41 protein-coding genes and 2 tRNA genes (2 of these 43 only partly in view) are annotated in these 57,671 nt (G+C 62.7%); 18 read left to right on the top strand and 25 right to left on the bottom strand.

Annotated elements, in window-relative coordinates; all coding sequences use genetic code 11:
- Window positions 1-554: the 3' portion of a peptidylprolyl isomerase gene (locus PAQ31011_RS02880; RefSeq protein WP_150574388.1), read on the top strand. 241 nt of this gene lie to the left of the window's left edge; only the last 554 of its 795 coding nucleotides appear in the window; its start codon lies off the left edge, out of view; it ends in the stop codon at window positions 552-554.
- Between the two features lie 54 nt (window positions 555-608).
- Here the strand turns inward: PAQ31011_RS02880 and PAQ31011_RS02885 are convergent, their stop codons facing one another.
- From PAQ31011_RS02885 to purL, 5 genes are all read right to left on the bottom strand, one after another.
- Window positions 609-2,240 carry a hypothetical protein gene (locus PAQ31011_RS02885; RefSeq protein WP_150574389.1) on the bottom strand — a complete coding sequence of 544 codons (1,632 nt, stop codon included), beginning with the start codon at window positions 2,238-2,240 and terminating at the stop codon, window positions 609-611.
- A complete protein-coding gene (locus PAQ31011_RS02890) occupies window positions 2,237-3,394 on the bottom strand; it encodes a hypothetical protein (RefSeq protein ID WP_150574390.1) in 1,158 nt (385 codons plus the stop codon). The genes PAQ31011_RS02885 and PAQ31011_RS02890 overlap by 4 nt, the downstream gene beginning before the upstream one ends.
- Before the next feature lie 538 nt (window positions 3,395-3,932).
- Complete coding sequence (locus PAQ31011_RS02895; RefSeq protein ID WP_150574391.1) at window positions 3,933-5,363, bottom strand: hypothetical protein; 1,431 nt, start codon at window positions 5,361-5,363, stop codon at window positions 3,933-3,935.
- 313 nt (window positions 5,364-5,676) lie between these two features.
- Window positions 5,677-7,080 carry a hypothetical protein gene (locus tag PAQ31011_RS02900; RefSeq protein ID WP_150574392.1) on the bottom strand — a complete coding sequence of 468 codons (1,404 nt, stop codon included), beginning with the start codon at window positions 7,078-7,080 and terminating at the stop codon, window positions 5,677-5,679.
- A gap of 401 nt (window positions 7,081-7,481) precedes the next feature.
- Window positions 7,482-11,513 (bottom strand): phosphoribosylformylglycinamidine synthase, encoded by a 4,032-nt coding sequence (gene purL / locus PAQ31011_RS02905; protein WP_150574393.1) that lies wholly within the window; start codon window positions 11,511-11,513, stop codon window positions 7,482-7,484.
- A 265-nt stretch (window positions 11,514-11,778) separates the two neighbouring features.
- On the opposite strand from purL, the gene PAQ31011_RS02910 reads away from it, so the two are divergent.
- The 3 genes from PAQ31011_RS02910 to pgi all read left to right on the top strand — a co-directional run bounded on the left by PAQ31011_RS02910 (window position 11,779) and on the right by pgi (window position 16,606).
- Window positions 11,779-13,053 (top strand): D-amino acid dehydrogenase, encoded by a 1,275-nt coding sequence (locus PAQ31011_RS02910; protein WP_150574394.1) that lies wholly within the window; start codon window positions 11,779-11,781, stop codon window positions 13,051-13,053.
- A 282-nt stretch (window positions 13,054-13,335) separates the two neighbouring features.
- Window positions 13,336-14,850 carry an NAD(P)H-hydrate dehydratase gene (locus tag PAQ31011_RS02915; RefSeq protein WP_150574395.1) on the top strand — a complete coding sequence of 505 codons (1,515 nt, stop codon included), beginning with the start codon at window positions 13,336-13,338 and terminating at the stop codon, window positions 14,848-14,850.
- A gap of 82 nt (window positions 14,851-14,932) precedes the next feature.
- Window positions 14,933-16,606, top strand: coding sequence for a glucose-6-phosphate isomerase (gene pgi / locus PAQ31011_RS02920; RefSeq protein ID WP_246179304.1), 1,674 nt, complete (start codon window positions 14,933-14,935; stop codon window positions 16,604-16,606).
- Window positions 16,607-16,747: 141 nt separating this feature from the next.
- Here pgi and PAQ31011_RS02925 read toward each other — a convergent pair whose 3' ends face one another.
- On the bottom strand, window positions 16,748-17,440 hold the full coding sequence (locus tag PAQ31011_RS02925; RefSeq protein WP_150574396.1) for an ABC transporter ATP-binding protein: 693 nt from the start codon (window positions 17,438-17,440) through the stop codon (window positions 16,748-16,750).
- 52 nt (window positions 17,441-17,492) lie between these two features.
- Here PAQ31011_RS02925 and PAQ31011_RS02930 point away from each other — a divergent pair, with 52 nt between their 5' ends.
- On the top strand, window positions 17,493-18,152 hold the full coding sequence (locus PAQ31011_RS02930; protein WP_150574397.1) for an arylesterase: 660 nt from the start codon (window positions 17,493-17,495) through the stop codon (window positions 18,150-18,152).
- A gap of 79 nt (window positions 18,153-18,231) precedes the next feature.
- Here PAQ31011_RS02930 and PAQ31011_RS26850 read toward each other — a convergent pair whose 3' ends face one another.
- The 8 genes from PAQ31011_RS26850 to tig form a co-directional block, all read right to left on the bottom strand.
- A complete protein-coding gene (locus PAQ31011_RS26850; RefSeq protein ID WP_150574398.1) occupies window positions 18,232-20,157 on the bottom strand; it encodes a SurA N-terminal domain-containing protein in 1,926 nt (641 codons plus the stop codon).
- 82 nt (window positions 20,158-20,239) lie between these two features.
- Window positions 20,240-20,316: transfer RNA gene (locus tag PAQ31011_RS02940), tRNA-Asp, on the bottom strand.
- Window positions 20,317-20,330: 14 nt separating this feature from the next.
- Window positions 20,331-20,406: transfer RNA gene (locus tag PAQ31011_RS02945), tRNA-Val, on the bottom strand.
- Window positions 20,407-20,459: 53 nt separating this feature from the next.
- On the bottom strand, window positions 20,460-20,762 hold the full coding sequence (locus PAQ31011_RS02950; RefSeq protein WP_484549340.1) for an HU family DNA-binding protein: 303 nt from the start codon (window positions 20,760-20,762) through the stop codon (window positions 20,460-20,462).
- Between the two features lie 266 nt (window positions 20,763-21,028).
- A complete protein-coding gene (lon, locus tag PAQ31011_RS02955; protein ID WP_150574400.1) occupies window positions 21,029-23,449 on the bottom strand; it encodes an endopeptidase La in 2,421 nt (806 codons plus the stop codon).
- A gap of 194 nt (window positions 23,450-23,643) precedes the next feature.
- Window positions 23,644-24,924, bottom strand: coding sequence for an ATP-dependent Clp protease ATP-binding subunit ClpX (gene clpX / locus PAQ31011_RS02960; protein ID WP_150574401.1), 1,281 nt, complete (start codon window positions 24,922-24,924; stop codon window positions 23,644-23,646).
- A gap of 236 nt (window positions 24,925-25,160) precedes the next feature.
- Window positions 25,161-25,814, bottom strand: coding sequence for an ATP-dependent Clp endopeptidase proteolytic subunit ClpP (gene clpP / locus PAQ31011_RS02965; protein WP_046293800.1), 654 nt, complete (start codon window positions 25,812-25,814; stop codon window positions 25,161-25,163).
- 125 nt (window positions 25,815-25,939) lie between these two features.
- Complete coding sequence (gene tig, locus PAQ31011_RS02970; RefSeq protein WP_150574402.1) at window positions 25,940-27,280, bottom strand: trigger factor; 1,341 nt, start codon at window positions 27,278-27,280, stop codon at window positions 25,940-25,942.
- A gap of 444 nt (window positions 27,281-27,724) precedes the next feature.
- Between tig and PAQ31011_RS02975 the strand changes: the two genes are divergently transcribed.
- From PAQ31011_RS02975 to PAQ31011_RS03005, 7 genes are all read left to right on the top strand, one after another.
- Entirely contained in the window at window positions 27,725-28,549 is an 825-nt protein-coding gene (locus PAQ31011_RS02975; protein WP_246179305.1) for a TetR/AcrR family transcriptional regulator, read from the top strand.
- 416 nt (window positions 28,550-28,965) lie between these two features.
- Window positions 28,966-31,464: an acyl-CoA dehydrogenase gene (locus PAQ31011_RS02980; RefSeq protein ID WP_425495081.1), complete on the top strand. Its 2,499-nt coding sequence runs from the start codon at window positions 28,966-28,968 to the stop codon at window positions 31,462-31,464.
- A 76-nt stretch (window positions 31,465-31,540) separates the two neighbouring features.
- On the top strand, window positions 31,541-32,974 hold the full coding sequence (locus tag PAQ31011_RS02985) for a 3-oxoacyl-ACP reductase (protein ID WP_150574404.1): 1,434 nt from the start codon (window positions 31,541-31,543) through the stop codon (window positions 32,972-32,974).
- Between the two features lie 2 nt (window positions 32,975-32,976).
- Window positions 32,977-34,002 carry a MaoC family dehydratase gene (locus tag PAQ31011_RS02990; RefSeq protein WP_174989895.1) on the top strand — a complete coding sequence of 342 codons (1,026 nt, stop codon included), beginning with the start codon at window positions 32,977-32,979 and terminating at the stop codon, window positions 34,000-34,002.
- Complete coding sequence (locus tag PAQ31011_RS02995) at window positions 33,999-35,318, top strand: acetyl-CoA C-acetyltransferase (protein WP_150574406.1); 1,320 nt, start codon at window positions 33,999-34,001, stop codon at window positions 35,316-35,318. Before PAQ31011_RS02990 ends, PAQ31011_RS02995 begins: the two co-directional genes overlap by 4 nt.
- Window positions 35,319-35,491: 173 nt before the next feature.
- The gene (locus PAQ31011_RS03000) at window positions 35,492-37,207 is read left to right on the top strand and encodes an AMP-binding protein (RefSeq protein ID WP_150574407.1); all 1,716 of its coding nucleotides are present in this window, start codon (window positions 35,492-35,494) and stop codon (window positions 37,205-37,207) included.
- A gap of 50 nt (window positions 37,208-37,257) precedes the next feature.
- Entirely contained in the window at window positions 37,258-38,175 is a 918-nt protein-coding gene (locus tag PAQ31011_RS03005) for a DUF1571 domain-containing protein (protein ID WP_246179306.1), read from the top strand.
- Between the two features lie 115 nt (window positions 38,176-38,290).
- On the opposite strand, the gene minE is transcribed toward PAQ31011_RS03005, so the two are convergent.
- From minE to minC, 3 genes are read right to left on the bottom strand one after another with little or no spacing between them, the layout of a single operon-like run.
- Window positions 38,291-38,545: a cell division topological specificity factor MinE gene (gene minE / locus PAQ31011_RS03010; RefSeq protein ID WP_039397958.1), complete on the bottom strand. Its 255-nt coding sequence runs from the start codon at window positions 38,543-38,545 to the stop codon at window positions 38,291-38,293.
- Between the two features lie 9 nt (window positions 38,546-38,554).
- On the bottom strand, window positions 38,555-39,370 hold the full coding sequence (gene minD / locus PAQ31011_RS03015; protein ID WP_039397956.1) for a septum site-determining protein MinD: 816 nt from the start codon (window positions 39,368-39,370) through the stop codon (window positions 38,555-38,557).
- 43 nt (window positions 39,371-39,413) lie between these two features.
- Complete coding sequence (gene minC, locus PAQ31011_RS03020; protein ID WP_150574880.1) at window positions 39,414-40,175, bottom strand: septum site-determining protein MinC; 762 nt, start codon at window positions 40,173-40,175, stop codon at window positions 39,414-39,416.
- A gap of 361 nt (window positions 40,176-40,536) precedes the next feature.
- On the opposite strand from minC, the gene PAQ31011_RS03025 reads away from it, so the two are divergent.
- Complete coding sequence (locus PAQ31011_RS03025) at window positions 40,537-40,725, top strand: hypothetical protein (RefSeq protein ID WP_039397952.1); 189 nt, start codon at window positions 40,537-40,539, stop codon at window positions 40,723-40,725.
- Window positions 40,726-40,827: 102 nt separating this feature from the next.
- Here the strand turns inward: PAQ31011_RS03025 and PAQ31011_RS26270 are convergent, their stop codons facing one another.
- Together PAQ31011_RS26270 and PAQ31011_RS03030 are read right to left on the bottom strand one after the other, a co-directional pair.
- Window positions 40,828-40,977, bottom strand: a complete 150-nt coding sequence (locus tag PAQ31011_RS26270) for a hypothetical protein (protein ID WP_174989897.1) — start codon at window positions 40,975-40,977, stop codon at window positions 40,828-40,830.
- A gap of 187 nt (window positions 40,978-41,164) precedes the next feature.
- The gene (locus tag PAQ31011_RS03030) at window positions 41,165-41,878 is read right to left on the bottom strand and encodes an SDR family oxidoreductase (protein WP_150574408.1); all 714 of its coding nucleotides are present in this window, start codon (window positions 41,876-41,878) and stop codon (window positions 41,165-41,167) included.
- Window positions 41,879-42,048: 170 nt separating this feature from the next.
- Between PAQ31011_RS03030 and PAQ31011_RS03035 the strand changes: the two genes are divergently transcribed.
- Window positions 42,049-42,954, top strand: a complete 906-nt coding sequence (locus PAQ31011_RS03035) for a LysR family transcriptional regulator (protein ID WP_150574409.1) — start codon at window positions 42,049-42,051, stop codon at window positions 42,952-42,954.
- A 61-nt stretch (window positions 42,955-43,015) separates the two neighbouring features.
- Here the strand turns inward: PAQ31011_RS03035 and PAQ31011_RS03040 are convergent, their stop codons facing one another.
- Window positions 43,016-43,642: a TetR/AcrR family transcriptional regulator gene (locus PAQ31011_RS03040; protein ID WP_150574410.1), complete on the bottom strand. Its 627-nt coding sequence runs from the start codon at window positions 43,640-43,642 to the stop codon at window positions 43,016-43,018.
- Between the two features lie 217 nt (window positions 43,643-43,859).
- Here PAQ31011_RS03040 and PAQ31011_RS03045 point away from each other — a divergent pair, with 217 nt between their 5' ends.
- Window positions 43,860-44,573 carry an SDR family oxidoreductase gene (locus tag PAQ31011_RS03045; protein ID WP_150574411.1) on the top strand — a complete coding sequence of 238 codons (714 nt, stop codon included), beginning with the start codon at window positions 43,860-43,862 and terminating at the stop codon, window positions 44,571-44,573.
- 148 nt (window positions 44,574-44,721) lie between these two features.
- Here PAQ31011_RS03045 and PAQ31011_RS03050 read toward each other — a convergent pair whose 3' ends face one another.
- The 3 genes from PAQ31011_RS03050 to PAQ31011_RS03060 all read right to left on the bottom strand — a co-directional run bounded on the left by PAQ31011_RS03050 (window position 44,722) and on the right by PAQ31011_RS03060 (window position 48,644).
- The gene (locus PAQ31011_RS03050; protein WP_150574412.1) at window positions 44,722-45,630 is read right to left on the bottom strand and encodes a recombination-associated protein RdgC; all 909 of its coding nucleotides are present in this window, start codon (window positions 45,628-45,630) and stop codon (window positions 44,722-44,724) included.
- A gap of 87 nt (window positions 45,631-45,717) precedes the next feature.
- Window positions 45,718-46,185: a cyanophycin metabolism-associated DUF1854 family protein gene (locus PAQ31011_RS03055; protein WP_150574413.1), complete on the bottom strand. Its 468-nt coding sequence runs from the start codon at window positions 46,183-46,185 to the stop codon at window positions 45,718-45,720.
- A gap of 41 nt (window positions 46,186-46,226) precedes the next feature.
- Complete coding sequence (locus tag PAQ31011_RS03060) at window positions 46,227-48,644, bottom strand: cyanophycin metabolism-associated ABC transporter (protein ID WP_246179307.1); 2,418 nt, start codon at window positions 48,642-48,644, stop codon at window positions 46,227-46,229.
- A 298-nt stretch (window positions 48,645-48,942) separates the two neighbouring features.
- Between PAQ31011_RS03060 and cphA (PAQ31011_RS03065) the strand changes: the two genes are divergently transcribed.
- A complete protein-coding gene (gene cphA / locus PAQ31011_RS03065) occupies window positions 48,943-51,576 on the top strand; it encodes a cyanophycin synthetase (protein ID WP_150574414.1) in 2,634 nt (877 codons plus the stop codon).
- Between the two features lie 162 nt (window positions 51,577-51,738).
- On the top strand, window positions 51,739-54,312 hold the full coding sequence (gene cphA, locus PAQ31011_RS03070; RefSeq protein WP_150574415.1) for a cyanophycin synthetase: 2,574 nt from the start codon (window positions 51,739-51,741) through the stop codon (window positions 54,310-54,312).
- 56 nt (window positions 54,313-54,368) lie between these two features.
- Here the strand turns inward: cphA (PAQ31011_RS03070) and PAQ31011_RS03075 are convergent, their stop codons facing one another.
- Together PAQ31011_RS03075 and PAQ31011_RS03080 are read right to left on the bottom strand one after the other, a co-directional pair.
- Window positions 54,369-55,289, bottom strand: coding sequence for a hypothetical protein (locus tag PAQ31011_RS03075; RefSeq protein WP_150574416.1), 921 nt, complete (start codon window positions 55,287-55,289; stop codon window positions 54,369-54,371).
- A gap of 241 nt (window positions 55,290-55,530) precedes the next feature.
- Window positions 55,531-56,547, bottom strand: coding sequence for a LysR family transcriptional regulator (locus tag PAQ31011_RS03080; RefSeq protein WP_150574417.1), 1,017 nt, complete (start codon window positions 56,545-56,547; stop codon window positions 55,531-55,533).
- A gap of 250 nt (window positions 56,548-56,797) precedes the next feature.
- Between PAQ31011_RS03080 and PAQ31011_RS03085 the strand changes: the two genes are divergently transcribed.
- Window positions 56,798-57,671, top strand: partial view of an alpha/beta hydrolase gene (locus PAQ31011_RS03085; RefSeq protein WP_150574418.1) — the 5' portion only. 74 nt of this gene lie beyond the right edge of the window; only the first 874 of its 948 coding nucleotides appear in the window; its start codon is at window positions 56,798-56,800; its stop codon lies beyond the right edge, outside the window.

The following is a 57,671-nucleotide window of genomic DNA, read 5'->3' on the forward strand; positions in this document are numbered from 1 at the left end:
GCAAGGGTCTGGCCTCGGACCCGGGCGTGAAGCAGCAGCTCAAGCTGGCCGAACAAGGCGTGCTGATCCGCGCGCTCATCACCGACTTCCAGAAGACGTCGCCGGTCACGGACGCTGACCTGCAAGCGCGTTACGACCAGTTGAAGAAGCAGTTCGGCGACAAGGAATATCACGCACGTCACATCCTGGTGCCGAGCGAAGATACGGCCAAGGACATCATTGCGAAGCTCAAGGGCGGTGCCAAGTTTGCCGACCTCGCCAAGCAGTACTCGAAGGACCCGGGTTCGGCACAGAACGGCGGTGACCTCGACTGGTCGCCGGCTAACGCCTACGTGCCCGAGTTCGCCGACGCGCTGCAAAAGCTCCAGAAGGGTCAATACTCGCAAACGCCGGTGAAGACGCAGTTCGGTTACCACGTGCTCGAATTGGACGACGTGCGCGACGCACAGATTCCGCCGCTGTCCGACGTCAAGCCGCAGCTCGTGCAGCAGATGCAGGAAGAGAAGCTGCAAGGCTTCATCGAAGGCCTGGAGAAGAAGGCCAAGATTCAGTAAGCGCTTTGGCGTACTGATGCAAACGAAAATCCCGCCACTCGGCGGGATTTTTGTTTATTCGGCCGTTCCCTGATCGTCCACGCTGTAGCTGAACGGCGCATCGGGTGAACCCACGATGTCGAGCTTCAGAATGGGCAGGAACCGACCGGTTGTGTCCATGTAATCCCGCTGAATGTATTGGGCCCCCGCCAGCGATTCCGGTGTGAAGAAGATGGCTTGAATCGGGAGTTGCGTGGGAATGTCGTCTGGCCAGGGTTTGAAGACCAGTTCGGTCCACCCGTGCTCTTTGGGAACCGACGGCACCGGCAGCGAACTGTGCGCCGCGACCATGAGCGCGAAGGCAGCCTTATCGATGCCGAATGAACACTGATTGGTCCACTTCGCCTGCGCGAAATGCGTCTGCCACTGAGCAAGGGTTGTAATGCCCTGTCCGGCACACGACGCGCTCAACGGACTCGACGTCTGACCGCAACGATTCGTGCGATGGTTCGTGTACCCGTCGGCCGGGTAAGCACAACGTGGGATCAAGGGCGTCTGCGTCGGCGCGCCGATGACGTCGAACACAAAACCCTCGCCAAACCCCCAGGGAATCACTGTGGTCCGGGAGTCCGTTCGCATGAAGACGGTCGCTACGCCGTCAAGGGTCACGGAAGACGGGCTATTGTTCCACGAGTGAAAGGTGGGCCCGTATCCCGTGATGCGAAAGATGACGCCGCTGCACACGTAAAGCGGTTGAGCACCGCAGTCGGAAGTCTCGGCAAATCGCGCATTGATCTTGCGCACGAGCGCGATCCCGTAATCGAGCTGGTCGCGCTCATCGAATCCGAAGGCGGTCCCGCCTGCGCCGCCGATGGACGCGCGCAAGATCGGCAGCCACTGCCCCGTCGCTTCGAAGTACTGCCGTTGGTATCGCTGCGCCTGCATGAGCTGGCCGCCGTTGGCGACGTCATAATAGAACGCTTGTACGGGAATCGTCGCAGGCTTCGCCGGATCCCATGCCACGATCAGCAGCCTGTTGGGTTTTGCGGCGAGCGCCTCCGACACTTGTTCGTGTGCTTCGAGGCTGGCTTTGAACTGTCTCGCCACCGTCGCGCTCAACGAACACTGTTTCGCGACGTCTTCGCCGTGTGCCTTGAAGTCGGCGAGCCATGCGGCTGTGTCCGTGACACCGGATGCCGCACACGTACTCAAATCCGGCGGTATCGGTTGCCCGCTTTCGGCCACATTGCAGCCATGCGATGGCACGTCTTGCGTGATAGGCGGGGCAAAGGGGTAGGTGCAACGCACCTCATACGCCTTGCCCTGCCCCGCAGCCGTAAAGCCGTCTGCCAGAATCATCCCGGCGCTCGTCGCCAATGCCGCAATCCTGAGATCGCGACGGATGTACGCCACGTTGACCGATTGCAACGCGACTTCGTCCGTCGAGAGCTGACTGAAAGACAGACCAGAATCGGCGGATAAAGGACGCATCACCACGCCCGAACACTGCCATGCGGCCCGGTCCACGCCGCACTTCGCCACGGTGGACTGATACCGCTGATTGACGAGATAGGCGACGTCGGTTCCGGTCAGGGCGTAGACGGGCAAGCCGACAAGCACCAGGCAGTAAAAGGCGCCGGCCTGCAGGAGAAAGCGTATCGGCGACGATAATGTCGTCGCCATCCGATCAAGCATTTGCAAGTTCATGAAATCGCTCCTCCGTGCCAGTTAGGCACTCGCAACACTTTCGAGAACTGATAACGTGCCCCGGAAGTCGTGCCGACCGCGTAATTCACCGCCACCGTTTTGCCTGCGTTCTCACTGACCCAGGCAGCCGGAATCTGGAACAGGTTGGCGCGTCCCGGCACCACGGTCTGACGTTCGGTATCGCGCACCACCACGCCCGCCCATCGCACTTGCACGTTATGGGTGCTCACCGCGCCCGGGAACGACACCGTCACCTGCGTTTTGCCTGCATCGATGGTCGGCGCGGGCAACGACAGCGACTGTGCTTCGACCTGTAAATTCAACGTCCCGGAATGCTCAATAGGATTGGCATCGCGCTTCACGCTGAATGTCACCGGGACGGTCGTGCCGATGGCGTCGATCACCTCCACTCGCGGAATGCTGAACGTCATGCTACCGACGGCTGCCACGGTCTTGATCGGCGTGTCATAGGTCACAGACGGCCCGCGCCACCGCGCGCCCACCGTCTGCCCGGCGGCCATGCCCGGATAGGCCGGCACTTCGACCGTTACCGTGTCGCGTTCGTAGAAATCGGAAATGAGCAGACGCAGGCCATTGTTTGCGGAAGCTTCCACCACCTTGGGCAAGGTCGTGCCGATACCGTTATCGGGTGCAACGACCTGATCTGCCGGGAGGTAGCTGAACGTCGCCTTCGCCGCGCTGTCGACTGGCATACCGACGCGCACGATCGGGATGAACTTGCCGTACGCCTGGTAATAGCGTTGCTGGTCGGATTGCGCGTCGTCAAGCGCGCCGGCACTGGTCGAGAAATAGAAGAACGAGTGGATGGGCAACGTTGCGCCGGACCCGGTCGGCCAGATCCCGATCACGATCTCGTTCCAGTCCATGATGTCGACCGGGGGTTGCTGCTGATGGGCCAGAATATTCTGCCAAAACCGGTCGGCGGTGTTTTGCTGCCCGATGCGCAAGTTCCAACCGCACATGTTGTAGGCGCGCTGATTCCGCTTCTGGAAGTGCGTCACCCATTGCGACGCTGTCGTAATGTCCAGCACGTCACACGAACGGCTCTCCATCGGGTCATAACCCACCGGCCCGCAACCTTGCTCCGTGGCACGCTGATCCGTAGCCCCGTCGAGCGGAAATGCACACAGCACCTCCATCTCGCGAGTGCCGGCTGGCGCCTCCATTCCCGGATAGAGAATGTAGCCGTTCGCGTGCTTATACAGTTTTGTGAACCCGGAATCGGTACGAAGCCAAACGAACGAGACACCGCCCCTACGAAGACTGTCCGGGCTGGGGTCCCACGGCAGGAACGCCGGGTTCGTATCGGTCGCACGCATCATCGCGCCACTACACAGAAACGCCGGTCGATTTACCGAGCCACAATTTTGATCAGTCCGGCTGTACCAGGTTGTCAACTGTGCCGCAGGGTCGGCCGCCGCTGCGGGGACACTCGCAGCTTCAGGCGGCGCGAGTGTTTGCGGCCCAGGCGAGGGCGAAGTGCATGCGACAAGCGCCAGCCAAAGCAGAAGCGTCCATCCCAATCCAACCCTTTTCGCTAAGCTCGTTTTCATTTGTCATCTCCCCGCATTGGATACCGATATCTCTACTGATGCTCGGGAAGCATCGAGTAGTTGTTGCCCGTATGCCGCCAGAAGAACGTGACGCGGCCCTTTGCGTCTGTGCGAAGCATCAATTCGCCCCGATCTGATCGCCGGGGACGTAGATGAAGACTTGGTCAGCGGCCGCGGTAACGTTGACGCGGATGATCGGCAGGAATCGTCCGGTGGCACCGAAGTAACCTTGCTGGATGGTGCGAGCGTCTGCATACACGTTGCCGACCGCGACGAATGCTTCAAGCGGGAGCTTTGCCGGGATGTCGCGCGGCCAGGGCTTCATCGTTATTTCGTTGTGCTTGTAGCCCATAATCACGTCGCTCGGATAGTCGCGGCGGATGGTGATACTGAGTTGAAATGACGCAGGGTCAGGGCGAAACGGACAGTGCCCCCAAATGTTGCTATTCGAATAGCGCGCGTACCAGGTCGCGTAAGACGTGACGCCCAATTGATCGCAGAACCTCGGGTCCCCATAACCAGCAGGAGGAATGCAGCTGTCGGGACGACTCGCGGTACCGGCATCCGTTGGGAACGAGCATTTAAGAATCAACCGCTGTTCGGAGGGCGCGTTGAATTCCTTCATGATTAAGCCCGTCCCGCCAGTCCAAGACGCCACCGATGTGACCTTGGCGTCTGCTCGCAGATAGGAAAACGATACGCCATCACGATCGAAGTAATCAGCACGCGGATTCCACACCGGCATGTCCCTGACCGCCACCATCCGAATGAGCACGCCATCGCAGTAGAACGCGGGGTCCTTGCCGCCATTGCAACTCGACGAGAGGTCCTTGTATCGGTCCGTCAAACGCTCAGCCACGCGGAAGCCCTCATCCATCTGATCCGTTTCGTCGAAGCCGAACGACGCGCCCTGCCCCGGCGCGAATGTCACACGAAGGATCGGCACCCATTCGTTCGTTGCGGTGAAGTACTGCATCTGATAGCGCTGCGCCTGCACCAACTGGCCGGGGGTGCTGGCGTCGTAATAGAACGCCTGGACGGGAATCGTCGCCGGTGTCGCCGGGTTCCACGCGGGAATCAGCAACGACATGGGCATTTGCGCGAGCGAATCGGCGACTTGTCCGTGCGCCTGCATGGCTGAGTGGAACTGCGTCGCTGTCTGAGCGCTCAGGGAACACTGCCGAAGTGGGGCCTGGCCGTTCGCGACAAAGTGTGCGAGCCATGTCGTCGCGTCAGTGACGCCGTGTGTTGCGCACGAACTCCAGTCGGGCGGCACCGGCGTAGTGCCGCCGAGCAGATCGCAGCCATGGGCACCCGTGGTACCGGGCGGTGTTACGTCGACGGGATAGACGCAGCGCACGTCGTACGGCTTCTGCCAACCGCTCGCCGTGAAGCCGTCCGCCAGAATGAAGCCCGCCGTCGCGCCGAGCGACGAGGTGCGAAGATCGCCCCGCACGAACGCGAGTTCTGCCGACTGCGTTTGCGTCTCCTCGGGCGTGAGCGCAGCCAGTTGCTGCGACGCGCCGCCCGCCAGCGGACGAACCACCAAACCGCTACACATCCATATCGGACGGTCAACGGCGCATCGTTCGACACGCGAGTCGTATCGCTGATTGACGAGCTGCGCGACATCAACGCCGGATGCTGCATGAGCGAGCGTGCAGGTTATCGACAACAAAATACCGATAAACGTCAGCACGGACCACGTGCGCACGACGCTTCGGCTCACGACACTTCGGGAAGTCGAACCTTTCATCACAGCACCTCACGTGAACCCGCCCCGAATCTATTGGGCCACGCAGGCTTCACGGCGAACAACTGTCAACCCTGACAGGTACGTTCACCGTTGCTCGACTTGCACACTACGGCTGCCCCCCAACCTGATCCGCCGGCACGTAGATGAACATCTGATCGGGGGCCGCCGTTGCATTGACTCGGACGATGGGGAGAAAACGCCCCGTCGCGTTCATGTATCCGAGTTGGATCGTGCGGGCATCGACAAAGGCGTCACCTACGGCGACGAAGGCTTCCAGAGGTATCTTCGCGGGGATATCACGGGTCCACGGTTTGATCGTCTGCTCGTTCCATGCGTCGACGGCTCCGGCATGATCACGACGCACTGTCACACTGAGGTTGAACTGCGCCGGTGTCACGCTAAATGGGCATTGCGACGCGCCCCATGCTGCGTAGGTCGTAACGCCAAGCGCATCGCAGTACCGGTTTTGCCCTGGCCTCATACAACTGTCCGGACGGGATGCAGTTGCCGCGTTTGCAGGAAATGCACACTTCATCGTAAGGGGGTACTCGACGGGAGCACCAAACTCCTTGAAGATAAGTCCCGTTCCGCCACGACCAGTCGCCAGTTGCGTCACCCTGGCATCGGCTCGCATGTAGCTGGTCGACACGCCATCCCGAGTAATATAGTCAGGCCGCGGATTCCAGATCGGCATGTCTCTCACGGCGACCATGCGAATGATCACGCCAGCGCAAAAGTAGGCGGCTCTCGTCCCGCCGTTGCAACTCGGCGAAGTATCGGCAAATCTCGCCTTCAATCGCGCGACAACCCGAAAGCCGCTGTCCAACTGATCGGTTTCGTCGTAACCGAACGATGCCCCCTGCCCCGGCGCAAACATCACGCGCAAGATCGGCACCCATTCGTTCGTCGCGGTGAAGTACTGCATCTGATAGCGCTGCGCCTGCACCAACTGGCCGGGGGTGCTCACGTCGAAGTAAAACGCCTGAATGGGGATCGTCGCTGGTGTTGCCGGGTTCCAAGCGGGAATCAGCAACGACATGGGCATTTGCGCGAGCGAATCGGCCACTTGTCCGTGCGCCTGCATGGCGGCGTAGAACTGCGTCGCCACTTGAGCGCTCAGCGAGCACTGTCGTAACGGAGTCTGGCCGTTCGCGACGAAGTGGGCGAGCCATGACGTCGCATCCGTAACGCCGTGTGTTGCGCACGAACTCCAGTCGGGCGGCACCGGCGTGGTACCGCCGAGCAGATCGCAACCATGGGCACCCGTGATACCGGGAGGTGTTACGTCGACGGGATAGACGCAGCGCACGTCGTACGGCTTCTGCCAACCGCTCGCCGTGAAGCCGTCCGCCAGAATGAAGCCCGCCGTCGCGCCGAGCGACGAGGTGCGAAGATCGCCCCGCACGAAGGCAAGCTCTGCCGACTGCGTTTGCGTCTCCTCGGGCGTGAGCGCGGCCAGTTGCTGCGACGCGCCACCCGCCAACGGACGCACGACCAAACCGCTGCACATCCATATCGGACGGTCAACGGCGCATCGTTCGACACGCGAGTCGTATCGCTGATTGACGAGCTGCGCGACATCAACGCCAGATGCTGCGTTAGCAGGCGCACAGGTGACCGACAACAAAATGCCGATAACCGTCAGCACCGACCTCGCGCGCTCGACGCATCGGCGCACGACACTTCGGGAAGTCGAACCTTTCATCACGGCACCTCGCGCGAACCCGCCCCAAACCTATTGGGCCACGCAGGATTCGCGGCGAACAACTGTCAACCCTGACAGGTGACGGTGGTGGACGAAGGATGTCCGGACGTAAAAAAACCGCCTTTCCCTTGGCAGGAAAGACGGTTTTTCAGAGATGCCGCAACCGACGCGGCATCTGGCCCTACGCAACGCGAACGCGTGACGCGTTAAGCCACCCAGCGGCGTGCGTTGCGGAACATGCGCATCCACGGGCTGTCTTCGCCCCACTGTTCCGGTGCCCAGCTCATCTGCACGGTGCGGAACACGCGCTCCGGGTGCGGCATCATCACCGTGAAGCGGCCGTCGCCGGTCGTCACAGCCGTCAGACCGCGCGGCGAACCGTTCGGGTTGTACGGATACTGCTCGGTCGGCTGACCGCGATGGTCGACGAAACGCATCGCCGCAATCGCCTGATCGATGTTGCCCTGCTGACCGAAGTTGGCGAAGCCCTCACCGTGTGCGATCACGATCGGCAACTGCGAGCCGGCCATGTCCTTGAAGAACAGCGACGGCGAATCCAGCACTTCGACCTGCGTCAGACGTGCTTCGTACTTCGACTGGTTGTACGTGAACTTCGGCCATGCTGCCGCGCCCGGAATCAGGTTCGACAGGTTGCTCATCATCTGGCAACCGTTACACACGCCCAGCGCGAACGTGTCGGCGCGATTGAAGAAGCCCGCGAATTGCTCGGCCAGCGACGGGTTGAACAGGATCGTCTTCGCCCAGCCCTCACCGGCACCCAGCGTATCGCCGTACGAGAAACCGCCGCAGGCGATGAAGCCCTTGAACGCTTCGAGCGAGTGACGGCCCGCGAGCAGATCGCTCATGTGCACGTCATAAGCTTCGAAACCGGCCTTGTCCAGCACGTAGGCCATTTCCAGGTGCGAGTTCACGCCCTGCTCACGCAGGACGGCCACCTTCGGACGCGCGCCCGTTGCGATGAACGGTGCCGCGATGTCTTCGCTCGCATCGAACGTCACCTTCGGCGAGAGGCCCGGGTCGCTCGTGTCGTTCAGCGCTTCGTACTCGGCGTCCGCGGCGGCCGGATTGTCGCGCAGACGCGCAATGCGCCAGCTCACTTCCGTCCACACGCGTTGGAGTTCGGCACGCGAGGCACCAAAGATCTTCTTGGCATCGCGATAGATTTCAATGACGTCGTTCGTGTTCGGCTTACCGATCACGTTCGTGCACGACGACAGGCCGGCTTCGCGCAGCGTCTGCAACACAGCGTCGCGCTCCGAAGCACGCACCTGAATCACGCCGCCGAGTTCTTCCGAGAACAGCGCGCGCAGCGTCTTGTCTTCACGACGGCCGACGGTCTGCTTCGCCCAATCCTTGGCGTCGCCATAATCCGATTCGAAGCCCTCGTCGAGCGTGAGCATGTCGACGTTGAGCGACACACCGACGTGACCGGCGAATGCCATTTCCGCGACCGTGGCGAACAGACCGCCGTCCGAACGATCGTGGTACGCGAGCAGCTTGCCGTCGCTGTTGAGCTTCTGGATGGCGTCGAAGAAACGCTTGAGATCCTGCGCGTCGTCCAGATCCGGCGTCACATCGCCGATCTGCTGCGTCACCTGCGCGAGGATACTGCCGCCCAGACGGTTCTTGTTGTGGCCCAGATCGATGGCGATCAGGACCGTCTCGCCCGCCTCTGCGACCGAGCGCAGTTGCGGCGTGAGATGGCCACGAACGTCTTCGATCGGTGCGAACGCCGACACGATCAGCGACACAGGCGCGACGACATCCTTGTTACGACCGGCGTCGTCCCACTTGGTACGCATCGACAGCGAATCCTTGCCGACCGGAATCGACAGGCCCAGCGCCGGGCACAGTTCCATGCCGACGGCCTTCACCGTGTCGAACAGCGCCGCGTCTTCACCTTCGGTGCCGCACGCGGCCATCCAGTTGGCCGACAACTTGATCTGATCCAGCGACGCAATCGGTGCTGCCGCAATGTTGGTGATGGCTTCACCGACGGCCATACGGCCCGATGCCGGGGCATCGATCACCGCCAGCGGCGTGCGCTCGCCCATCGTCATGGCTTCGCCGCGATACCCTGCGAAGTCCATCAACGAGATGGCGCAGTCGGCCACCGGCACCTGCCACGGACCGACCATCTGGTCGCGTGCCGTCATGCCGCCCACGGTACGGTCGCCAATGGTGATCAGGAACGACTTGCTCGCCACCGTCGGATGACGCAGCACGGCGCGCGCCACTTCGTCCAGCGACAGACCGGTGACATCCACCGGCGGGAGTTCATGCTTCACACGCGTGACGTCGCGGTGCATGCGCGGCGGCTTGCCGAGCAGCACATCCATCGGCATGTCGACCGGGTCCGGCGATTCCGGATGCATCGGGTCGACCAGCTTCAGTTGACGCTCGTCCGTGGCGACACCGACGACTGCCACCGGGCAACGCTCGCGCTGGCAGATTTCCTGGAATGCCGGGAAGCTGTCCGGCGCGATGGCCAGCACGTAGCGCTCTTGCGCTTCGTTACTCCAGATTTCGGCGGGCGACATACCCGACTCTTCCAACTGGACCTGACGCAGATCGAAACGCGCGCCCTTGCCTGCGCCGTCGACCAGTTCGGGGAAGGCGTTCGAGATGCCGCCTGCGCCCACGTCGTGAATCGACAGGATCGGGTTGGCTTCGCCCTGACGCCAGCACCAGTTGATGACTTCCTGCGCACGGCGCTCGATTTCCGGGTTGCCACGCTGCACCGAGTCGAAGTCGAGTTCAGCCGTGTTGGTGCCCGTTGCCATCGAGCTGGCCGCACCTCCGCCCATGCCGATGCGCATGCCCGGGCCGCCGATCTGGATCAGCAGCGTGCCGGCCGGCAGGTCGTGCTTATGCGTGTGTTGCGCGGCGATGTTGCCCATGCCGCCGGCGATCATGATCGGCTTGTGATAGCCACGCACACGACCGCCCACATTCTGTTCGTAGGTACGGAAGTAGCCGCCCAGGTTCGGACGGCCGAATTCGTTGTTGAACGCAGCGCCGCCGAGCGGGCCGTCGATCATGATTTGCAGCGGCGACGCGATGCGGTCCGGGCGACCGTAGTCTGCACCGGTGTCGTCGGGCTTGCGCAGCGACGGCGGCACCGCCACGTCGCGGTCGTTTTCCCACGATTCGCGCGCATCCGGCAGCGCCAGGTTCGACACGGTGAAGCCCGTCAGCCCGGACTTCGGCGTGGATCCGCGACCCGTTGCGCCTTCGTCGCGAATCTCGCCGCCTGCGCCCGTGGACGCACCCGGGAACGGCGAAATGGCCGTCGGGTGGTTATGCGTCTCGACCTTCATCAGCGTGTGCGTGAGTTCGACGCTGCGGTCGTACTTGCCATCGGCGCCGCGCGGATACCAGCGCTCGACTTCGGCGCCTTCCATCACCGAAGCGTTGTCCGAATACGCCACCACCGTGCCCTGCGGGTGCAGTTGGTGCGTGTTCTTGATCATCTTGAACAGCGTCAGGTCCTGACGCTCGCCGTCGATGGTCCAGTCGGCATTGAAAATCTTGTGACGGCAGTGCTCGCTGTTCGCCTGCGCGAACATCATCAGTTCGACGTCGGTCGGATTGCGCTTCAGGGTGGTGAAGGCGTCGACCAGATAGTCGATTTCGTCTTCGGCCAGCGCCAGACCCAGATCGCGGTTCGCGGCTTCGAGCGCGCTGCGGCCCACGCCGATCACGTCGACCGTCTGCAGCGGCTTGGCCGGCAGTTCGACGAAGAGCGCTTCGGCATCCTTGCGTGTCGCGACGACGGTTTCGGTCATGCGGTCGTGCAGGACACCGGCTACACGGGCGAGCACGTCGGCAGCGAGCGACTTCTTGCCACCCAGCAGGCCCGACTTCACGCCAATCGTGTATTCCACGGCGCGCTCGATGCGGCGCACGTGATCGATGCCGCAGTTGCGGGCGATATCCGTCGCCTTGCTTGCCCACGGCGAAATCGTACCCAGACGCGGAATCACCAGCAGTTGGTCGCCCACCGGCTCTTCGCGCACCGGTTCACCGTAAGTGAGCAGACCGGCGACGCGGGCGACATCGTCACCCGACAGCGGCTCGGCGCTGGCGACCAGGTGGACGTAGCGCGCATCGATGCGCACGATCGAACTGTCGATGGCTTGCAGGGTCTGCAGAAGACGTTGCTGGCGGAATTCGGAGAGCGCCAAGGCGCCGGCGAAGCAGGCAATGTGAGTCATGGAAGGACGGAAGGCGAGGCGTTCAGAACGCGGGGGAACGACAAACCGGGATTATACCCTGCTTACCCCGGGTTATACCCGAGTGCGCGACAGGCAATCTGCGTTGCGTCCCGCCCTGTGAGGGCGTCTCTCTGGTAACCTATGCGCCCCGTATCCACTCGGGCCGCAAAACCCGGTTCATGCAGTTCGCCGGCCATGCGGCACGTCAAAAAACGACACTAACAAGCGAACGAACGGGCGTTCGCCACACACCAGACGGTTGGGAATGAAGGTCATCGTTATCGGCGGCGGGGTCATTGGCACGTGTACTGCCTACTATCTGGCCGCCGCGGGGCACACGGTCACGCTCGTCGAGCGCAATAGCACGGTTGCGCAAGAGAGCAGCTTCGGCAACGCAGGCGTCATCGCCCCGGGCTACGTCACGCCCTGGGCCGCGCCCGGCATGCCGCGCAAGCTGCTGGGCTATATGTTCAGCGCTGCCAGCCCGCTCATCTTCCGCCCCGGCCTGTCGGCCGGCACGTGGCGCTGGGCCGCCCGCTGGCTGCGTGAGTGCAAGATCGACCGCTATCGCGCCAATCGCGAACGCATGCAACGTCTCGCGTTCTACAGTCAGCGCTGCCTCCACGAACTGCGTGAATCGCACATCTTCGAATACGAACATACGCAGGGCTATCTGCAATTGTTCCGTACCGAGCGCGAAATCAAGATGAACGAACCGGCGCGCGCCATGCTCGCCGAGAATGAAGTGCCGCACCGGCTGCTGACCGCCGAAGAGTGCCGCAAGCTCGAACCCGCGATTTCCACCGATGCCCAGCTCGCCGGCGGCCTGCATCTGCCGCGCGACGAGACCGGCAACTGCCCGCTGTTCACCAAACGCCTTGCCCAGATCGCACGCGACATGGGTGTCACGCTCGCCACCGAGACAACGGTACTCTCGGTGCGGCCGAACGTCGGCCGTGCCGGCGTGAGCATCGAGACGGCCACTACCGCCCGCACGGGACAGACGTCGACGCTCGAAGCGGACGCCGTCGTGATCGCGGCCGGCGTGGCGAGCACTGCGCTGCTGCGCCCGCTCGGCATCGACCTGCCGCTGTGGCCGATCAAGGGCTACTCGATCACCGTGCCGGTCAAGACCGAACTGTTCAGCCCGCGAATCGCCGTCATGGACGAGTCGTACAAAACCGCCATCACCCCGCAGGGCAATCGCTTGCGCATTGCGGGCACGGCTGAGCTGGGCGACACGCAGCTTGTGCTGCGCGAGCGCGCCATCGCGACGCTGTACAAGGTCGCCACGGACTGGTTCCCCGGCGCAGGCAAATACCGCGAGGCGCGGGCGTGGGTCGGCGCGCGTCCGATGTTGCCGGATGGCCCGCCGCTGCTCGGCGCAACGCATCTGCCCGGCATTTTCCTCAACGTCGGCCATGGCTCGACCGGCTGGGCGATGGCCTGCGGCTCGGGACGCGTGCTCGCCGACGTCATCTCCGGACAAACGCCGGATATCGACCTGAACGGGCTGACGCTGGCGCGATACGACCGCTGAGCGGGCAGAAGCGACGGGGGATTTCCATCATTCCCCCGCGCCGCCCTTTCCTTTTCCCAATTCCCATTGCCCGCTCGGTACGCCACGTCGGAGATTACCGACACGGTGTCGAGATTCACGCCGACAGGCGAAGCAGCGCTTTGACGGCATAATTCCCTGATAGGCACACAAAGCGCGGCGACATCCCCGCCCGTTCTGGCCCCCCAGAAAGGCGTCGAACGGGGGGCATCGTGCGCTGCGACGCCGCGTCCATTGCCCTAGCTTCCCGGAGCTTCGCCTGTCATGCTTGATCTGTCTCTTCCAGACACACTGCGCGACGTCGAGCGCGCGGCCGCTGCGCAACTGCCTCCCCACACTCTGATGGCGCGAGCCGGTGCGGCCATTGCACACTGGCTTTACGGCCACCTCCCGTCGCTCGCAAGCGCAGGCCGTCAGCCCGTATTGCTGCTCGCCGGCCCCGGGAACAACGGTGGAGACGCTTACGTTGCCGCTCGCGAATTACACCGTCGGGGCGTGCTGGTCGATGTGTGGCAACTCGCGCCGCCCACGGCAGACGACGCCCGCTGGGCGCTCGGCGAAGCCCTCGCTGTGGGTGTGCCGGTGCGCCCCGCGCCGAGCATCTGGCCACAGTCGACGGCTTACGCGTGGATCGTCGACGGCCTGTTCGGCATCGGCCTCTCCCGCCCCCTCGACGGCGCGGCCGCCGCCCTGGTCGAGAACATTGCCGTACACGCACAGGGCACACCGGTGCTCGCCATCGACATTCCCAGCGGACTGCTTGCCGCCACCGGCATCGCTGCCGGGCCGGTCGTCCGCGCCGATGCAACGATGGCGATGATCGGTGCCTGCCCCGGACTCTTCACCGGCATCGGGCGCGATGTCGCGGGTGACGTGATCGTTGCCACCCTAGGCGTGCGCGACGTATTCGCGGAAGTACCGGCGCAATCGCCCATCTCCACCATTGCGCCCGACGCGTTTCGCCCGCATTTGCCACAACGTCACCATGCCTCGCATAAGGGCAGCTACGGTTCGCTCGCAGTCCTCGGCGGCTTTGAGGGGATGGTGGGCGCGCCGGTGCTCTCCGCGCGTACAGGTCTGATGAGCGGCGCGGGTCGCGTCTATATCGGGTTCGTCGCACACGACGCCCCGGCGTGGGATCCGGTGCATCCCGAACTGATGCTGCGGCACGCTGAAAACCTCGACCTTGCCACCATGCAGGCCGTGGCGGTCGGTCCCGGATTGGGAACGTCGGCGGCCTCAGGCGCTTGTCTCTCCCGAGCACTGCCGCTGGACGATACACCGCTGGTGATCGACGCCGACGCGCTCAACCTGCTGGCCGCCGAACCGGCGCTTGCGGAGCGCGTGCGTCGGCGCGCCGGGCCGACGGTGCTCACGCCGCATCCGCTGGAGGCCGCCCGGCTTGCTGGTTGCGACGTCGCCCGCATCCAGTCGGACCGCCTCGCGTCCGCCCGCGCATTGGCGCAGCATTTTGGCGCGACGGTCGTGCTCAAGGGATCGGGTACCGTCGTAGACGATGGCGCTAAGGCGTGGATCAATACGACGGGCAATGCCGGGCTGGCGACGGCCGGGACCGGCGACGTGCTGACCGGCCTCATCGGTGCGCTGCTGGCACAAGGCATGCCTGCAACCCAGGCAGCACTGGCTGGCGTGTGGATTCACGGGCGCGCCGCCGATCGGTGCGTGCGCGACGGTGTGGGACCCGCGGGTCTGACGGCGTCGGAACTCTTGCCTGCGATCCGTACCGAACTGGCAATGGCAAACGGCATCCGCCCATAGCCATACTCAGGCGTCCTTAGCCGCATTTCAGCGCGTTCAACGTGATTTCGCGGTGACTCCCGTTATACTTCGGCTTATCGAAATGGCCATATCGCACATGCCGTACAAGACATCCGTTCGTCTGGACCAACTTCCCGCCTGGCGCACTCTGCTCGAACATCGCGACGAAATCGCTGCACAACACATGCGCGACTGGTTCGCCGGTGCAGGCGCTAACGCCCGTGTCGATAACTTTTCGTTGCACGCGGCCGGCCTGTATCTCGATTACTCGAAGAACCGCATTACCGATAAAACGCGCACGCTCCTCACGCATCTCGCGCGCGAATGCCACGTGCCCGCCAAGCGCGACGCCATGTGGGCCGGCGAACACGTCAACGTCACAGAAAATCGCGCCGCGCTGCATATTGCACTACGCGCGCCCAAGGGCGTGACGTTTCGCGACACCTCGGGCGAAGTCAGCAGCGGCGTCGGCGAGACGCTCGCCCGCATGCGCGACTTCAGCGAACGCGTGCGCGACGGCCGGTGGGTCGGCGCGACGGGCAAGCGCATCAAGCATCTGATCAACGTCGGCATCGGCGGCTCGGATCTCGGCCCGCGCATGGTGTGCGACGCCCTCGCCGTCTACGGTCGAGAAGATCTCTCGGCGAACTTCATCGCCAACATCGATCCGACAGAACTCGCGCGCACGTTGCCGGCGCTCGATCCTGAAGCCACGCTCGTCGTGGTTTGCTCGAAGACGTTCACCACGCTCGAAACCATGACGAACGCGCGCACCATTCGCGCATGGCTCATTCAAAACGGCATTCCCGAGGGTAATCTCGACAAGCATTTCGTCGCAGTCTCGACCAATGTAGACGAGGCGATGAAGTTCGGGATTCTTCGCGAGAACGTGTTCCAGTTCGGCGAATGGGTCGGCGGGCGTTACTCGCTGTGGTCCTCTGTCGGCCTGATCGTCATGCTGTATCTGGGCGCGCAGCATTTCGAAGCGCTGCTCGCCGGTGCTCATGCGATGGACGAACACTTCCGTCACGCGCCGCTCGAAGCCAACATGCCGGTGCTGCTCGGACTGCTCGGCATCTGGTATCGCAATTTCTTCGACGCACAGACGCTTTCCATTGCGCCATACACGGACGCGCTGCAAAAGCTGCCGCCGTATCTCCAGCAGCTCGATATGGAAAGCAACGGCAAGTCGGTGCAGATCGATGGATCACCTGTCGCCTGGCAGACCGCGCCGATCATCTGGGGCGAGCCGGGCACGAATGGCCAGCACGCCTACTTCCAGATGCTGCATCAGGGCACGACGCTCGTGCCGGTTGATTTCATCGCCGTGCTCGAACCGCAATACGATCAGCCCGCCTATCTCGACCACCATCGCAAGCTGCTGGCGAACTGCTTCGCGCAGAGCGAGGCATTCCTTCAGGGCGGCTCGATGGCAACACCCGAACAGGCAGGCGGCCCGCTAGGCGCACAACGCGCGTTCGAGGGCAACCGTCCGAGCAATACGCTGGTGATCGATAAGCTCACGCCTGAACGCCTTGGCGCGTTGATCGCGCTCTACGAACACAAGGTGTTCGTTCAGGCCGCCATCTGGAATATCAATCCGTTCGATCAGTGGGGCGTGGAACTGGGCAAGACCCTGTGCCGCGCAATCGAGCCGGAGCTGCTCGACCCGGATTCGCTCAAGCCGGACGCGCACGATGCCTCGACGGCATCGCTGATCCGTATTGCCGGGAATGCGCTGAAGAAGAAGGGGTAACGAGGGCCGGGGATTTTCCGGCAAGCGCCTTAGGATTCGTCAGATGCCAACGAAAAGAGAAGCCATTGCGGCTTCTCTTTTTTGTTTCAAGCGACGTCAGACAGGCGCGAAATCATCAGCACCCCGCGTCAAAATCACGCGTCAGATCGCCGCACCATTCACGACACGGCCTCCTGCAAGCTGCACGGTGGCGTCGCAACGTTGCGCAATCGCCAGATCGTGCGTCACCAACACCAGCGTTGCGCCGCTCGCTTCGTTAAGCGAGAACATCAGTTCGATGACCCGCTCGCCCGTCGCCGTGTCGAGACTACCTGTCGGCTCATCCGCGAACAGCACGGCAGGCGCCGTCACAAACGCACGTGCGAGCGCCACACGCTGCTGCTCACCGCCGGAGAGTTGCTTCGGATAGTGCGTCAGGCGCGACCCCAACCCCACTTGTTCCAGCAATTTGACGGCACGATTGCGAATCTCTCGTGTCTCACCCAACAGCTCGAGCGGCAACATCACGTTTTCGAGCGCGGTCAGATGCGGCATCAGTTGGAAAGACTGGAAGACGAAACCGACGGCCCCCCGTCGCAACGCGGCGCGTCCCTCTTCGTCAAGCTCACCGAGCGACTTGCCCAGCAGCGTGATGTTGCCGTCGGTCGCAGTGTCGAGCCCGGCCATCAGCCCGAGCAGTGTGGATTTCCCGGATCCCGACGCTCCCACGATGGCCACGCTCTGGCCTTTCGCGACGGAGAAGTCGATATCCTGCAAAATGACTAGCTCGCCCGTGGCGTCACGCAACCGTTTGCCCAGGCCCCGCACTTCAATAACGTTTTCGGAAAACGACATGGCAAGAAGAGAGTTCTTGAAATTGGCCGCATCAGCCGTCGTTGGCTGGTGCATGCTGACAGGGACCGCAGCGAACGCGGCAAGTTCTGGCGCGCCCACAATTCTCGTCGTGGGCGACAGCCTTTCGGCGGAATATGGCATCGCGCGCGGCGCCGGCTGGGTCAATCTGATGCAGCAGACGATCACGCAAAGCGGCTACGATTATAACGTCGTGAATGCCAGTATCAGTGGCGACACAACGAGTGGCGGACGCTCCCGCCTCGCCCCGCTGCTCGAACGTTATCACCCCGCCGTGACCATCATCGAGCTGGGAGGCAACGATGCGCTGCGCGGCATCCCGCTCGACCTCACCCGCAGCAATCTGCGCGAGATGATCGCCGCGTCGCGTAAGGTCGGCAGCCGTGTGATCGTGGTCGGCATGCGCATCCCGCCGAACTACGGCCCTGACTATAGCGAGCAATTCTTCACGATGTTCTCGACCATCGCCAAGCAGGAGAAAGCCGGCTATGTGCCTTTCCTGCTGGCAGGCGTCATCGAACATCAGGACTGGTTCCAGCAAGACCAGATTCATCCACTCGCCAAGGCGCATCCGCAGATTCTGCAAAACGTCTGGCCAACAGTGAAACCGCTGCTCAAACCCGCCGCTGCGGCAACGCCCGCCAAACCCTCCGCGAAAGCCCCCGACTCACGCACGGCAAAGTCCGGCGCATAAAAAAACGGCCAACTCAGTTGGCCGTTTTTCTTTCTGCTGATGGATCGTACACATCGTACGCTATACGACCCTCACGCGATCAGTTGCTTGCCGCCTTGGTCACGTCGTTCACGACCTTGACCTTCGAGCGCGCGCGCAGATCGCCCACCCAGGCATTCCACTCGGCCTGTGCGGCCAGCTGGTTGAGCTGTTGCGCCTCGGCCGCCAGACGCTGCGGATCTTGCGTTGCCGGTTGCGACACCTTGCTGATGCGATACACGGCGTAGCCCTGACCTTCGCCCAGCGACACACCCACATAGGCCGGCAGCTTGCTCGTGTCCGCGCCGAAAATGGCGGTCAGCGCCGTAGGTGCCAGCTTACCCGGGTTGTCGCGCGAGACGGTTTGGGCCGCGCCAAACGCCGCATCGCCACCCTTCTTGAGCGCTTCCAGCTTCGCTTCGCCAGCCTTCTTCGCTTCCTGTTCGGCCAGATCGGCAATCGCCTTCTGCTTGACTTGAGCTTCGATCTGATCGAGCGGCGGCGTGGCAGCCGGGTGATAGGTCACGATACGGGCCGACACCAGTACGCCCTGTCCGACGTCCACCGCCTCGGTATTGCGCTTGTTCTTGAGCGATTCGTCGCCGAACACAGCCTTCAGCAGCTTCTCATTGCCAAGCGGGCTCTGGGCGAGTGCAGCATCCGGCGTACGCGTCACCTTGGCGGTCTGCACCTTCAGGTTCAGCTTGTCGGCCACCGGTTGCAGACTGTCCGGCTGCTCGTACACAGCGTTCGTGAACTGGTCCGCGAGCTTGGCGTAGCCCTTCGCGGCTTCCTGCTGACGATACTGATCGGCCAGTTGCGACTTCACTTCGTCGAACGATTTCGTCTGCGCGGGCTTAATGCCCGTGAGCTTGATGATGTGATAACCGAAGTCGCTCTTCACGACGTCGCTCACGTCGCCTTCGCTCTTCAGTGCGAACGCTGCGTCAGCGAACGGCTTGACCATCGCGTCGCGCGCGAAGAAGCCGAGGTCGCCGCCGTTGCCCTTCGAACCCGGATCTTCCGAGTTCTCGCTCGCCAACTTGGCGAAGTCGTTCGGATTCTTCTTGATCTGCGCGAGGATCGCATCAGCCTTGGCCTTCGCCTTGGCATGATCGGCCGGCGACGCATCTGCCGGCGACGCAATCAGAATGTGCGATGCACGACGCTCTTCCTGCGTCGTGTATTGCTTCAGATTGTCGTTGTACATCTTGCGCAGCACATCGTCGCTCGGCGCGGTTTGCGCCGACGTCGGCATGGCCTTCGGATCGAGCACCACGTACTGGATCTCAGCCGACTCCGGCGTCTGGAATGCGGCCTTGTGTGCGTCGTAATAGGCCTGAATCTGTTGCTGCGTCGGCACGATCTTGCCGGCGAAGTCCGTCAGCGGGAAGTCCAGCGCCGACACTTCGCGTTGCTGCGAACGCAATTGTGCGAAACGTTCGAGCACCGTCTTCGGGAGCATGGCGCTCGCCTGCACGCTCGACGGCAGTTGGTTCGACGCCAGTTCGAAACGGATCTGCGCTTCGAGACGCTGCGGCGTCAGGTTCTGTGCGGAAAGCAGTTGCTCGTAAGCGGCCTGATCGATCGAACCGTCGGCACGGCGCAGTTGGGCAATCGCGGGAATGGCGAGCAGCGCCTCACGCACTTGCGCGTCGGGCACCGACAGATTCTTCTTGAGGGTTTCCTGTTGCAGCAGCTTCTGCTGGATCAGGTTATCGAGCACAGCACTGCGCATTTCCGGCGTGTTGATCTGGCTCGCGTCGACGGCGCCGCCGAACATCTGCTGCATGCGCTCCGTTTGTGCGCGCAGCACGCTGTCGTACTCCTGGCGCGTCACCGTCTGGTCGCCGACTTTGGCGATCGTGCCGGCGTCCGAGGCGTATTCCTGCCAGCCATGCACGCCAAACACCACGAACGACGGAACGATCAGCACCGTCAGGAAGATGAGGACCAAGCGTTGGTGACGGCGAATGAAGTCGAACATACGAAATCGGAAGAGTCGTCTGGATGCGTTTTACAACGCTATATGGCAAAAAAGGCGAACCGAAGTTCGCCTTTTCACAATTTGGCGGAGCGGACGGGGCTCGAACCCGCGACCCCCGGCGTGACAGGCCGGTATTCTAACCAACTGAACTACCGCTCCCCAAGATCTGGAACTGGTGGGTGCTGAGGGGCTCGAACCCCCGACCTACGCCTTGTAAGGGCGCCGCTCTACCAACTGAGCTAAGCACCCGTTCCCGATTTTAGTCTTGTTCTTGCTGCCTCCTGCCGAAGCAGGAAAGCTCGTTAGTTTACTGCATCTTTGAGATCTTTGCCAGGGCGAAATTTCGGAACCTTCGCCGCCTTGATCTTGATAGGTTCACCCGTGCGCGGATTGCGTCCCGTACGAGCAGCGCGCTTGGCGGTATGGAACGTGCCAAAGCCGACCAGCGTCACGTCGTCCCCCTTCTTCAGCGCTTTCTTTACTGCACCCACCAATGCGTCAAGCGATCGACCTGCGGCAGCTTTCGAAATATCTGCCTGTTCAGAGATGTGCTCGATCAGTTCCGTCTTATTCACTGTAACCCCCTTGCAAGGATAGTAGGCGATTGAGCCGCGGAGGCGCTCTTTGCGCGCCTTGACATTGATCTGAGAGGTCCGCTGGCTTTGCCATTAGACAAGCCGCAAACCCTGATGTCAAGCCGTTTTGCGGCGTTCTGACTGCATCGGAAGCACTCCTGAATCAATGCTTGCCGGACGCTATTTTCGAGCACTTTGTGTGAATAAAAAAAGCCCGGGGAAAACCCCGAGCTTTTTGAACGTTTTTCTATCGGACGACGACCGCACTGCGATGCACCGCCCGACGAAACTCGCTATTAGTGCTTGATGACGTCCTGCTTGCCGCTCGCGTCCGCGTTCGGCGTCACAGGCGCTGCCTTGGCTTCTTCTTCCGGCAGCGGGGTCGGTGCGTGCTCCAGTGCGAGTTCAAGCACCTTGTCGATCCAGCGCACCGGCATGATCTCCAGCGCGTTCTTCACCGTGTCGGGAATCTCTGCGAGATCCTTCACGTTCTCTTCCGGAATCAACACGAGCTTGATGCCACCGCGATGCGCTGCGAGCAGCTTCTCCTTGAGCCCGCCGATCGGCAGCACTTCGCCGCGCAGCGTGATCTCACCGGTCATCGCCACATCCGCACGCACCGGAATCCCGGTGAGCACCGACACGAGCGCCGTCGTCATCGCAATACCGGCGGACGGACCGTCCTTCGGCGTCGCGCCTTCGGGCACGTGAATGTGGATGTCCTTCTTCTCGAACTGCTCGTCGGACACGCCGAGACGACGTGCACGCGAACGCACCACCGAGCGCGCAGCTTCGACCGACTCCTTCATCACGTCGCCGAGCGAACCCGTGCGGATGATGTTGCCCTTACCCGGCATCAGCGCAGCTTCGATGGTCAGCAGATCGCCGCCCACTTCCGTCCACGCCAGACCCGTGACCTGGCCGATCTGGTTTTCCTTCATGGCCAGACCGAAGTCGAACTTGCGCACGCCGAGGAAGTTATCGAGGTTGCCCGCATCGACCTTGATCGACGAACCATCGACCTTCTTGAGCAGCAACATCTTCACGACCTTGCGGCAGATCTTCGAGATTTCACGCTCGAGCGAACGCACGCCCGCTTCACGCGTGTAGTAACGAATGATGTCGCGAATCGCGGCTTCCGTCAGATCGATTTCGCCTTCCTTCAACCCGTTGTTCTTCTTCTGCTTCGGCAGCAGATAACGCTGGGCGATGTTGACCTTCTCGTCTTCCGTATAACCCGACAGACGGATCACTTCCATACGGTCGAGCAGCGGTGCCGGAATGTTCAGCGAGTTCGACGTCGCGACGAACATCACATCCGACAGATCGAAGTCGACTTCGACGTAGTGGTCCGAGAACGTGTGGTTCTGTTCCGGATCGAGCACTTCGAGCAGCGCCGAGCTCGGATCGCCACGGAAGTCCATGCCCATCTTGTCCACTTCGTCGAGCAGGAACAACGGGTTGCGCACGGCGACCTTCGACAGGCTCTGCAGAATCTTGCCGGGCATCGAACCGATGTACGTGCGACGGTGACCGCGAATCTCAGCCTCGTCACGCACGCCGCCCAGCGCCATACGCACGAACTTGCGGTTCGTGGCACGTGCGATGGACTGGCCGAGCGAGGTCTTGCCCACGCCGGGGGGCCCGACCAGGCACAGGATCGGTGCCTTGACCTTGTCCACGCGCTGTTGCACAGCAAGATACTCAAGGATGCGTTCCTTGACCTTCTCGAGACCGAAGTGGTCTTCGTCGAGCACCTTCTCGGCGTTCGACAGATCGTTATTCACCTTGCTCTTCTTGCGCCACGGCAGACCGACCAGCGTGTCGATGTAGTTGCGCACGACAGTCGCTTCGGCCGACATCGGCGACATCAGCTTGAGCTTCTTGAGTTCAGCGTCGGCCTTCTTCTTGGCTTCCTTGGGCAGATGTGCGGCCTTGATGCGCTTCTCGAGTTCTTCGAGATCCGCACCCTCTTCGCCTTCGCCCAGTTCCTTCTGGATCGCCTTGACCTGCTCGTTCAGGTAGTACTCGCGCTGGCTCTTTTCCATCTGGCGCTTTACGCGGCCACGGATGCGCTTTTCCACCTGGAGAATGTCGATCTCGCTCTCGAGCTGCGCGAGCAAATGCTCAAGGCGCTCGATGACCGGGAACATCTCCAGAATCTTCTGCTTCTGCTCAAGCTTGAGCGGCAGGTGTGCAGCGATGGTGTCAGCCAGACGACCCGCTTCGTCGATACCCGACAGCGACGTCAGGATCTCCGGCGGAATCTTCTTGTTGAGCTTCACGTACTGATCGAACTGCGCCACAATCGCACGACGCAGCGCCTCGGATTCCGGCGAATTGCCGTCGTCCGGCTCAAGCGGCATGACTTCCGAGGTGAACTGGGTTTCTTCTTCGTCCACACTCAGCGTGCGGGCGCGCTGAATCCCTTCGACGAGCACCTTGACGGTGCCATCGGGCAATTTGAGCATCTGCAGGATGTTCGCCACGCAGCCGATCTCATAGAGATCCTTGGACGTGGGCTCATCCTTGGCCGCAGCTTTCTGCGCGACCAGCATGATGTGCTTGCCGCCTTCCATCGCGGTTTCAAGCGCTTTAATCGATTTCGGACGCCCCACGAAAAGGGGAATCACCATGTGCGGAAACACGACCACGTCGCGCAGAGGCAACAGGGGCAGTTGAATCGCTTCGGGCGGGAGGATTTGGGTGCCTGACATCTCGTTCCCCATATTTAACGATACCGTTGTGTTCCAGCTAATTGAGGCCGCCGGCGAGAATTACAAGAGGCTGGAAGAGCCCTTTCGCCAACAAGTTGCACCACTCGGGGTTTCATTGCCCGTGGCACTAGTATGAAGGAAAAAAAGCCGTCCATGTTTCCATGAACGGCTTGGGGTAGCGCTAAGTTGACCGTTCAATTGGAGCCGGCAACCTTGGGCGACTCCTGATAGATCAAGAGCGGCTTTCCGTCGCCGCTGATGGCGTTTTCATCAAGGATGACTTTGGTCACGCCCTTAAGCGACGGCAACTCGTACATCACTTCCAGCAGGGCCTGCTCGATGATCGAACGCAGGCCGCGAGCCCCCGTCTTGCGCTTGATCGCCTTGCGCGCCACAGCGTGCATGGCGGCCGGGCGAATCTCCAGCTCGACGCCTTCCATCGAGAACAGACGCTGATACTGTTTGACCAGCGCGTTCTTCGGCTTGATCAGGATCGTGACCAGCGCGTCTTCGTCAAGCTTACCCAACGTGGCAACCACCGGCAGACGACCGATCAGTTCCGGGATCAGACCGAACTTGATCAGATCCTCGGGCTCGACCTCGCGCAGCAATTCGCCCGCGTCACGCTCTTCACCCGTCTTGACCGTTGCGCCGAAGCCGATCCCCGTCTTTTCGGTACGATTCATGATGATCTTTTCGAGACCATCGAATGCGCCGCCGCAAATGAAGAGGATGTTCGTCGTATCGACCTGGATGAAATCCTGGTTCGGATGCTTGCGACCGCCCTGCGGCGGCACCGACGCCATCGTGCCTTCGACCAGCTTGAGCAGCGCCTGCTGCACACCTTCGCCCGACACGTCGCGCGTGATCGACGGGTTGTCCGACTTACGGCTGATCTTGTCGATTTCGTCGATGTAGACAATGCCCTTCTGCGCCTGCTCGATCTCGTAATTGCAGTTCTGCAGGAGCTTCTGGATGATGTTTTCGACGTCTTCACCCACATAACCGGCTTCGGTCAGCGTGGTGGCGTCGGCAATCACGAAAGGCACGTTGAGCAGACGCGCGAGCGTCTGCGCGAGCAGCGTCTTGCCCGAGCCAGTCGGCCCGATCAGCAGGATGTTGCTCTTGGAAAGTTCGACCTCGTCGCGCTTGTCGCCGAGGTGTTTCAATCGCTTGTAATGGTTGTAGACCGCAACGGCCAGAATCTTCTTGGCCCGGTCCTGACCGATCACGTATTGATCGAGACTCTCGCGAATTTCCTGCGGGGACGGCAGATCGGACTTGGCGCCGCTGCCGCTCTCGTCTTCAGCCGCTGCGGCCTCGTCGCGAATAATCTCGTTGCACAGATCAATGCACTCGTCGCAAATGAACACGGACGGACCTGCGATGAGCTTCTTGACCTCGTGCTGGCTCTTTCCGCAGAAGGAGCAGTAGAGCAGCTTTTCGCCGTTGGAAGTGCTTTTTTTATCCACCATATCTGTGTCAGCCTGCTAGCAATTTGCGCCCCGGTCGTCCCCCGCCGGGGGCGGCAAACGCGGCATACGTGAATCCCATTGTAACGCCATGCTGTACGAGCGTGTGGCCCACTCGCGACAGCCGTAAATTCCCTTTAACGACAAAGACTTGGCGCGACCACCCAGCTTCCCGAATCGAAAATGCCTGGTGTCGCGCCAACGATTTTGCCGTCAGGCGCCCCGTCTCCGGGTCCGAATCAGGGACGCTTTTCAAGCACGCGATCGATCAAACCGTACTCGACGGCGTCGGCGGCGGACTTGAAGTTGTCGCGGTCGGTGTCGCGCGCGATCACTTCGAGCGACTGCCCGGTGTTCTCGGCGAGCAGGCGATTCAACCGGTCCTTGAGCAGCAGGATTTCCTTGGCGTGAATCTCGATGTCCGACGCCTGACCACGCGCGCCGCCCAGCGGCTGGTGAATCATGATGCGTGCGTTCGGCAGAGCAAAACGCTTGCCCTTCTCACCGGCGGCCAGCAGGAAAGCCCCCATGCTCGCAGCCATGCCGAGGCACAGCGTCGAAACAGCGGGTTTGACGAACTGCATCGTGTCGTAAATCGCCAGACCCGCCGAGACGGAACCACCCGGCGAGTTGATGTACATCGAGATCTCCTTGTCCGGATTTTCGCTCTCGAGGAACAGCAACTGGGCGACGACGAGGTTGGCGCTCTGGTCGTTGACCTCGCCAACCATGAAAATGATGCGCTCTTTGAGGAGTCGCGAATAAATATCGTAAGCGCGCTCACCACGACCACTTTGCTCGACGACCATCGGCACGAGGCCAAGGCCTTGCGTGTCGAGAGCGGAGTTGTGCGTCTGGGAGGCGAGTTGGGCGAGCAATTCGGAACGGGTAATCATATCGGTTCGACCCTTCTATCGAGATGGTTTTGCGCGCCGCAAGGAGGAAGCCCGTAGGCCATTTGGAAAAGAACCGCCACGGCCTTGCGGCCGCGGCGGTTCAGTCGGTCGTGTCGCGACGATTAGGCTTGCGTGTTGCCGGCCAGCTCTTCGAAGCTAACTTGCTTGTCGGTCACCTTGGCCTTGCCAAGGACGAACTCGACCACGTTGTTCTCGACGACGAAACCTTCCATTTCCGCCATGCGCTGCTGATCGCCATAGTACCAGCGGACGACTTCTTGCGGGTCTTCGTAGCTCTTCGCGAACTCTTCGACTTCGGCCTTGATCTGGTCCGGCTTGGCTTGCAGGTCGTTTTGCTTGACCAGCTCGGCCAGGATCAGACCCAGCTTCACGCGACGCTCGGCTTGTTCCTTGAACATTTCAGCCGGGATCGGCACGTTGCCGGCGTTCGGCACACCACGCTGTGCGAGGTCCTGACGGGCCATCGCCACGAGGCGTTCCTGATCCTGTTCGATCAGCGCGTTCGGCACGTCGAGTTCCGACACCGAGATCAGGGCGTTCATGACCTGATCCTTGAGGAGCGCCTGCGTGCGACGCTTCACTTCGCGCGACAGGTTTTCCTTGATGTCGGCGCGCATCTTTTCGATGCTGCCGTCGGCGATGCCGAGCGACTTGGCGAATTCGCCGTCGACTTCCGGCAGGTGCGCCCACTCGACCTTCTTGAGCGTGACGGTGAACGTGGCGGTCTTACCGGCCACTTCCTTGCCGTGGTACTCGTCCGGGAACTTGAGTTCGAATTCCTTCGCTTCGCCGACCTTCAGGCCCAGCGTTGCCTTTTCGAATTCCGGGAGCATGCGGCCTTCGCCCAGCACGAACACGAAGTCTTCGGCGCTGCCGCCTGCGAACACTTCACCGTCGATCTTGCCGACGAAGTCGACCGTCACGCGGTCGCCGTCCTTGGCTTCGACCGAACCGCCGTCGCCATGGGCACCGGCTTCGCCGCGCACGTGGTAATGCACGCGCTGCTTGCGCAGGATGTCGAGGGTGCGATCGATCTCGGCTTCCGAGACGTCGGTCGTGGTGCGGCTGACTTCAGCCGTCGCCAGATCGCCGATCTTCACTTCCGGATAGACTTCGAACGTGGCGTCGAAAGCGTATTCGGTCTCAGCGGCGTCGGCCTTCGGCGCGAAACGCGGCTGACCTGCCACACGCAGATCCTGCTCCTTGCTGACTTCGAAGAATTGCTGGCCAACCTTGTCGCTAACGACTTCGGCTTCGACCTGACCACCATACTGCTGGGTGACCATCTTCAGGGGCACCTTGCCCGGACGGAAGCCCGGCATGCGAACCGTCTTCGACAGTCGCTGAATGCGCGTCGCGACTTCTTTTTCGACGTCCTGCTTGGGCAGGGTGATGGTAAAGCGACGCTCGAGCTTGCCGAGGTTTTCAACAGCGATAGTCATGAGGATATTCGTCCATCCAGAGGGTCGTTCTGTGTTGCGGCGAGGGAATGCCGCAAGCGGACCCTGTCAGTTAATCAACCTTGGGCCGGAACCGACGATGCGACGCCGGCTTCCCTCCGCACCCGACGAATCGGGTTAGCGCCAAAACGGTCTTGCACACAAAGCGGGACATTTTAGCAAACTATTGTCCCGCCTCCAGACTTTCCGGCTGGAAAGCACCGAAATCAGACCTTTCTACCTTTCCCGAAGTTCTCCGTCTCGAAAAACGCCCCTTCCGGCATTCCCCTCCCTCAAAACGCAGATTAGAGGTCGGCACCCACAAAAAGCGCTTGGGGGACGCCCGCTTACCGCCTAGGATTCAATCGAACGTTTGAATGAAACATCAGTTCCTGACGACGTTACGGCGCTGTGCCGTCCGTCCCTGAAAAACACAGGAGGTTCGTCGTGAGTCCTCGCGTCTCGGCCGGCCGTCAAGCCGGCGACACCAAACTGCGCATTCTCGATGCGGCAGAAGACCTGTTTATCGAATTCGGCTACGAAGCGATGTCCCTGCGCCAGATTACCTCGCGAGCCGAGGTCAATCTGGCGGCCGTCAACTATCACTTCGGCAGTAAGGAAACCTTGCTCCAGGCGATGCTCTCGCGCCGGCTGGACCGGTTGAACGATGAACGCCTCGCCCTGCTCACCCGCGCCGAAGCCACATGGCCGGCCCCGAAGCTGACGTGCGAACACGTGCTGGGCGCGATGTTCATACCGGCGCTCGCCATTTCCCATCATCGCGACATCGGCGGCCCCGCATTCCTGCGGTTACTCGGACGCGTCTACGCCGATCCCTCGCCCTTCATCCGCGACTATCTGCAACAGCATTACGCGCCGGTGTTCGAGCGCTTCTTCGAAGCCTTTGCGCGCGCGCTGCCGGAGTTGCCGCGTCAGGAACTCGGCTGGCGTCTGCACTTCGCGCTGCAGGCGCTCTCCGGCGTGCTCGCGAGCAGCGACACGTCCCGCCTGATCGACACGTTCGCGCAAGGGCAGCCGATGGGCGACCTGCAAGTCGTTGCACGTCTCACGGCGTTGATGGTTGCCGCACTCAAGGCCCCGATGCCGGGCGACGAACAACTGGCGAGCTTCGCTGCCGTTTTCGCACTGGCGAAAGACGCCGACGTCACCCCACCGCGCGAAGCCGGACAGGCGTCCGGACACACAGGCGCTCAGACACACGACGACGGCCCTGAATCGAGCGCCAACGACCGTTCGCTGGCGAACGCCTGAAGCGCACGTAACTGAGCACTTCGCGAGGGCTTCACGAGAACCTCACGAGAACTTCTGGGCACCTGCGCGGCCGGGCAAAGCGCCGCGCCGGCTGCCGCACTCCGCGCTTGCCGAATTAGCGGATTGCACTCGGATTGCCCCGTCTTGCACGCCGAACAGCCGTGAGCTTTCCATCGCGTGATGGCTTCAGATTTCGATCATTTACTCGAATTTGCGACGCACCAATAAGTCGCAGCACGATCCAACAATAACGCCGTCGCCGAATCCCGTTGCGCACAACGCCAGCGAAGATCGACAGACGGCATGAGGACGACAGCCCCGGCGCTGCGTTCGCCCCTCGGGGCGCGCGGCCAGCGTGAGGGCAGGCCATCTGGCGCCTGCCGGGGAGCTGAACCCGAAGGGAGGAGAAAAAAATGATGGCCTTATGGATTCTCGCGTTTGTCGTGGGCGTCACCGCCCTGCTTTTCTACCGTGCACACGCCTGGCAATGGCTGATCGCCACCGTCCTGTGGGTCGGCGCAGGCATCTCTCTCGGACTGACGGGAACGGTCGCGACCGCGATTCTCGCCGTCGTGCTGATCGTCCCCGCGTTGATCCTTAGCATCGGCCCGCTACGCCGCGCGTGGGTCACTGCGCCGATGCTCGCCAAATTCCGCTCGATCATGCCGGAAATGTCGCACACCGAAAAAGATGCCATCGAAGCGGGCACCGTCTGGTGGGATGCCGACCTGTTCTCCGGCCGCCCCGACTGGGACAAATTCAGCGCCATGCCCGCCCCCGCCCTGTCGGCCGACGAGCAGGCGTTCATGGACAATCAGGTCGAGCATCTTTGCGATCTGTCGAACGACTGGGAAAGCACGCAGGTCTGGCAGGATCTGCCGCCCAAGGCATGGCAATACGCCAAGGACGCAGGCTTTCTCGGCATGATCATTCCGAAGCGATACGGCGGTCTCGAATTCTCCGCCTACGCGCACTCGCAAGTGGTGATGAAGCTGGCGTCACGCTGCTCAGCCGCAGCCGTTTCGGTGATGGTGCCGAACTCGCTCGGTCCGGCCGAACTGCTATTGCACTACGGCACCGAGGACCAGAAGAACTACTATCTCCCCCGCCTCGCCAAGGGCGAAGAAATCCCCTGCTTTGCGCTGACAAGCCCGTATGCGGGCTCGGACGCCGCCGCCATCCCCGACGTCGGCATCGTCTGCCGCGGCATGCATGAGGGCCGCGAAACCCTCGGCTTTCGCGTCACCTGGAACAAGCGCTACATCACGCTCGGCCCCATTGCCACCGTGCTCGGATTGGCGTTCCGCGCGCTTGACCCCGACCATCTGCTGGGCGACGACGCGGAACCCGGCATCACCTGCGCACTGATTCCGACGAAGCACCCGGGCGTGGTGATCGGTCGTCGTCACTGGCCGCTGAACGCAGTCTTCCAGAACGGTCCGAACTCGGGCAAGGACGTCTTCATCCCGCTCGACTGGGTGATCGGCGGACAGGCGCAAGTCGGCAAGGGTTGGCGCATGTTGATGGAATGTCTGGCTGCGGGCCGTGCGATTTCGCTGCCATCGTCGAACGTCGGTTACTCGAAGATCGCCGTTCGCGCGACTGGCGCGTATGCGGCCGTGCGTCGCCAGTTCCGCACGCCGATCGGCAAGTTCGAAGGGGTTCAGGAAGCGCTCGCACGCATGGCGGGCAATCTCTATGCGATGGACGCTGCGCGTCGCATGGCGGCATTGGCCGTCGATCTCGGCGAAAAGCCCTCGGTCATCTCGGCCATCGCGAAGTACCACGTGACCGAGCGCGCCCGCAAGGTGGTGAACGACGGCATGGACGTCGTCGCCGGCAAGGGCATCTGCATGGGCCCGAACAACTTCCTTGCCCGCGCCTATCAGCAGATTCCCGTGTCGATCACCGTGGAAGGCGCGAACATCATGACCCGCTGCCTGATGATCTTCGGTCAGGGCGCGATCCGCTGCCATCCGTACGTGCTTAAAGAGCTGGCCGCAGCACAAACGTCTGACCACACTGCCGCCGTGCGCGCCTTCGACGACGCCCTCTTCGGCCACCTGACGTTCGTCACGAGCAACATCGTGCGCGGCGCGCTCCAGGGCATCACGCACGCGCGCTTCTCCGCCGTGCCGTCGAAGGCCGCGCCCGAACTGCACGCCTACTACCGCGCCGCGAACCGCATGTCGACACTGCTCGCCATCGCGGCCGACATTTCGATGGCAGTACTCGGCGGCTCGCTCAAACGTCGCGAGAGCATCACGGGACGCCTCGGCGACATCCTCTCCCAGCTCTTCCTTTTGACGGCCACGCTCAAACGCTTCGAGGACGAAGGCCGCCCCGTTGCTGACCTGCCGCTGGTGCATTGGGCAGCGCAGGATGCCCTCTGGCAAGCGCGCGAAGCGTTCGAGGGCGTGCTGGCGAACTATCCGTCGCGGGGCGTTGCATGGTGGATGCGTTGGAAGCTCATGCCGCTCGGCCTGCCGTACGCCAAGCCGTCGGATGCGCTGGCCGCGCGCGTGGCCGAGGTGATGCAGACGCCGGGCGACGCCCGCGAGCGCCTCATCGCTGGCAGCTACTCGCCGAGCGCGGACGTCGACGATCTGGCTTACGGCGAAATCGTCTTCCAGATGACGCCGCAAGTCACCGTGATCGAGCAACGCCTGCGCACCGCGATCAAGGAGGGGCGTCTGGCGGCCATGCCGCAGAGCCTACCCGAGTTCACTGCCTGGGTGGACCACGCTGCGACGCTGCAACTGGTGAGCGACGACGAACGTCGCCTGCTGGCGCAGTACGCCGATTACGCGGCGAAGGCCGTGGCGGTCGACGACTTCCCAGCCGACTTCGGACGCGCCACCGACATGCAACACGCCCGGCAGCAGACCCCGGCGGACGAAGCACTCACGTCGTGAGCCCATCCGTCGGCGCTGCAAACCGCGCCCAACCGCTACCCGTTTTTCGCCAGAACACTCTGAGGATTTCCGCGCCGTGACGACGTCCGACCGATACCTTGCCTTTGCCAACTCCGCCGTGGGTAGCCGCCTGGCCAACGCGCTGGGCCTGCCGCGCCCGGTGCCCCTGGAGCGCATGCCGGACTATGGCGACGACGTTGCCGAAGCGCGCGCAATTGCCCCACCGCTCGCAGTCGTCGGCGGCGCGGGCGACGCACCGTTGCTGCCCGGTCTCGCCCGCGAACTGCATTGGCTCGGCATTCCGAGCCTGGCACACGCGCAGCGGCTCGACTGGATCTCATACGCCAACAAGGCGGGCACGATGAGTGGACGATTCAACGCGAACGAAGGCGTGCGTCCCAAAGCGTTGCTGTTCGACGCAAGCGGCATCGCCGACACCGCAGGACTGGAATCGCTATACGCGTTCTTTCACGACACGCTGGCAACGCTTGATCGATGCGCTCGCGTGCTGGTGCTCGGCCTGCCGCCGTCGATGGCCGCCACGCCGCAGGCGAGCATTGCGCAGCGTGCGCTGGAAGGCTTCGTGCGCTCGCTGGCCAAGGAGCTCAAGCGTGGTGCGACGGCGCAACTGCTCTACGTCGCCCCTCATGCTCGCGAGTCGTTGCACTCCACGTTGCGGTTCTTCCTCTCGCCGCGCGCCGCGTATGTCAGCGGTCAGGCGATCACCCTTCAAGCACCTGTCTTCGAGACACCGCCCATGCGCGACACACGTCCGCTCGCCGGACAGGTCGCCGTGGTGACGGGTGCGGCGCGCGGCATCGGCGAGTCCATCGCGACCGTACTGGCGCGCGACGGTGCGCATGTCGTGTGCGTCGACATCCCGTCAGCGCAAGACGCACTCACCACCGTCGCCACGCGTCTCGACGGCAGCGCCCTCACCTGCGACATCGCGTCGCCTGAGGCAGCGGCCACGTTGATGGCGCATCTCGCGACACATGCCCCTAACGGTCTGGACATCCTCGTACACAACGCTGGCATCACGCGCGACAAGACGATTGTTCGCATGAGCGATGCGCAGTGGCAAAGCGTGCTCGACATCAACGTCGGCGCGCCGCAACGGCTCAATGCCGCATTGCTCGACGCCGGCATGCTGCGCGCCAGCAGCCGGATCGTCGGCGTCGCTTCCATCAGTGGCATTGCCGGCAATCGCGGGCAGACGAATTACGCCGCATCGAAGGCGGCCGTCATCGGAATGGTGGAGGCGTGGTCGCCCTTGCTTGCTGAACGCCATATCAGCATCAATGCCGTGGCCCCCGGCTTCATCGAGACGCAGATGACCGCGGCGGTCCCGTTCGCCATTCGCGAAGCCGGACGCCGCATGAACTCGCTCGGACAAGGCGGCCAGCCCGTCGACGTGGCCGAAGCGATCGCGTGGCTCGCGCATCCCGCCTCCGGCGCGCTGACAGGACAGGTCGTGCGCGTGTGCGGCCAGAGCCTGCTGGGAGCATGACGATGCCGAACGACCGACCGCGTGACTCATCCGACAGTCCGAACGTCGCCGTCGCTACACAGCTGAGGCAAGTCACCTTTCTGCCGTCGCCGCTGCATCTTTACCTGCGCGCATTGATGACCTCGCGCAAACCGGCCCGCGCGCAGCCGATGCCACCGCTGGGTTTCGAGCGCCGCAATGTGCCACTGGACGGTGAAGACATCGCCCGCTACGCACGGCTGTGCGGCTTCACGCAGACGATGGGCGTGCCGCCCACGTGGCCGCATCTGCTCGCCTTCCCGCTCCACATGCTGCTGATGACCGATCGCACTTTCCCGTTCGCCATGCTCGGCATGGTGCATCTGGCGAACCGGATCCGACAGTTCGCAACGTTGAACGTGGGCGAACGACTGACGTTGGATGTGCGGTGCGGCCCGCTGTACGCGCACGACAAGGGGCAGGTGTTCACGGTCGTCACGACGGCGCGTCGCGACGACATCGTCGTGTGGATCGGCGAGAGCCTGTACCTGCGTACCGGCGTGCGCGACGCACTTGGCACGCCCTACCAGGCGCAACTGAGCGCCGATGCTTCGCTGACGAAAGCGGCGACGTGGCAAGTCCCGGCGGATCTCGGACGTCAATACGCGCGTATCTCGGGCGACTACAACCCGATCCATCTGTGGCCGTTCACGGCGAAGCTGTTCGGCTTTGTGCGTCCGATCATCCACGGGATGTGGAGCTTCGCGCGAACGCTTGCCGCCGCGATGCCCGACGACGTGAGTGCCTCCGGTCCGGTCGATCTGCTGGTGGAGTTCAAGACGCCGGTGCTGCTGCCGGGCGACGTCACCTTCTGGCGCGCGCAGCCCGCGCAACCGCTTGTTCAACCGCATGTGCAACATTTCGAACTGCGCGACGCCGCAGGCACCGTCCCGCATCTGCGCGGACGCTGGCAGGCCATCGGCGGCACGTCTTTGGCGCAGTCGTTCTCGCCTCCATCGCCCGCTTCGTCTTCCTCCGATTCTCAGCCCCATCTCCCGGACCAGCCATGAGCGCCCTCAAACCCACTGCGCCCGCCCCTGCCTTGCGCCGCGTTGCCATCCTCGGCGGCAATCGCATTCCTTTCGCGCGCTCGAACACGGCCTACGCCACGGCGTCGAATCAGGACATGCTCACGGCCGCCTTTCAGGGCCTCATCGACCGCTTCGACCTTCACGGCCAAACCCTCGGCGAAGTCGCGGCGGGCGCAGTCCTCAAGCACGCCCGCGACTTCAACCTGACGCGCGAATCGGTGTTGTCGACCACGCTCGCCCCTCAAACGCCCGCTTACGACGTCCAGCAAGCCTGCGGCACTGGCCTTGAGACGGCGATCCTCACCGGCAATAAAATTGCGCTCGGTCAGATCGACGTGGCGATTGCCGGTGGTGTCGACACGGCGTCGGACGCGCCTATCGGCGTCAACGAGAAACTGCGCAAGATCCTCCTCGAAGCGAACCGTCAGCGCAGCACCGGCGGCAAGCTGGGCGCGCTGGCGAAGGTGCGTCCCGGCATGTTGTTCAACCCGGCACTGCCACGTAACGGCGAACCGCGCACGGGCCTCTCGATGGGAGAGCATTGCGAGTTGATGGCAAAGCGCTGGGAAATCGAGCGCGCCGCGCAGGACACGCTCACGCTCGCCAGTCACGAACATCTGGCGCAAGCCTACGAACGCGGTTTCTTCCTCGATCTGATGACACCGTTTCGCGGCCTGCAACGCGATAACAACCTGCGCCCCGACCTCACGCTGGAAAAGCTCTCCAGCCTCAAGCCGGTGTTCGACCGTAGCGCCACCGGCACGCTCACGGCGGGCAACTCCACACCGCTGACCGACGGTGCATCGTGCGTGTTGCTCGCCAGCGAAGACTGGGCGAAGGCACACAACCATCCGGTGCTCGCCTATCTGACGTACTCGCAGACGGCGGCCGTCGACTTCTTCAATCCCGACGAATCGCAGCGTGAGGGCTTGCTGATGGCCCCAGCCTATGCCGTCCCGCGCATGCTCGCGCAGGCGGGACTCACATTGCAGAACTTCGATTTCTACGAAATTCACGAGGCCTTCGCCGCGCAGGTGCTGTGCACGTTGAAGGCATGGGAAGACCCCGCGTACTGCCGCGACAAGCTGGGACTGGCCGCGCCGCTGGGCAGCATCGACCGTCAGCGTCTGAACGTGAACGGCAGCTCGCTCGCGTGCGGCCATCCGTTCGCCGCCACCGGCGGGCGCATTCTCGCCACCCTCGCCAAGCTGCTGTCCCAGCGCGGCGGCGGCCGTGGCCTTATCTCGATCTGCGCGGCTGGCGGTCAAGGCGTCGTCGCGATGTTGGAGCGATAAACACAACCGCAACAAAGCAGTAACCACAACGCAGCACCGACTAAACAACGAGCAAAGCCACACAGGGGAAGTTACAAACGCCGCCGGGCGAACGACCGCGAGCCGACGATAGATCGGCCGCATCGCGATCATGGCGGCGCATAAGAACGCAGAAAACTTCAACGGAGACAACGATGGATCAAGCCGTTCAGCAGGAACGCGTGTGGCTCAGTGCCTACCCTCCCGGGGTACCTGCCGACATCGACGTCAATCGCTATGCATCGCTCGTGCAGGCGTTCGACGAATGGATCGAGAAGTACCGCGACCGCATCGCGTTCGTGAGTCTCGGCAGTGAGATCACCTATGCCGAGGTGTCCCGTCAGGCCCATGCCTTCGCCGCGTGGCTGCAAGCGCAAGGCGTGAAGAAAGGTGAGCGCGTCGCGCTCATGATGCCCAACTGCTTTCAGTATCCGATCTGTCTGTTCGGCACGCTCATTGCCGGCGCTGTGGTCGTCAACGTCAACCCGTTGTACACCGCACGCGAACTGAAGCACCAGCTGCAAGACAGCGGCGCGCAGACCATCGTCGTCTTCGAAAACTTCGCCAAAACATTGGAGGAAGCGCTACCCGACACCGAGGTGCGCAACGTGCTCGTGACGCAGATCGGCGATCTGCTCCAGCCGGGCGCGAACGTCAAGGGACGTGCCGTCAATTTCCTCATGCGCCACATCGCCAAGCAAGTGCCGCCGTATCGTTTGCCGCAGGCGGTTGCGTTGCGTCAGGCGCTCGCGAGCGGCGCAAAGCTGAAGGCCACGCCGGTGCCGCTCGTGCGCGAAGACCTCGCCTTCCTCCAATACACCGGCGGCACGACCGGCGTCGCCAAGGGTGCGATGCTCTCGCACGGCAACGTCCTGGCCAATCTGCTGCAAACGGAGGCATGGGCGGCCGATCAGCTCGACGGCGACATCGAGGTCAATCTGTCGCTGCTGCCGATGTATCACATCCTCTCGCTGACGTTGAACTGTCTGGTGTTCATGAGTCTGGGCGGGCGCAACATCCTGATTGCGAATCCGCGCGACGTGAAAAAGGTCGTGTACATCATTCGCAACGAAACGTTCACCGGGGTGACAGGCGTCAATACCCTGTTCAACGGCCTGCTCGAGAACGCCGACTTCCGTGCACGCGACTTTTCCAAACTGAAACTGTCGCTTGCCGGTGGCATGGCCACGCAACGCGCGATTGCCGAGCGATGGAAGCAGGTCACGGGCAAGCCGATCATCGAAGGCTACGGCCTCACCGAATGCTCCCCCATCGTCACGATGAACCCGGTGGACATCGCCCATATGGACGCAGTCGACTTTTCCGGCTCCATCGGTCTGCCTGCCCCGTCGACCGATGTGCGCTTCAAGCGCGACGACGGCACGTGGGCCCCCATCGGTGAGCCGGGCGAGTTGTGTGTGCGCGGGCCTCAGGTCATGCGCGGTTACTGGAATCGTCCTGAAGAGACCGCCAAAACGTTCGATGCCGACGGCTGGCTGATGACCGGCGACATCGGCGTCATGGACGAGCGCGGTTACGTGAGGCTGATCGACCGCAAGAAAGACATGATTCTCGTGTCGGGTTTCAACGTCTATCCGAACGAGGTCGAGGACGTGGTGATGCTTCATCCCGGCGTACGCGAAGCGGCGGTGGTCGGCGTGCCCGATCCGGTGGCCGGCGAGCGCGTGAAGCTCGTGGTCATCGCCAAGGACCCGACGCTCACCATCGAAGCCATGGCCGCGCACTGCCGCAAGCATCTGACCGCGTACAAGGTGCCGCGCATCATCGAATTCCGTCAGGGCGAACTGCCCAAGTCGACGGTCGGCAAGATCCTGCGGCGCGAACTGCGCGAACCGGTCTCAGGGAGGTAGCGAGAAACTCACGGCAACAAAGAAAGATAAAGGGAGATAACAATATGCGAATGACTTTGACGTTGGCCATGCTGCCCGCCGCGCTGACTTTCAGTGCGCTCGCGGGCGGGCTGGCCCCTTCCACTGCGCTCGCTCAGGCGAGCGCAGCCGCCCCATCGACGGCCACATCCACCGCCGCCCCGGACGCCGACACTGCAAAGCTCGCCGCCCTGCCCGTCTCCGCACAAACACAATGGCTCGCGCGCACGATCAAGAGCGGCGAACTGGCGAAGATGCCCGACGAGCAGATCGTCGCCAGCATGCAAGCTATCCAGCCCGAAGCGCTCGTGCGCTTTCTGAAGGCCGAGGCTTCGGCGTTGCCGGAGTATCAGTACGAGCTGACCCGCCACGAACGCATCAACAATCAGTGGCAGACCACGCCCGACCGCATGCTCGTGAAGATTCGCGAGAACCCGTTGCAGATTTACGCGAAATGGCAGCCTGACGGCGCGCACGCCGGGCAGGAAATCATCTATGACGAGACGAAGCGCCCCAAGGAGATGTACGGACACCTGGGCGGCATCCTCGGCTTCACGTCGATCTGGAGCAGCATCGACGGCTCGCTCGCCCGCTCACAATCGAACCACACCGTGCGCGATCTCGGCTTTGCCTTCATCGCGGATCAGATTGCGCACGACGGCAGGAGCTTTCGCGCCGCCGGCCTTTCCGAGAAGCCAGCAAAAATATCGGCATCCGAATCAAATGGTGTTCGCGTGCTGGCACTGGAATGGGAAGCCCCCTCCGGCCCGCCGCAACACTACGCCAACAAGTCGCGCGTGTTGCTCGATCTGAAGACGGGCAGACCGCGCGGCATCGAAGCGTGGGACGCCGCCGGCCAGAAAGTCGAGGAAATGCGCTTCGAGAAAGTGCGCAAGGAACAGTGGACGGACGCCACGTTCGACCCGAAGAATCCCGACTACAAGTTCTGACGCCGCAAGCACGACGAAAGCCCGCCACCCTGCATCGAGGGTGGCGGGCTTTTCGCTTATTCGCACGTTAAACGCCGGCGTCTTGCAAAGAAGCCGCCGGATGACCGGTGACCGATCAGGTCTGCGGCAGTTCGATCTTCACTTCGAGCACTTCCAAGTTGTCCTGATGCTCGACGCTGACCTTGATGTCGTCTTGCGCGATTTTCACGTACTTGGAGATGACGGCGACCAGCTCGCGTTGCAGAGCCGGCAGGTAATCGGCCGGCGGCGACGAGCCCGTGCGTTCGTGCGCCAGAATGATCTGCAGGCGCTCTTTGGCAACGGCGGCGGTCTTTTTCTTCTCCCCCAGGAGGAAAGACAGGAAGGACATGGGCGCTCCTTACTTCGAGCCGAAAATGCGCTGCAACAGGCCCGGCTTTTGATAGTCGGTAAAGCGCATGGGCTTGTCTTCGCCCTTGAATCGGCTTACCACGTCGCGATACGCATCGGCCACGTCCGTGCCATCCAGATGGATGGCGGGCGTGCCCTGGTTCGAGGCATGGAGCACCGACTCCGATTCCGGAATCACGCCGATGAGCTTGATTCGCAGAATTTCCTGAATGTCTTCCAGCGACAGCATCTGGCCGTCGTTGACACGCTTCGGGTTGTAACGGGTGATGAGCAGATGCTCCTTGATCGGCTCGCTGCCATCGATGGCACGCTTCGTCTTCGACGACAGAATGCCCAGAATGCGATCCGAGTCACGGACCGACGACACTTCCGGGTTCGTCACCACGAGTGCTTCGTCGGCGAAGTGCATCGCCAGCAATGCGCCCGATTCGATACCGGCCGGCGAATCGCACACGATGTATTCGAAACCCATGTCGGTCAGGTCTTTGATGACCTTCTCGACGCCCGCTTGCGTGAGTGCATCTTTGTCACGCGTTTGCGAGGCGGGGAGGATAAACAGGTTCTCGCAGGACTTGTCCTTGATGAGTGCCTGATTGAGGTTGGCTTCTCCCTGAATCACGTTGATCAGGTCGTACACCACGCGGCGCTCGCAACCCATGATGAGGTCGAGATTGCGCAGGCCGACGTCGAAATCGATGACTGCCGTCTTGTGCCCCTGCAAGGCGAGGCCGGCGGAAAAGCTGGCGCTGGTCGTCGTCTTGCCGACACCACCCTTGCCAGAGGTCACCACAATCACTTTTGCCATCTGTCGATGCCTTCCCAAACTTGAGGATGAAATTAGCTACGAATTACTTGAGCCCGAGTGGCTCGAAAATCAGTTTGTCGTCTACCAGCCGCACCTGCACCGAACGCCCCTGAACATCGGGCGGCAGCGCATATTCGCCAGTCCGGTAAATACCGGCGATGGAAATCAGCTCAGGCTCCAGACAGGTACAGAAGATGCGCGCATCGAGCTTGCCCTTCACCCCTGCCAGTGCCCGCCCCCGCAGCGGCGCGTAAATGTGAATATTACCTTCCGCGATCACCTCGGCCCCATAACTGACCAGATCGAGGATGATCAGATCGCCCTTTGCATAGACCTGCTGGCCCGAACGCAACGGCTTGTCGATGATCGTCGAGGGAACGGAAGACGCCTCGGGAACCGCCGGTGCCGACACCACAGACGCGGCCTGCGCATCGACCTGCGGCGCGCCGTCGTCTTCGCGCGCGGTGCGCGGTGAACGACGCTCGTGGCGCTCATGACTGTCCAGAAGCGGCAGGCCATCGGCCACCGCCCAACCCGCTTGTTCGGTATTGGCGACGACCCCGATCGGCTTCATGCGGAATTCCGCCAGCATTTCGGCCAACGCAGGTACAGCGACGCGTTCGTCGCCGGCCAAGCGCCGTACGTCGATGGCGACGGTGTCGCCAGCAAAAAACTCCGGGGTCGCTTCGAAACGTTGCGCCAGTTCGGTGCGCAAGGTGTCCAGTTGAGGCGTCTTGACTACGAAATGCAGGGTGTCTACGGCACCACTACGTAACTCGAAGTACGGCGTTTTCTTTTGCGGCATGTCAGGTTGTTGTGCGCGATTGCTGGCAAATTGGGCCATTCTACCGTCCCTTGGCCACCAACAAACCGCTAATAAGCGGGGCAACCCCCGGGCACCCCCGCAAATTGCCCAAAAAACACCATTGCCGCAACGCAGCAGCACGATGCATTTTGAATACGTTTAATACGTTGCGAAATGCTAGACGATTGACATGCCAATGTCATCAGCAAAGCCTATTCTCTGCGTGGGAAAGTCCAACACGAGAAGTGCTGCAGAGCAGCATCGAAAGTACGAATTTTGTCGCGCAAGCGTCTTTTTCGTGACCTATCCTTAAAGTCCCTGACGAGGGACCCCCTGTGGAACCGCAAACCGGGAGACGAAGATGCTGAGTCATCATGAATTTGCCACCCTGATGCTGGTGAAGGATGCTCCGGAGCAAGTGGAGCTGGATCGCCCTGACCTCGAATCGTTGCTTGAGAGCAAACTGATCGAGTGGGAAGAGTTGGAGACGGGAGCGAAGTCACCCCGCCTGACTGTTCAGGGCAAGTACTTCCTTCAGGCCGTTGCCTGAGCGCCCAGCCAGTTGTAGAGGTGTCTTTAGTCGCAAAAAAGCCCGCCGGAAGGCGGGCTTTTCATTTGTCCGGGCCATTCACCCCGAACCTCTCGACACGACTCACCCGTGCCGGACGTCACGACGGTGGCGTCGCCACGTATGGCGCGCCGCCGGATGCTCCCGGCACCAGTTCCGATTCGCCAGCCAGGCCACTGCCGCGCCCACGACCAGCGCAATCACCAGCGTCCCAATCAAGCTCCCTGTCAGCATAGTGGCCTCCTTTCTTCGATGTCACGGGATGGCACGATTTCATTCTAGGCAATCCCTATCGAAATAGGTACCCGAAAGTGATTCGGGTATACCGCGTTTGCGTGACATCGAAATGGGCGCTAATTCGGGACTGGGGAGATGCGGCAACGCAGCATTTCCAGCGCGCGACAGACCGGATCGACGGGTCTCAGGCGATAGCGCCGCCCGCGTCGATCAGTACCGTGGAGCCCGTCGCGCTCGGCGTACCGGCGAGATACAGGATCGTATTTGCCACGTCTTCCGCCGCGACGACCCGGCGTGCCGGCAGACGCTCCGCAGCGTTGCGATACATCGCTTCGCGGTCCGCCTCGGCAAGCTTGTTCCACAGCGGCGTCGCGGTCAGCCCCGGCGACACGGTGTTGACGCGAACCGGCGACAACTCCAGCGCCAGCCCACGCCCCAACGCTTCCACCGCCGCGTTGATCGCCCCCTGCACCACCGACGACGTATTCGGCCGCACGCTCAGATAGCCCGACGTCAGCGTGAGCGACCCGCCCTCCTCGATGCGCGCGAACTTCGCCACGTGGTACGTCCCCCAGAACTTGCTATCGAACGCCGCGTGCGCGTCGTCGAGCGAGAGTTTGCGCACCTGACCGGTCGGCGTTTGCGCGGCCGAAATCACGACGTGCTGCCACGGTGCATGATCGGCAAAGAATCGTTCGACGGCGGCCACGTCACCGGTGTCGAGCACGACAGCGCGCGCGGTACTGCCGATGGTCGACAGCGCCTCATCGAGCTTCGCCTGACTGCGCGAGGCGATGGTGACGGCCGCCCCGGCCTTGGCAAACGCCTGCGCCGCTGCACGGCCGATGCCGGAACTTCCGCCAATCACGAGCACGCGCTGGCCTTCGAAATTAAACATGGTGTGACTCCAGAGAGATCGATGAAATCGAAAAAGGAAGACAAGGAAGACAACCGCGACGCCGCAACATGGGGGGGACGTCATGAGGCTATTGTGATCCTCGCCACTCGAGACGATAATCCCTCGCAGAACTGAATCACTCTCTCCAAATTATTGACAATCTCACCGCGATGATCGACCAGACGTTGGATCTCACGCTCTTCGACCGAGTCGTCGCCACCGGCAGCATGTCGGCGGCCGCGCGTGAGCTGGGGTTGTCACTCGCCGTCGTGAGCAAACGGCTCGGGCTGCTTGAGCAGCGCCTTGGCGTTCGGTTACTGAATCGCACCACGCGCAAACAGGCGCTCACCGAAGAGGGGCAGGTGTTTCACGCGTGCTGCCAACGGATTCTGGCGGAGATTGCCGAGACCGAGCGGCTGATGACACGGCAGGCGGGTACGTTTGGCGGGGTACTGCGCATCAGCGCACCGCGCGCCTTCGGGCGTCGACATCTGACGCCGTTGCTCGTCGCGTTTCGTGAGCGGCATCCGGACTTGAAGGTGCACCTCTCACTGAGCGATCTGTGGGTCGATCTGGTTGCGCATGGCATCGACGTGGCGATTCGCGTCGGCACCCTGCCCGATTCAAGCCTGATCGCGCAGGAGTTGGCCCCCAATTACCGGGTGCTTGTTGCCTCGCCCGAGTATCTGAAAAGACGCGGCACGCCCAGGGACGTCGGCGATCTGCGGCAGCACGACTGCATTCTGTTCGGCAACTCGCCACATGGCGATTGGCGATTCGTCTCGCAATCCGAAACATTACGCGTGCAAGTCCCGGATACCTATGTCGTGGACGACGGCGACACCGCACACGAACTCGCCCTGCATGGCGCAGGGATCACACAGAAATCGATCTTTGACGTCGGCGACGATATCCAGGCAGGACGCCTGACACGCGTGCTTCCGTCGCTTCGGATTCCAGCTGCACCGCTACACGCCGTGTACCCGCATAGCCGCCACGTTGCGCCGCGCACGCGGGTGTTCATCGACTTCCTGCGCGACCAGCTGCGCGCGACGTGGCGCTGGTCGCAGGATTGAAGTGCGTGGCTTCGCCAACGACATTTCATTCATCGCTGCGCGCTGATCCATGCGCCAGCGCTCAGCCGTTCGCCCGCCCCGCGTCCGACGCTTCAATCGCCTGACGCCCCGCCGCCAGCAGCGCGTCGGATAGCGCAGGGTCGGCATCGACCACCGCGCGCGACAGGATCAACGAACCGACCATTTGCGAGAATCGCGCCATGGCACTCTGTGCCGCCTGTTCGTGTGTCAGCCCTCGACCAACGCCCGCCGCCGTCATCCGTTCGAGCGACGCCGCCAACCCCTTCGCGTAACACGCCTGCGCGTCCTCCCCAATACGCGGCACGTCACCTGCGAACCCGGCCACCGGGCAGCCGCATGCAACATCGTCACGATGCAGCGTAGAGAGATACTGCTCGACGCCGACCTTGGAAGGGCCGGCAGGATCACCCGACGCAGCCAACGCCGACGCCTCCCCCACGCCCTGCGCCATGCGCACCTCGTTGGCGGCCATCGCGCGCGCCATCACGGCCGAAACAAGCGCGTCCTTCGACTTGAAGTGGTTATAGAAGCCGCCCTGCGTGAAACCGGCCTCCTTCATCAACGCCGTCAGCCCGACCGCATCGACGCCACGCTCGCGAAACAACCGGTCGGCCGCGCTGACGATGGCTTCGCGGTTCTCCGCGGCCTGCTCTCTGGAAATGCCCATTGCTAACTCCTTCTTCTGCGCCGCGACCGGCGGGTGCTCAATGGTGTCTATCGACGTCATCGAAAAAGACAATGTCGATCACCATTGACATAATCACACCCACTTGCCACAATTCGCTCAAATTGACGATGTTGATCACCATTGTCATGAACTGTACCTGAAACTGCCGGTCGTTTCCATGGCTGGCTTACGTCTCTTACCTTGCTGGAGCAGTGAAATGAAGATCAAGGATGCTGTCGTTTTCGTCACCGGTGCCAACCGCGGCCTGGGTCTCGAATTTGCCAAACAAGCGTTGGCCTTGGGCGCGAAGAAGGTCTATGCCGGGTCTCGCGACCCATCGAAGGTGACGCTGCCGGGCGTGATTCCGGTGAAGCTCGACGTAACGAATGCGCAGGACGTGGCGGCGGCCGCCGAACTGGCAGGCGACGTCACCCTGCTCATCAATAACGCGGGTATCGCGCGGGTGTCCGAAGGGCTGACCCGCGCGGGTTCGGCCGCAGTGCTTCGCGAAACGCTGGAAACGAATGTGTTCGGCGTACTCGCCATGGCACAGGCGTTCGCCCCCGCGCTCGGTCGCAACGGCGGCGGCGCACTGCTCAATGTGCTGTCCATCGTGAGCTGGGTCAACTCACCCGTGATCCCCGAATACTCGATCACGAAGTCGGCGGCGTGGTCGCTGACCAACGGTCTGCGTCACGAGTTGTTTGAACAGAACACGCAAGTCGTGGGCCTGCACGCCGGTTACATCGACACCGATCTGACGAGTGGCTTCGACGTGGAGAAGGCCGCCCCCTCAGATGTCGTGCGTCAGGCATATGCAGCCATCGAAGCCGGTGAGCTGGAAGTCAATGTCGACGAGCGCACTCGCGCCGTCAAGCAAGGGCTGTCGCAAAGCGTCTACCTGAACGATTACCCGGCGGCGCAATCGTGATCGCACAGTCAGTCTGACGGTCCTGCGCCACACCGAATATCGCCGCCAGATGTGAAAACGCCGCGACACCCTATGAGGTGTCGCGGCGTTTGTCTTACGCGAACCGTCAGCGAGCCCTGCGGCTCACTGATTTTCCGTATCAGCCAGCTCAGGCCGCCTTGTCCATCTGACGTTCACCGCCCACCGCTTCGACCAGATCGTCGAGCATGCGGGCGAGTTCGCCGGTCATGAGCGCGACGTCGGCATCGAACTTCTCGGCCTCGCCTTCCGCGGTCGGGTCGGCAGCGTCCTTGATGATGTCGAGCGGCGTAATGCGCTTGATGATGAACGCATCGGTCAGCACGAACGAGATGCGGTCGTTCCACGTCATCGCCAGCTTCGTGCAGCGCTTGCCGGCTTCGATGTGCTGACGCACGTCTGCGCCGTCGAGCGGGTGCGCCACATAACGCACGGCGGCCTTCTCGTCGGTGTTCGAGCGAAGTTCCACGTCCTGATCGACGGTGAAGCCGCCCGGCGCTTCATTGCCGGCCAGCCACGACGTCATCACGGACACCGGCGCCTCGTTGAGTTCGACGTTCTCGAGAATGATGTCCAGCGTCTTGAGCAGCAGGCTGCGCACTTCGTCGGCCTTCGCGGGCGACGCGGCGTCGATGACCAGCCAGCGATTGACCGGATCGATCCACACACGCGTGTCGCGACGAATGCCGAAGGCACGCGGCAGCAACTCGTCCGTGACCTGCTCCTTAAGCTCGCGCATCTGCTTGCGCCCCGGCTTGAAGCCTTGCTGCTCTTCGAGCTCGGCGGCCTTGGCGCGCGTTACCTGATTGACGACCGTCGTCGGCAGCAACTTCTTCTCGGCCCGATAAGCCAGCAGGAACTGACGATTGATGCTGTGCACGAGTTCGCCGCCATCGCGCGGCGGTGCCCAGCCCTGCACCTGCATTTCGAGGCTGCCGCCCTCACGGAAGGCGTGCTTCTCGAGCGCCTCTTCCATTTGCGCGACGCTCATGGACCAACCGGCAGGAATTCGGTGCAACTGAAGATTCTTGAACCACATCGGCATCACCGCAAAATCAAAAGCATGGATTTTACCAGTGTGCCGAGGTGTGGCGAAGTGCGGGAACCTGAATCGTGCAACGAGACGTTACAGGAAGCGGTCGAGAATCTTGCGGCTGGGCTTGTCCAGCGTGCCCGTGTCGCGAATCAGGAAGTGAATGCCGTGGTTATCGGTGATGAGCAACGTCTGTCCGCCGAGACGGCGAATGTCTTCTTCGCCGCGCAGCACGAACGACGCTTCGCCGCGATTCGTCTCGACGGTCCACGTGCTGGGCGTCGCATACGTCGACACGCCCTTGATGCGCAGCACTTCGGGCATGAACTCGCGCGCGGCGAGTTCCTCCGAAACGAGCACGCGCATGGCTGCGGGCAACGCGTCAAGCGAGTCGAGCCAGACCAGCTCGCGCCCTTCGGTGCTCACGAGCGCCAGCCCTTCGTCCGGCGCGGCAATCGGAAAGGCCCGCACGGGCACTACGCCCTCATGGGCGACGCCCTCGGCATCGGTCAGCACCAAACGGCCGAAGGCGTTGCGCGACAGGGTGAAATCGATCTGCATATGAGTCTTCGCGAACGGTTCTGTTGACGGTCAATCGGCGATTAATTGATGGACAGCGGCTGTGCCGGCGCAGCGGTCACGGCAGCGACCGTGGCAGCGGCTTCGGCCGAGGCGATGACCTCGTCGACATCCGTATCCACATTGCGCTGCTGCGCCTGATAGAGCTTGTAGTACGCGCCTTCGCGCGCGATCAGTTCGTCGTGGTTGCCCACTTCGACGATCTTGCCGCGATCGAGCACCACGAGCCGGTCGGCCTTGCGCAGCGTCGACAAGCGGTGCGCAATGGCGATGGTCGTGCGTCCCTTCACAAGGTTGTCGAGCGCCTTCTGAATTTCCTTCTCCGTGGCCGTGTCGACCGAAGACGTCGCCTCGTCGAGAATCAGAATTCTCGGATCGATCAGCAGCGCGCGGGCGATGGAGATACGTTGACGTTCGCCGCCCGACAGCGCCTGACCGCGCTCGCCCACGAGCGAGTCGTAGCCATGCGGCAGACGCAGAATGAACTCGTGCGCGTGCGCCGCGCGGGCGGCCGCCACGATCTCGGCACGCGTTGCGTCCGGTTTGCCGTAAGCGATGTTCTCCGCAATCGTGCCGAAGAACAGGAACGGCTCCTGCAACACCAGACCGACGTTGCGACGGAAGTCCGACACCGGCAGCGCGCGAATGTCCACGCCGTCGATCTGGATCGATCCTTCGGCCACATCGTAGAAGCGGCAGATGAGGTTCACCAGCGTGCTCTTGCCCGAGCCGCTGTGACCGACCAGACCGATCATCTCGCCCGGTGCAATGCGCAGATCCATGCCACGAATCACTGCGCGGTTGCCGTAGCGGAAACCGATGTCGCGCAGGTCGATGGCGCCCTTCACTTCCTTCAGATGCACCGGATTGACCGGCTCCGGCACGTTCGAGACGTGATCGAGGATGTCGAAGATGCGCTTGGCGCCTGCGGCCGCCTTCTGCGTGACCGAAACGATGCGGCTCATCGAATCGAGACGCGTATAGAAGCGGCTGATGTAGGTCAGGAACGCGGCCAGCACCCCGACCGTGATTTCGTGCTTCGAAACCTGCCAGATCCCGAAGATCCAGACCACCAGCAGGCCCACTTCGGTGAGGAACGTCACCGTCGGCGTGAACAACGACCAGACCTTGTTCACCCGGTCGTTGACCATCAGGTTGTGGCGGTTGGCTTCCTTGAAGCGCGCGACCTCGCGGTTCTCCTGCGCAAACGCCTTGACCACACGAATGCCCGGAATCGTATCGGCGAGCACATTGGTGATTTCCGACCAGATCCGGTCGACCTTCTCGAAGCCGTGACGCAAACGGTCGCGCACCAGATGAATCAGCCACGCGATGAACGGCAGCGGCAACAGCGTCACGACCGCCAGCCACGGGTTGATCGACACCAGAATGACCGCCGTCATGACGATCATCAGCACATCGGTCGCGAAGTCCAGCAAGTGCAGCGACAGGAACACGCAGATGCGGTCGCTCTCCGAGCCGATACGCGCCATCAGATCGCCCGTACGCTTGCCGCCGAAATACTCCAGCGAGAGCCGCAGCAGATGCGAGTACGTTGCCGTGCGCAGGTCCGCGCCGATGCGCTCGGACACCTTCGCGAGCAGATACGTGCGCGCCCAACCGAGCACCCACGCGACAAGACCGGCCCCCAGCAAACCGGACAGATACATTCCCACCAGGTGGTAATCGATGGGCTTGCCGTTCTGGAACGGGATCAGCACGTTGTCCATGAGCGGCATCGTCAGATACGGCGGGATCAACGTGGCGCCCGTGGCGCAAAGCGTCAGCAGGAAACCGGCCAATAACTGAAAGCGATACGGCCGGGCGAAACGCCACAATCGGAGCAATGCCCATGTCGACGGCGGGGCTTCTACCTCAGGATTGCACTGCGGGCACTCGTCCACGCCGGGCGGCAGTTCCGCCTGACAGATCGGGCAGACGCCCGCCTCTTCCGCCTCATGCACCGCCGCGTGACCGGCCACATGGATGTCGCGCTGACGCACGATCGTGTCCATCAGCGTGAGCGCGGCCGGATTGTGGCCGAGCGTGTAACGCCAGTTCACCAGCTTCTGACGCGCGTCGCACAACTCCAGCGAGCCCACGCCCGCGTGGTCCGTATGGGTGAGCGACAGCCCGGCGTGGTACGGCCACGATTGCCATGACGACTGGCTCGACCCGCCGTCGCGCCGCGCCTCGCGCGCCAACACCCGACGCTCGGTCGCGACGACCACGCCCCGGGCGAAGTGCAACTGTGCGTCCAGATCGATGGGCAGCCAGGCGAGCACCGTCTCCCCGTCGGCCAGTTGCGCGGCGAGATCCGGGTACCAGGGTTCGGCGGCGGCGTTCCGGGCGGACGAGGAAGACACAGGGGACGCAAGGGAGGTTTGCGCGGGCGAATCCGCAGAGGCGTCGGACGGGGTGGCGGCAGAGGTGTCGGTCATTGATGCGGCAGACGTGTCCTCAAGGGGCGGACATCGAGGCAAACGGAGAAAAATCGACGCGGACTTTCCCTGTCAGGTCCGCAAAATTGCCGCAAGTATAACCACAGCGACGCTTTTTGCGGCACGGAGTTCCCGCATGACACGGTGCAACATCGAAATATTGTTGCGGGTGTCAACCGTTTACGGATTTTTTGCGTTAAGCATCCAGTTAACTGAAAGAGCGCGACCGGCTGTGCCGCATGAAATCGGCCTTGCCGGCTTTTATGTACCAGCCCTGACGCGTGAATTAAAGCCTTAGATGAAAAAGAAAGACATTGAGATTTTCGATGTCCTGTCGCTGCGCGGACCGAATATGTGGACATATCGGCCGGTGCTTGAGGCATGGGTCGATATCGGGGAATTGGAAGAGTTCCCGTCTAACAAGATCCCGGGGTTCCCCGAACGGCTGTCCGAATGGCTGCCGACGCTCATCGAACACCGTTGCAGCATCGGCGAGCGCGGCGGCTTCCTCCAGCGCCTTCGCGAAGGCACGTGGCCCGGCCACATCCTCGAGCACGTCACGCTCGAACTCCAGAACCTCGCCGGCATGCCCGGTGGCTTCGGCAAGGCACGCGAGACCCCGATTTCGGGCGTCTACAAGGTGATCGTGCGCGCCTGGCATGAAGATGTGACCCGCGCCGCCCTGTTTGCGGCCCGCGATCTGGTCATGGCCGCCATCGAAGACCGCCCGTACGACGTCGAAGCCGCCGTCGAAGAACTGCGCGGCCTGGTCGACAAACATTGTCTCGGTCCGAGCACGGCGTGCATCGTCGACGCCGCCGACGACCGCGACATCCCCCATCTGCGTCTGTCCGACGGCAATCTGGTGCAACTGGGTTACGGCGCTGCCGCCCGTCGCATCTGGACGGCCGAGACCGACCGCACCCCCGCCATCGCTGAAAGCATCTCGCGCGACAAGGACCTGACCAAGCAACTGCTCGAATCTTGCGGCGTGCCCGTGCCGGAAGGCCGTCTGGTCGACAGCGCGGAAGACGCCTGGGAAGCCGCCGAGGACATCGGCCTGCCCGTGGTCGTGAAGCCGTACGACGGCAACCACGGTCGTGGCGTGTTCATCAATCTCACCACACGAGAAGAAGTCACGACCGCGTTCGGTGTGGCCCTCGAAGAAGGCAACGGCGTGATCGTCGAGCGCTTCGTCACGGGTCTGGAACACCGTCTGCTGGTCGTGGGTGGCCGTGTGGTCGCCGCCGCGATGGGCGAGATGGCCTCCGTGACCGGCGACGGCAAGCACACCGTCTCGGAACTCATCGAGATCCAGATCAACAGCGATCCGCGTCGCGGCAGCGCCGAAGACCAGCCGCTCAATCGCGTGCGTATCGATTCGTCGGCCCGCCTCGAACTCAAGCGTCAGGGTTTCGACGCCGACGCCGTGCCGCCGGAAGGCAAGAACGTCCTGATCCAGCGCAACGGCAACGTCGCCTTCGACGTGACCGACCGCGTTCACCCGAGCGTGGCCGCGCATGCGTCGCTGGCCGCCCGCATCGTGGGTCTGGACATCGCCGGTGTGGATCTGGTCGCTGAAGACATTTCCCGTCCACTCGCCGAACAACGCGGCGCAATCGTGGAAGTCAACGCCGGTCCCGGCCTGCTCATGCATCTGAAACCGGCTGACGGCGCACCGCGCCCGGTCGGTCGCGCCATCGTCGACCATCTGTTCCCCGATGGCGACGCCGGCCGCATCCCGGTCGTCGGCATTACCGGCACGAACGGCAAGACCGTCACCGCACGCCTGCTCGCGCACCTGCTGCAACTGGCAGGCGAGCACACGGGTCTCGCTTGCAGCGATGGCCTGTTCCTCGACAAGCGTCTGGTGCAAGGCGGCGACCGCGCCAACTGGGACGCCGCGAACCGCGTGCTGATGAATGCCAGTGTGACCGCTGCCATCTTCGAAAACGACAACACCGCCATCCTGTCCGAGGGCCTGGCCTACGACCGTTGTCAGGTCGGCATCGTCACGAACATCGACCGTCCCGACCATCTCGGTCAGTACTTCGTCGAAGACGTCGACCGCATGTTCAGCGTGCTGCGTACGCAAGTCGACGTTGTGCTGCCCGACGGCGTGGCAGTCCTCAATGCCCGTGACCCGCTGGTCGTGGAAATGGCCGAGCTGTGCGACGGCGACGTGATCTTCTTCGGTCTGGACGAGCAACTGCCGGCCATCGTGGCGCACCGCGCCTTGGGTAAGCGAGCCGTCTTCGTGCGCAACGGCCAGGTGATCCTCGCGACCGGCACGGAAGAAGCGGCCATCGGCGCAACGGCCAACATGCCGCTGACCTACGCCGGACGTGTCGCCTTCCAGATCGAGAACGTGCTGGCCGCCGTGGCCGCGGCGTGGTCGATGGGCGTGGCGCTGGATATCCTGCGCACCGGTGTGACGACGTTCGACGTCGGTCAGGTCGATGCCCCGGGCCGCTTCACGCTGTTCGAGAAGCAAGGCGCGACGGTGATCGTCGACGACGCTCATAATGCCCCGGCCCTCACGGCACTGGCGGCTGCCCTCGCCACCCTGCCCGCCGAGCGCCGCTCGGTGGTCTACGGCCCGGGTGTAGATCGTATGGACGAAGACCTTCAGGCCGAAGGCAAGCTTCTGGCGCAGACGTTCGAGCGCGTGGTGCTGTGCGACGACCTGAGCGTTGCCCGCAAGCGCGAGTCGTCCGAGTCGCGCGCTCAGCTGCGTGCAGGCATCGATGCTGCCGGTCGCAAGGTCCAGGTGACGGACGCCGGTGAGCGCCGTGCCGCTGCCGAAGCCGCGCTGGCCCAGCTCACGAGCGGCGATCTGCTCGTGTTGCAAGCCGACGAAGGCGGTGCCGCCGCGATGCTCGATCTCGTCCATTTGTGGATGGGTCAGCCGATGCGCGCACTGGCGGCCTGAGCCGGATACGAAACTGACGAGCGGCGGCCGGCAGACATCTCTGCCACCGCCGTCTCTATATAGATAGTCACCAGATACCTAGCCACAGTCGTTTTTCTCGCCAAGCATCTGCCATATTGAGATATACAGGGACGCGAAGTGGACAGACAGGGATTGCAATTTATGGAAGTCTCCCGCATCCGCGCATTGCGCGGGCCGAACCTCTGGAGCCGTCACACCGCCATCGAGGCAATTGTGACGTGCACCGATCTGGAATACTCGATCGGCAATCTGGCCGGTTTCGAGGCCCGACTGCGCGCACGCTTCCCCGAGCTGCCCGCGCTCACGCCCGACGCTGAAGAGCGTCCGGTCTCGCTGGCCGACGCGCTGGCCACCACGGCGCTGCATCTGCAAGCCGCCGCCGGTTGCCCCGTGACCTTCAGCCAGACGACGCAAACCATCGAACCGGGTACGTTCCAGGTGGTGGTGCAGTACAGCGAAGAGCCGGTGGGACGTCTCGCCTTCGACCTGGCGCAGCAACTGATTCACGCCGCTCTCGAAGATGGCCCGTTCGATCTGGCCGACGCCCTCTACCGCTTGCGCGATCTGGACGAAGACGTGCGCCTCGGCCCGTCGACCGGCTCGATCGTCTACGCTGCCGTTGCGCGTGGCATTCCGTATCGCCGTCTGACCGAAGGGTCGATGGTGCAATTCGGCTGGGGCAGCAAGCAGCGCCGCATTCAGGCCGCCGAGACCGACCGCACGTCGGCCGTGGCCGAGTCGATTGCACAGGACAAGGATCTCACCAAGACGCTGCTGCACGCGGCCGGTGTGCCGGTGCCGCTTGGCGGCACGGTGCGCGACATCGAAGACGCGTGGAAGCTGGTGCAGGAAATCGACGCCCCGGTCGTGGTCAAGCCGCGCGACGGCAACCAGGGCAAGGGCGTGGCCGTGCGTCTGCGTACGCGCGAAGAAATCGAGAAGGCGTTCGAAGCCGCGCAGGACATCAGCCGCGACGTCATCATCGAGCGCTACATCCCGGGTCACGACTTCCGTCTGCTGGTCATCGGCAACAAGCTCGTGGCCGCCGCCCGCCGCGATCCGCCGCAAGTCACGGGCGACGGCGTGCATACCGTGCGTCAACTGGTCGAGGCGGTGAACGCCGACCCGCGCCGTGGTGAAGGCCATGCCACGTCGCTGACCAAGATTCGCTTTGACGACATCGCGCTGGCGACGCTCGCCAAGCAAGGCCTGAACGCCGATTCCGTGCCGGATGCCGGTGCGCGCATCGTGCTGCGTAACAACGCCAACCTGTCGACGGGCGGCACCGCCACCGACGTGACGGACGACGTCCACCCCGAAATCGCCGCCCGCGCCGTTGCGGCCGCTCAGCAGGTCGGTCTGGACATCGCCGGCGTCGACGCCGTGTGCGAAACCGTCATCAAGCCGTTCGAAGATCAGGCCGGCGGCATTGTCGAAGTCAACGCCGCCCCCGGCCTGCGCATGCACCTTCAGCCGTCGTACGGCAAGGGTCGCGCGGTCGGCGAAGCCATCGTCTCGACCATGTTCGACGACGGCGACGACGGCCGCATTCCCCTCGTGGCGGCCTCGGGCACGAACGGCAAGACCACCACGGTTCGCCTGATTGCACACCTCATCGGTCAGCAAGGCCTGCGTGTCGGCATGACCGGTACGGACGGCATCTACATCAGCGGTCAGCGTATCGACACCGGCGATTGCAGCGGCCCGCGCAGCGCGCGCAATGTGCTGATGCACCCGGACGTCGACGCCGCCGTGTTCGAAACAGCGCGTGGCGGCCTGCTGCGTGAAGGTCTGGCGTACGACCGTTGCGACGTCGCCGTGGTGACCAACATCGGCATGGGCGACCACCTCGGCCTGTCGTACATCAACACGGTCGAAGACCTCGCCGTGCTCAAGAGCGTGATCGTGCGCAACGTCGCACCGCGCGGTATGGCCGTGCTCAACGCCGCCGACCCGATGGTCGCGCGCATGGCCGACGCCTGCCCGGGCGACGTGACCTATTTCACGGCCGACGCCACGCATCCGGTGCTCGCCACGCACCGCGCCAAGGGCAAGCGCGTGGTGTATGTCGACGGCGCTCACATCGTGACGGCACACGGCAGCGAAGAAACCCGCTACGCGCTGGCGGCGATTCCGCTCACGCGCAACGGCGCCATCGGCTTCCAGGTCGAGAACGCGATGGCCGCCATCGGTGCGGCATGGGCGTTGCATATCGATCCGGCCACGATTCGCGCTGGCCTCGCGACCTTCGTGAACGATGCCGGTACGGCCCCGGGCCGCTTCAACGTGTTCGATTACAAGGGCGCAACGGTCATTGCCGACTACGGCCATAACCCGGACGCCATCGCCGCGCTCACGCAGGCCATCGAAACCATGCCGGCGCGTCGTCGCTCGGTGGTGATTTCGGGTGCGGGTGACCGTCGGGACGAAGACATTCGCCGTCAGACCGAAATCCTGGGCGGTGCGTTCGACGACGTGCTGCTCTATCAGGACCAGTGCCAGCGCGGCCGTGAAGACGGCGAAGTCATCCGCCTGCTGCGTGAAGGACTGGTCGACGCACGTCGCACGAGCTACGTCGACGAGATCAACGGCGAGTTCATCGCCATCGACACCGCCCTCGCCCGTCTGCAACCCGGCGATCTGTGCCTGATCCTCATCGACCAGGTCGACGAAGCCCTCGCACACATCGCACAACGCGTTGGCGAGGCTGGTTGAAGCTAGTTGAGGCCAGCGCTCGCTGAGCCGCCGTCAGGGAGCGCCCGCTCCCTGCATTAGATTCCTGCCCTTTGCTTGCACACGTGCTGTGCGGTGAAGGGCAGCGACATCGCTACCTCCCCGCCTGCGGTTCGCCCCATTATCGTCGCGATCATCTGCCTCGATTGCGCCGCCCGAATATCGTCGCCCACCCAATGGAAGAACCGCGCCATCGACTCGCGCTCTACAAGCGAACCGGTAATTCCAGCGAGGGCATCGTGTGCTGCGGAGGCGACCCGATGTACCGCCTCCCTGTCCAACCCAAGCAATAGGCTGCCGTCACCCCCGACTGCCTCGCCTACGATTCGGAAGTTGGACGCCGCGTGGTCCTCCGTCAGCTCAGGCATCAACGCCAGCAAGGTGGCATCAGGGGGCATCCCCTCCGGGCGCGTCATCAACAACTGCGTGGCCTCGGCCTGCGTGAGGTCCAGCCCCCGGTACGAAAACCCGCCATCCATGAGCGAAAGGCGCATATCTGTACCGGGAATACCGACAGCGATGAACTTGCCGTCGGTCAGATGCAGGCCCGTGTCTTCGGATTGCGACCATCGGCTGATGATTTCCGCACGGATATGCGGCTTTAGCGCACGGCTGAGTTGTGTCGCGTAGATGTCGAGTTGTGCCTCCGACATCGTGCGGCGAACGTGCTCGAAGCCGACCGGCGTCGTCGAGACGTGATTACGCACGAGGCGTCGGACAAACGTTGCGCGATCGACATCGCGCTCAAAGCAGTGTTTGATGAATTTCCAGCCGTCGTTCTTGGTGAACGCAGCTTCGACCCGCTCTATCGCTTTGGTGAGTTCGGCAGACCCTGGAGAACAGTCTTGCAGGCACTGTTGCAAGGTGTTCATCGCCTGCGTGAGATGGGCAGACGGCGCTTCAAGATTCCGGCACGGATTGAGTGCGCTTCTGAGCGCGTGAATTGCGCCCGTAATCATCGCGGCCCTTTGCGCGGCGGCGGATTCGAGGCGGTCAGCGGGCAGGTGTAGTGGTGAAAATCGGCACCACCGATGACGGTCGGGGCAGTCAGACAGCGAGGCAGTGCAAACGGCAGACGGTCATCCGTCGATAACGTCGAGGTCATATTGAGCGGGGGACGGATAGGACCGTCCCCATCTGTTTGCGGTGAAAGAGCCCAATTTTTCCATTAGGGCCCTTTCACACGCGTGCAGAAATCGCTCAAACAACCACTTCCTGCGGTGCCATTTCCGTGCCGTATGCTGCCCAGCGATTGTCGCCGTCGTCGGCGGCGGCCACGGTCGGTTTGCACTGACCGGCCGTTTCGTCGAGCCCTTGAAGCAACGGACAGCGCTCGAAGATTTCAGCGATGAAGTCGACAAATACGCGTACTTTTGGCGACAGATGACGGTTATGCGGGTACACCGCCGAAATCGGCATGGGCGGCGGTTTCCATTGATGCAGGATCTCGACCAACTGCCCGGATTGCAGATACGGCAACGCCATGAAGCGCGCCAGTTGCACGGTGCCGAAACCCGACAGCCCGAGTTGGAGATACGCCTCGGCGTCGTTCACCGCCACCGACCCCTGCATGTGGATTTCGACTTCCTTGCCGTCGACGACGAACTGCTCTTCGATCACGCGGCCCGTGCGGCTCGAAAAATAGTGCACCGCCGTGTGACGCTGAAGGTCGTCCAGCGTATGCGGCATACCCATGCGCTCAAGGTAAGCCGGCGACGCGCACGTCAGGCTCTGAAACATGCCCACACGCCGCGCGACGAGGCTCGAATCCTGAAGCGTGCCCACGCGCAACACACAATCCACCCCTTCCTGAATCAGGTCGACGGGCTTGTCGCCCATGCCGACCATCAATTCGATTTCCGGATAGCGGTCGTGAAATTCGCACAGTGACGGCAGCACAACGAGTTTGCCGAGTGAGCCCGGCATATCGATGCGCAGCTTGCCACGCACGCGCTGGCTGCTCTCGCGGAAAGACGACTCCGTCTCTTCGATATCCGCGAGGATGCGCAGGCAGCGCTCGTAATAGGCCGCGCCGTCCGGCGTCAGGTTGAGTCTGCGGGTCGTACGCTGGAGCAAACGCGTGCCCAGATGCGACTCCAGATTCTGAATGATCGTGGTCACCGAGGTACGCGGCAACCCGAGGTTGTCGGCGGCACGCGAGAAGCTGTTCGCCTCGACCACCCGCGTGAAGACCTGCATCGCTTGCAAGCGATCCATGATATTTCCCCATTGAAGACACTGTTGCACTGGCCGAACAGGCGAAATCTGCGAAATTTTGCCTCCGTCGAAACTGCATATGCTTATTGGTCGACGGCATAAGCCAATGCCCATAAGGCCGAGACCGATTAGTCGAGCTGGCCGAACAGTGTTGCCAAATTATAGGCGTTTATCCCAATGTCCGTGGCCTCTAGACTTCGCTCCATCGAATGTCATCAGAGGGGTATCGCTCGCGCGAACCCGAAGCCATATGTCAGCCAACGCCAAGTCGCCCTCGGGAAAGCCGACTCAACCGGATAAGCCGGGCAAAGCCGGTAAGACCGGAACGCTGTCCAGGACGGACGACGGACTGCGCATCGAAGAGGTCAGCATCCCGGGCCATTCGGCGCCGGTCACGCTGCGCCTTTACCGGCCGGTCGGCCTCGCCACGCCGGGCGCGGCGGACGCGCACGCCGGTCAGCCGGGTGTCGTGGTTCCGCTCGAAGCGCACCTGCCCGCCGTGTTGTACTTCCACGGCGGCGGTTTTTGCAAGGGTTCGCTTGACGATGGCGACGCTGCCGCGCGCTACCTCGCCTCGAACGTCCCGGCGCTGGTCGTCTCGGTCGGTTACTCGCTCGCCCCCGAACACCCGTTCCCGGCGGCGCCCGAAGACGCCTGGTGCGCCGCCCTCTGGCTGCATCGTCACGCGCGCCGATACGGTGCCAGCCCGCGCCGTCTGGCCGTGGCCGGGCACGACGCTGGCGGCAACATCGCCGCCGCCCTCACGATGATTGCCCGCGATCGGGGCGAAATCACGGTATCGGCGCAAGCGCTGCTCGCACCGCTGCTCGATCCCAGCATGACGCGTCTGGCCGATGGCCGCACGCCCAGCGACATCGAAGCGAGCGAGTGCGCCCGTTGCTATCGCGCCTACTTGCCGCATGCCACGCAGCGTCTGCATCCGTACGCCGCACCGCTGGAATCGCGCCGTCTCGCGGGCCTGCCGCCCACGCTGATCGCCTCCGCCGAACACGACCTGTTGCACGTCGAAGCTGAAAAATACGCTGCCGAACTCATCGCGGCCGGCGTGCCGACAGAAGTCACGCGCCATCGCAGCGCGTCCCATTACGGCCTGGCCGCCCTGC

Origin of the sequence: Pandoraea aquatica (genome assembly GCF_902459565.1) — a bacterium.
Classification (GTDB): domain Bacteria; phylum Pseudomonadota; class Gammaproteobacteria; order Burkholderiales; family Burkholderiaceae; genus Pandoraea; species Pandoraea aquatica.

Coding starts and splice junctions, on each gene's coding strand:
- PAQ31011_RS02885 (WP_150574389.1), bottom strand. CDS start 2,240: ATGAACTTGCAAATGCTTGATCGGATGGCGACGACATTATCGTCGCCG.
- PAQ31011_RS02900 (WP_150574392.1), bottom strand. CDS start 7,080: ATGTGCAGCGGTTTGGTCGTGCGTCCGTTGGCGGGTGGCGCGTCGCAG.
- purL (WP_150574393.1), bottom strand. CDS start 11,513: ATGACTCACATTGCCTGCTTCGCCGGCGCCTTGGCGCTCTCCGAATTC.
- PAQ31011_RS02910 (WP_150574394.1), top strand. CDS start 11,779: ATGAAGGTCATCGTTATCGGCGGCGGGGTCATTGGCACGTGTACTGCC.
- PAQ31011_RS02915 (WP_150574395.1), top strand. CDS start 13,336: ATGCTTGATCTGTCTCTTCCAGACACACTGCGCGACGTCGAGCGCGCG.
- pgi (WP_246179304.1), top strand. CDS start 14,933: ATGGCCATATCGCACATGCCGTACAAGACATCCGTTCGTCTGGACCAA.
- PAQ31011_RS02925 (WP_150574396.1), bottom strand. CDS start 17,440: ATGTCGTTTTCCGAAAACGTTATTGAAGTGCGGGGCCTGGGCAAACGG.
- PAQ31011_RS02930 (WP_150574397.1), top strand. CDS start 17,493: ATGCTGACAGGGACCGCAGCGAACGCGGCAAGTTCTGGCGCGCCCACA.
- PAQ31011_RS26850 (WP_150574398.1), bottom strand. CDS start 20,157: ATGTTCGACTTCATTCGCCGTCACCAACGCTTGGTCCTCATCTTCCTG.
- lon (WP_150574400.1), bottom strand. CDS start 23,449: ATGTCAGGCACCCAAATCCTCCCGCCCGAAGCGATTCAACTGCCCCTG.
- clpX (WP_150574401.1), bottom strand. CDS start 24,924: ATGGTGGATAAAAAAAGCACTTCCAACGGCGAAAAGCTGCTCTACTGC.
- tig (WP_150574402.1), bottom strand. CDS start 27,280: ATGACTATCGCTGTTGAAAACCTCGGCAAGCTCGAGCGTCGCTTTACC.
- PAQ31011_RS02980 (WP_425495081.1), top strand. CDS start 28,966: ATGGCCTTATGGATTCTCGCGTTTGTCGTGGGCGTCACCGCCCTGCTT.
- PAQ31011_RS02990 (WP_174989895.1), top strand. CDS start 32,977: ATGCCGAACGACCGACCGCGTGACTCATCCGACAGTCCGAACGTCGCC.
- PAQ31011_RS02995 (WP_150574406.1), top strand. CDS start 33,999: ATGAGCGCCCTCAAACCCACTGCGCCCGCCCCTGCCTTGCGCCGCGTT.
- PAQ31011_RS03000 (WP_150574407.1), top strand. CDS start 35,492: ATGGATCAAGCCGTTCAGCAGGAACGCGTGTGGCTCAGTGCCTACCCT.
- PAQ31011_RS03005 (WP_246179306.1), top strand. CDS start 37,258: ATGACTTTGACGTTGGCCATGCTGCCCGCCGCGCTGACTTTCAGTGCG.
- minE (WP_039397958.1), bottom strand. CDS start 38,545: ATGTCCTTCCTGTCTTTCCTCCTGGGGGAGAAGAAAAAGACCGCCGCC.
- minD (WP_039397956.1), bottom strand. CDS start 39,370: ATGGCAAAAGTGATTGTGGTGACCTCTGGCAAGGGTGGTGTCGGCAAG.
- minC (WP_150574880.1), bottom strand. CDS start 40,175: ATGCCGCAAAAGAAAACGCCGTACTTCGAGTTACGTAGTGGTGCCGTA.
- PAQ31011_RS03025 (WP_039397952.1), top strand. CDS start 40,537: ATGCTGAGTCATCATGAATTTGCCACCCTGATGCTGGTGAAGGATGCT.
- PAQ31011_RS26270 (WP_174989897.1), bottom strand. CDS start 40,977: ATGCTGACAGGGAGCTTGATTGGGACGCTGGTGATTGCGCTGGTCGTG.
- PAQ31011_RS03030 (WP_150574408.1), bottom strand. CDS start 41,878: ATGTTTAATTTCGAAGGCCAGCGCGTGCTCGTGATTGGCGGAAGTTCC.
- PAQ31011_RS03035 (WP_150574409.1), top strand. CDS start 42,049: ATGATCGACCAGACGTTGGATCTCACGCTCTTCGACCGAGTCGTCGCC.
- PAQ31011_RS03040 (WP_150574410.1), bottom strand. CDS start 43,642: ATGGGCATTTCCAGAGAGCAGGCCGCGGAGAACCGCGAAGCCATCGTC.
- PAQ31011_RS03045 (WP_150574411.1), top strand. CDS start 43,860: ATGAAGATCAAGGATGCTGTCGTTTTCGTCACCGGTGCCAACCGCGGC.
- PAQ31011_RS03050 (WP_150574412.1), bottom strand. CDS start 45,630: ATGTGGTTCAAGAATCTTCAGTTGCACCGAATTCCTGCCGGTTGGTCC.
- PAQ31011_RS03055 (WP_150574413.1), bottom strand. CDS start 46,185: ATGCAGATCGATTTCACCCTGTCGCGCAACGCCTTCGGCCGTTTGGTG.
- PAQ31011_RS03060 (WP_246179307.1), bottom strand. CDS start 48,644: ATGACCGACACCTCTGCCGCCACCCCGTCCGACGCCTCTGCGGATTCG.
- cphA (WP_150574414.1), top strand. CDS start 48,943: ATGAAAAAGAAAGACATTGAGATTTTCGATGTCCTGTCGCTGCGCGGA.
- cphA (WP_150574415.1), top strand. CDS start 51,739: ATGGAAGTCTCCCGCATCCGCGCATTGCGCGGGCCGAACCTCTGGAGC.
- PAQ31011_RS03075 (WP_150574416.1), bottom strand. CDS start 55,289: ATGATTACGGGCGCAATTCACGCGCTCAGAAGCGCACTCAATCCGTGC.
- PAQ31011_RS03080 (WP_150574417.1), bottom strand. CDS start 56,547: ATGGATCGCTTGCAAGCGATGCAGGTCTTCACGCGGGTGGTCGAGGCG.